Source organism: Halomonas sp. IOP_14, assembly GCF_021021315.1.
GTDB lineage: Bacteria > Pseudomonadota > Gammaproteobacteria > Pseudomonadales > Halomonadaceae > Vreelandella > Vreelandella titanicae.
This window is the reverse complement of the sequence record NZ_JAINWD010000048.1, coordinates 1-45,223: the sequence shown is the minus strand read 5'-3', so window position 1 is coordinate 45,223 and position 45,223 is coordinate 1. Positions and strand designations below refer to the sequence as shown.

Annotated in this window: 53 protein-coding genes and 1 pseudogene; 20 read left to right on the top strand and 34 right to left on the bottom strand. The window is 50.1% G+C overall.

All coding sequences use genetic code 11. The features are described 5' to 3' along the window. Nucleotides 1–128 precede the first annotated feature (128 nt). From gmtX to gmtY, 3 genes are read right to left on the bottom strand one after another with little or no spacing between them, the layout of a single operon-like run. Nucleotides 129–758, bottom strand: coding sequence for a gamma-mobile-trio protein GmtX (gene gmtX / locus K7H09_RS21560; protein ID WP_230805935.1), 630 nt, complete (start codon nt 756–758; stop codon nt 129–131). A gap of 15 nt (nt 759–773) precedes the next feature. Further along, a complete protein-coding gene (gene gmtZ, locus K7H09_RS21555) occupies nt 774–4,499 on the bottom strand; it encodes a gamma-mobile-trio integrase GmtZ (RefSeq protein ID WP_230805933.1) in 3,726 nt (1,241 codons plus the stop codon). 5 nt (nt 4,500–4,504) lie between these two features. Then, complete coding sequence (gmtY, locus tag K7H09_RS21550) at nt 4,505–5,941, bottom strand: gamma-mobile-trio recombinase GmtY (protein WP_230805931.1); 1,437 nt, start codon at nt 5,939–5,941, stop codon at nt 4,505–4,507. Nucleotides 5,942–6,070: 129 nt separating this feature from the next. Here gmtY and K7H09_RS21545 point away from each other — a divergent pair. After that, nucleotides 6,071–6,532, top strand: a pseudogene (locus tag K7H09_RS21545) (AAA family ATPase); the annotation flags it as partial. A 3-nt stretch (nt 6,533–6,535) separates the two neighbouring features. Continuing rightward, the gene (locus K7H09_RS21540) at nt 6,536–7,717 is read left to right on the top strand and encodes a vWA domain-containing protein (protein ID WP_141440960.1); all 1,182 of its coding nucleotides are present in this window, start codon (nt 6,536–6,538) and stop codon (nt 7,715–7,717) included. Between the two features lie 5 nt (nt 7,718–7,722). Here K7H09_RS21540 and K7H09_RS21535 read toward each other — a convergent pair whose 3' ends face one another. Both K7H09_RS21535 and K7H09_RS21530 read right to left on the bottom strand, forming a co-directional pair. Next, nucleotides 7,723–8,256, bottom strand: a complete 534-nt coding sequence (locus tag K7H09_RS21535) for a cytochrome b (protein WP_041158554.1) — start codon at nt 8,254–8,256, stop codon at nt 7,723–7,725. A gap of 125 nt (nt 8,257–8,381) precedes the next feature. Beyond that, entirely contained in the window at nt 8,382–8,945 is a 564-nt protein-coding gene (locus K7H09_RS21530) for a hypothetical protein (RefSeq protein ID WP_027957562.1), read from the bottom strand. 171 nt (nt 8,946–9,116) lie between these two features. Here K7H09_RS21530 and K7H09_RS21525 point away from each other — a divergent pair, with 171 nt between their 5' ends. Next, the gene (locus tag K7H09_RS21525) at nt 9,117–9,515 is read left to right on the top strand and encodes a RidA family protein (protein WP_022523133.1); all 399 of its coding nucleotides are present in this window, start codon (nt 9,117–9,119) and stop codon (nt 9,513–9,515) included. Here the strand turns inward: K7H09_RS21525 and K7H09_RS21520 are convergent. Then, nucleotides 9,475–10,941 carry a cobyric acid synthase gene (locus tag K7H09_RS21520; RefSeq protein ID WP_041158555.1) on the bottom strand — a complete coding sequence of 489 codons (1,467 nt, stop codon included), beginning with the start codon at nt 10,939–10,941 and terminating at the stop codon, nt 9,475–9,477. The two genes, K7H09_RS21525 and K7H09_RS21520, sit on opposite strands and share 41 nt — an antisense overlap. 202 nt (nt 10,942–11,143) lie before the next feature. On the opposite strand from K7H09_RS21520, the gene K7H09_RS21515 reads away from it, so the two are divergent. From K7H09_RS21515 to K7H09_RS21490, 6 genes are read left to right on the top strand one after another with little or no spacing between them, the layout of a single operon-like run. After that, entirely contained in the window at nt 11,144–12,166 is a 1,023-nt protein-coding gene (locus K7H09_RS21515; protein WP_041158556.1) for a substrate-binding domain-containing protein, read from the top strand. An 11-nt stretch (nt 12,167–12,177) separates the two neighbouring features. After that, nucleotides 12,178–13,209: an ABC transporter substrate-binding protein gene (locus K7H09_RS21510; protein WP_041158557.1), complete on the top strand. Its 1,032-nt coding sequence runs from the start codon at nt 12,178–12,180 to the stop codon at nt 13,207–13,209. A gap of 2 nt (nt 13,210–13,211) precedes the next feature. After that, the gene (locus tag K7H09_RS21505) at nt 13,212–14,108 is read left to right on the top strand and encodes an ABC transporter permease (protein ID WP_009287021.1); all 897 of its coding nucleotides are present in this window, start codon (nt 13,212–13,214) and stop codon (nt 14,106–14,108) included. After that, a complete protein-coding gene (locus tag K7H09_RS21500) occupies nt 14,105–14,893 on the top strand; it encodes an ABC transporter permease (RefSeq protein ID WP_041158558.1) in 789 nt (262 codons plus the stop codon). Before K7H09_RS21505 ends, K7H09_RS21500 begins: the two co-directional genes overlap by 4 nt. Nucleotides 14,894–14,941: 48 nt before the next feature. Next, nucleotides 14,942–16,024, top strand: coding sequence for an ABC transporter ATP-binding protein (locus K7H09_RS21495; RefSeq protein ID WP_141440959.1), 1,083 nt, complete (start codon nt 14,942–14,944; stop codon nt 16,022–16,024). Beyond that, nucleotides 16,017–16,883: a phosphodiesterase gene (locus K7H09_RS21490; protein ID WP_052475633.1), complete on the top strand. Its 867-nt coding sequence runs from the start codon at nt 16,017–16,019 to the stop codon at nt 16,881–16,883. Before K7H09_RS21495 ends, K7H09_RS21490 begins: the two co-directional genes overlap by 8 nt. Here the strand turns inward: K7H09_RS21490 and K7H09_RS21485 are convergent. Then, on the bottom strand, nt 16,880–17,743 hold the full coding sequence (locus K7H09_RS21485) for a bifunctional transcriptional activator/DNA repair enzyme AdaA (RefSeq protein ID WP_041158560.1): 864 nt from the start codon (nt 17,741–17,743) through the stop codon (nt 16,880–16,882). The two genes, K7H09_RS21490 and K7H09_RS21485, sit on opposite strands and share 4 nt — an antisense overlap. Nucleotides 17,744–17,941: 198 nt before the next feature. On the opposite strand from K7H09_RS21485, the gene K7H09_RS21480 reads away from it, so the two are divergent. Then, nucleotides 17,942–18,862, top strand: a complete 921-nt coding sequence (locus K7H09_RS21480; protein ID WP_039859115.1) for a glutaminase — start codon at nt 17,942–17,944, stop codon at nt 18,860–18,862. A 92-nt stretch (nt 18,863–18,954) separates the two neighbouring features. Continuing rightward, nucleotides 18,955–19,560 carry a LysE family translocator gene (locus tag K7H09_RS21475; RefSeq protein ID WP_041158561.1) on the top strand — a complete coding sequence of 202 codons (606 nt, stop codon included), beginning with the start codon at nt 18,955–18,957 and terminating at the stop codon, nt 19,558–19,560. Here K7H09_RS21475 and K7H09_RS21470 read toward each other — a convergent pair. Next, nucleotides 19,546–20,379: an AraC family transcriptional regulator gene (locus K7H09_RS21470; protein ID WP_041158562.1), complete on the bottom strand. Its 834-nt coding sequence runs from the start codon at nt 20,377–20,379 to the stop codon at nt 19,546–19,548. The genes K7H09_RS21475 and K7H09_RS21470 overlap by 15 nt on opposite strands. Before the next feature lie 142 nt (nt 20,380–20,521). Between K7H09_RS21470 and K7H09_RS21465 the strand changes: the two genes are divergently transcribed. Then, nucleotides 20,522–21,340 (top strand): DUF1206 domain-containing protein, encoded by an 819-nt coding sequence (locus K7H09_RS21465; RefSeq protein WP_041158563.1) that lies wholly within the window; start codon nt 20,522–20,524, stop codon nt 21,338–21,340. 185 nt (nt 21,341–21,525) lie between these two features. On the opposite strand, the gene K7H09_RS21460 is transcribed toward K7H09_RS21465, so the two are convergent. The 4 genes from K7H09_RS21460 to K7H09_RS21445 form a co-directional block, all read right to left on the bottom strand. Further along, the gene (locus tag K7H09_RS21460; RefSeq protein ID WP_052475634.1) at nt 21,526–21,798 is read right to left on the bottom strand and encodes an antibiotic biosynthesis monooxygenase family protein; all 273 of its coding nucleotides are present in this window, start codon (nt 21,796–21,798) and stop codon (nt 21,526–21,528) included. 154 nt (nt 21,799–21,952) lie between these two features. Beyond that, entirely contained in the window at nt 21,953–22,741 is a 789-nt protein-coding gene (locus K7H09_RS21455; protein ID WP_009287026.1) for a slipin family protein, read from the bottom strand. A 46-nt stretch (nt 22,742–22,787) separates the two neighbouring features. After that, entirely contained in the window at nt 22,788–24,146 is a 1,359-nt protein-coding gene (locus tag K7H09_RS21450) for an NfeD family protein (RefSeq protein WP_041158564.1), read from the bottom strand. Between the two features lie 206 nt (nt 24,147–24,352). Continuing rightward, nucleotides 24,353–24,760: a DUF4019 domain-containing protein gene (locus tag K7H09_RS21445; protein WP_022523117.1), complete on the bottom strand. Its 408-nt coding sequence runs from the start codon at nt 24,758–24,760 to the stop codon at nt 24,353–24,355. 201 nt (nt 24,761–24,961) lie between these two features. Between K7H09_RS21445 and K7H09_RS21440 the strand changes: the two genes are divergently transcribed. Beyond that, nucleotides 24,962–25,705 (top strand): class I SAM-dependent DNA methyltransferase, encoded by a 744-nt coding sequence (locus K7H09_RS21440; RefSeq protein WP_041158565.1) that lies wholly within the window; start codon nt 24,962–24,964, stop codon nt 25,703–25,705. A gap of 10 nt (nt 25,706–25,715) precedes the next feature. On the opposite strand, the gene K7H09_RS21435 is transcribed toward K7H09_RS21440, so the two are convergent. Both K7H09_RS21435 and K7H09_RS24665 read right to left on the bottom strand, forming a co-directional pair. Beyond that, nucleotides 25,716–26,330: a LysE family translocator gene (locus K7H09_RS21435; protein WP_208797191.1), complete on the bottom strand. Its 615-nt coding sequence runs from the start codon at nt 26,328–26,330 to the stop codon at nt 25,716–25,718. Nucleotides 26,331–26,347: 17 nt separating this feature from the next. Next, nucleotides 26,348–26,722: a GNAT family N-acetyltransferase gene (locus K7H09_RS24665; protein ID WP_414727640.1), complete on the bottom strand. Its 375-nt coding sequence runs from the start codon at nt 26,720–26,722 to the stop codon at nt 26,348–26,350. A gap of 142 nt (nt 26,723–26,864) precedes the next feature. On the opposite strand from K7H09_RS24665, the gene K7H09_RS21430 reads away from it, so the two are divergent. The 6 genes from K7H09_RS21430 to K7H09_RS21405 all read left to right on the top strand — a co-directional run bounded on the left by K7H09_RS21430 (nt 26,865) and on the right by K7H09_RS21405 (nt 30,837). Then, a complete protein-coding gene (locus K7H09_RS21430) occupies nt 26,865–27,461 on the top strand; it encodes a GNAT family N-acetyltransferase (RefSeq protein WP_022523113.1) in 597 nt (198 codons plus the stop codon). A gap of 200 nt (nt 27,462–27,661) precedes the next feature. Further along, nucleotides 27,662–28,228, top strand: coding sequence for an isochorismatase family protein (locus K7H09_RS21425; RefSeq protein WP_041158566.1), 567 nt, complete (start codon nt 27,662–27,664; stop codon nt 28,226–28,228). Continuing rightward, nucleotides 28,221–29,228, top strand: a complete 1,008-nt coding sequence (locus K7H09_RS21420) for a GlxA family transcriptional regulator (RefSeq protein ID WP_027957575.1) — start codon at nt 28,221–28,223, stop codon at nt 29,226–29,228. Before K7H09_RS21425 ends, K7H09_RS21420 begins: the two co-directional genes overlap by 8 nt. 45 nt (nt 29,229–29,273) lie before the next feature. Beyond that, entirely contained in the window at nt 29,274–30,077 is an 804-nt protein-coding gene (locus K7H09_RS21415; protein ID WP_022523109.1) for a helix-turn-helix transcriptional regulator, read from the top strand. Nucleotides 30,078–30,129: 52 nt separating this feature from the next. Next, a complete protein-coding gene (locus K7H09_RS21410; protein ID WP_009287032.1) occupies nt 30,130–30,585 on the top strand; it encodes a carboxymuconolactone decarboxylase family protein in 456 nt (151 codons plus the stop codon). A gap of 45 nt (nt 30,586–30,630) precedes the next feature. Next, entirely contained in the window at nt 30,631–30,837 is a 207-nt protein-coding gene (locus K7H09_RS21405) for a YrhK family protein (protein WP_022523108.1), read from the top strand. Nucleotides 30,838–30,887: 50 nt separating this feature from the next. Here the strand turns inward: K7H09_RS21405 and K7H09_RS21400 are convergent, their stop codons facing one another. Next, nucleotides 30,888–31,169 carry a putative quinol monooxygenase gene (locus K7H09_RS21400; RefSeq protein ID WP_027957577.1) on the bottom strand — a complete coding sequence of 94 codons (282 nt, stop codon included), beginning with the start codon at nt 31,167–31,169 and terminating at the stop codon, nt 30,888–30,890. A gap of 142 nt (nt 31,170–31,311) precedes the next feature. Here K7H09_RS21400 and K7H09_RS21395 point away from each other — a divergent pair, with 142 nt between their 5' ends. Continuing rightward, nucleotides 31,312–31,548 (top strand): addiction module protein, encoded by a 237-nt coding sequence (locus K7H09_RS21395; RefSeq protein WP_027957578.1) that lies wholly within the window; start codon nt 31,312–31,314, stop codon nt 31,546–31,548. Nucleotides 31,549–31,916: 368 nt separating this feature from the next. On the opposite strand, the gene K7H09_RS21390 is transcribed toward K7H09_RS21395, so the two are convergent. From K7H09_RS21390 to K7H09_RS21305, 19 genes are all read right to left on the bottom strand, one after another. Further along, on the bottom strand, nt 31,917–32,423 hold the full coding sequence (locus K7H09_RS21390) for a GNAT family N-acetyltransferase (RefSeq protein WP_041158567.1): 507 nt from the start codon (nt 32,421–32,423) through the stop codon (nt 31,917–31,919). 141 nt (nt 32,424–32,564) lie between these two features. Then, on the bottom strand, nt 32,565–33,053 hold the full coding sequence (locus tag K7H09_RS21385) for a RidA family protein (RefSeq protein WP_230805929.1): 489 nt from the start codon (nt 33,051–33,053) through the stop codon (nt 32,565–32,567). Between the two features lie 60 nt (nt 33,054–33,113). After that, nucleotides 33,114–33,560: a hypothetical protein gene (locus K7H09_RS21380; RefSeq protein ID WP_027957582.1), complete on the bottom strand. Its 447-nt coding sequence runs from the start codon at nt 33,558–33,560 to the stop codon at nt 33,114–33,116. A gap of 93 nt (nt 33,561–33,653) precedes the next feature. Next, the gene (locus K7H09_RS21375) at nt 33,654–34,202 is read right to left on the bottom strand and encodes a nucleotidyltransferase family protein (protein ID WP_027957583.1); all 549 of its coding nucleotides are present in this window, start codon (nt 34,200–34,202) and stop codon (nt 33,654–33,656) included. A gap of 94 nt (nt 34,203–34,296) precedes the next feature. Continuing rightward, a complete protein-coding gene (locus tag K7H09_RS21370; RefSeq protein WP_442908129.1) occupies nt 34,297–34,680 on the bottom strand; it encodes a GFA family protein in 384 nt (127 codons plus the stop codon). A gap of 46 nt (nt 34,681–34,726) precedes the next feature. Then, on the bottom strand, nt 34,727–35,353 hold the full coding sequence (locus K7H09_RS21365) for a LysE family translocator (RefSeq protein WP_009287036.1): 627 nt from the start codon (nt 35,351–35,353) through the stop codon (nt 34,727–34,729). A gap of 51 nt (nt 35,354–35,404) precedes the next feature. Continuing rightward, nucleotides 35,405–35,782, bottom strand: a complete 378-nt coding sequence (locus K7H09_RS24660; protein ID WP_039859127.1) for a nuclear transport factor 2 family protein — start codon at nt 35,780–35,782, stop codon at nt 35,405–35,407. A 49-nt stretch (nt 35,783–35,831) separates the two neighbouring features. After that, the gene (locus K7H09_RS21360; RefSeq protein ID WP_230805926.1) at nt 35,832–36,374 is read right to left on the bottom strand and encodes a class IV adenylate cyclase; all 543 of its coding nucleotides are present in this window, start codon (nt 36,372–36,374) and stop codon (nt 35,832–35,834) included. 90 nt (nt 36,375–36,464) lie between these two features. Continuing rightward, nucleotides 36,465–36,884, bottom strand: a complete 420-nt coding sequence (locus tag K7H09_RS21355) for a MarR family winged helix-turn-helix transcriptional regulator (protein ID WP_022523102.1) — start codon at nt 36,882–36,884, stop codon at nt 36,465–36,467. A gap of 476 nt (nt 36,885–37,360) precedes the next feature. Continuing rightward, complete coding sequence (locus K7H09_RS21350; RefSeq protein WP_022523101.1) at nt 37,361–37,921, bottom strand: hypothetical protein; 561 nt, start codon at nt 37,919–37,921, stop codon at nt 37,361–37,363. A 64-nt stretch (nt 37,922–37,985) separates the two neighbouring features. Beyond that, complete coding sequence (locus K7H09_RS21345) at nt 37,986–38,429, bottom strand: hypothetical protein (protein ID WP_041158570.1); 444 nt, start codon at nt 38,427–38,429, stop codon at nt 37,986–37,988. Nucleotides 38,430–38,560: 131 nt separating this feature from the next. After that, entirely contained in the window at nt 38,561–39,046 is a 486-nt protein-coding gene (locus tag K7H09_RS21340) for a DUF1456 family protein (RefSeq protein ID WP_039859130.1), read from the bottom strand. A 271-nt stretch (nt 39,047–39,317) separates the two neighbouring features. Continuing rightward, entirely contained in the window at nt 39,318–39,740 is a 423-nt protein-coding gene (locus tag K7H09_RS21335) for a hypothetical protein (protein WP_009287042.1), read from the bottom strand. Between the two features lie 265 nt (nt 39,741–40,005). Beyond that, on the bottom strand, nt 40,006–40,440 hold the full coding sequence (locus tag K7H09_RS21330; protein WP_084625343.1) for a GFA family protein: 435 nt from the start codon (nt 40,438–40,440) through the stop codon (nt 40,006–40,008). A 61-nt stretch (nt 40,441–40,501) separates the two neighbouring features. Next, nucleotides 40,502–40,927, bottom strand: coding sequence for an N-acetyltransferase (locus tag K7H09_RS21325; RefSeq protein ID WP_041158571.1), 426 nt, complete (start codon nt 40,925–40,927; stop codon nt 40,502–40,504). Between the two features lie 39 nt (nt 40,928–40,966). After that, the gene (locus tag K7H09_RS21320) at nt 40,967–41,431 is read right to left on the bottom strand and encodes an NUDIX hydrolase (protein WP_230805924.1); all 465 of its coding nucleotides are present in this window, start codon (nt 41,429–41,431) and stop codon (nt 40,967–40,969) included. A 944-nt stretch (nt 41,432–42,375) separates the two neighbouring features. Beyond that, entirely contained in the window at nt 42,376–43,437 is a 1,062-nt protein-coding gene (locus tag K7H09_RS21315; RefSeq protein WP_161793656.1) for a MerR family transcriptional regulator, read from the bottom strand. Between the two features lie 128 nt (nt 43,438–43,565). Then, complete coding sequence (locus tag K7H09_RS21310; protein ID WP_041158572.1) at nt 43,566–44,444, bottom strand: class I SAM-dependent methyltransferase; 879 nt, start codon at nt 44,442–44,444, stop codon at nt 43,566–43,568. Between the two features lie 427 nt (nt 44,445–44,871). Next, nucleotides 44,872–45,223 (bottom strand): VOC family protein (locus K7H09_RS21305; protein WP_230805922.1); only part of this gene is annotated, 352 nt, incomplete at its 5' end.

Here is a 45,223-nt window from a genome sequence, read left to right as displayed (position 1 = left end):
GGCCAAATCCACGTGAAGTGACGAAGAACCAATTTTTTGTTATTCTTTATCATTAAAACTTACAATTAAATAGCGCACTTATTTATTAATACCAAATCCGGCGATGTTAAATTGAAGATTTTTAGGCGTTAATTATAGCTATTTATCGTTAGCACCTTTTGGATACCATCCACAAATCCCGGCTTGGTTACAGGCTTTCCATTAGAATCTAATAGACGACCATTTGTACCGATAGACCACCCAAAATTTGAGAGCCTGGAGCTACTTATGAAGTCAGAAAGAGCTTTTATCTCGATATCTGTAAGCGAATCATACAAGCGACATTCAACAGTCTTACTTTCTAGACGAAGATCAACCTCAACTTCTTTTACAGCTTTCAACTGATTAAGCTCGTTCCTGAGTTTCCTCTCGCTAGCAACCAGATCAAGGAGTCGATAGCGAATCTCAGGGTCTTCTATTCTTCCTGCCCAAGAAATTGGCTCAGCAGGAGTTGTATTGATAGCTTTTACGGGGTTTTCTGATTTGTAAGCATTTATTAAATCTCTGTAGACTTGCCCTGTAGCGTTTCTTATTGATTGCGTCTTAACGCCACCAAAACTCTCTGACAACCGCCCTATGGTCGCAATGCTGAAATCTTTTGATTTTCGATCAAGTTGAAAATCACATGCTTTTTTGACAACCGACAGATTATTTTTTACACGATTGCTAGGTGATTTTTCCAAAAGCTGTTCGTAAATTTTGTCAACGATTCTAGACACCTTAATACTCCGTATTTATTTTTCAGATGGAAGAGATATTGCTTTAGGTGTTTGGCCATTAAACATTAATTGAAGCCCTTCTTTAATCGCGCCCTCCTCTATCTGCAGGTCTTCCAGCGTGATCACTGCATCTTTGTCCATCAATTCGCTAACAGCATCCCAGCCTCCCAGTCTTGAACGAAGCATTTTGGTGATTTCATTTCCAATCTCTAGCTGCTGCCGCTCTGAAAGGGCAAAGAGCCCTGGCGAAAGCCCATTTTTACGAGCAAATAGATCTAATAGCTGTGTTCTTACCAGTGTTGCTTTTTGAGGTCTAGATGACTGATGGTAGCTGGCAGACTGGCAAACCATGTCAACATGCAGGAAATTACTAACTTCAGGAAAGTTCAAAAAAACACCTGCGTCCTGGTCAGTAGTTATTAAGTTGTGATGGGGGGATTTTGTAGAGTCGTTAATGCTGGAGTTTAGAATATTTATCGAATTCATGGAAAGACGAATTGCTACTATCAAATCACAGACAAGAGAATCAAATCTTGTTACCTCTTGTTCATAGTGGGCTTCAGTAAGTGCTATTTCATGGGAACCTGTGAAGTCTTGCTTTTCACGAAGCTTTTGGTACTGCTCGTCTTCCAAAGTGTCGATTTTCTGTCTTAATTCATCAATGACGATTGATGCAGCTTTGCATTCAAGTGTTATTTCGTTGCATAACATCTGAAGGCCGCCTAAAAAAGCAGGTCCTGAATAAAAAAAACGACAACGAAGACAGTTGCTATTTCCTAGATACCCTGCAGGTGTTGGATGATAAACTTTTGAGCTCTCACCTATCATATCACCGCCAATATCACACTTAGTACGTCCATTAGGACAAATCCCGTAATCCATCATGGTGTAGGCCGCTGAAGGCATTGTCGAATTATTTTTAACCAGTTCACCTCTAGAATTAACTAGCTCACTTGTTATTTGGTCCATCTTTCCTTGGCGAATTAACTGATCAACTCTGTTAGCTTGGTTCTTTATGATTAAAGATTCAGCATCGTTTAACGCTTCCCTTATTTCCTCAGCAGTAACTTTTGTATAATAGATCGTCATAACTAAAGATGAGTGACCAACAAGCTTCTGAACTACTTCAGGAGCTATTTTAGCGTCTCTTATAAAAGCTGTTATAAGAGACACACGCATAGAATGAAGAGTAAAAAGGGAATGAAGATTGCTCAAAGAATTTGCATCCTTCTTCCCTTTTCTTATCATTGTAAGGGGTAATTCCTTGTCTTGAATAAGATGTAGAACTCCAGCAAAGCCAGAACTGAGTTTGGCTTGCGTCAGTGGAATACCTCCTTGCAAGGAAGGGTCTCTAAAAAGAAAGCAGCTTCTACCTTTGTACCCATATTTTCTGAGTGTTCTATCATTTTCAGTTTTGACTTGATTAGTCCATTTGGTCGGTTTCTCCAGAGGGTTATACTTTGACTGCCAGTTTCTTAGCTGAATCAAAAGGGGAATAATTCTTTCGTCAACCCATGGAATATCGTATCCTTCAAAAGCATTAGAGGCCGTTTTGTTCGTGCTAACATGGCAAACAACTTCTTTATCACTACCAGGTTTGAAGAAACCTTGATGATATTTTTTGGGAACTCGATATTCTTTGAGAAGCTGGTTGTTTACCCATTTATATTTACCATTTTCTTCCTCAAGAATCTCGTAGTCAGCCTCTCCACTATCAAGCCAACATATTTGGGAGCCTCTGAATGGCATGAAGAGCTGCGTATATATCGCCACTACCCTCACGGGTGACCAAAGTTCGAAAACTCCATCTAGTTTACGCCAAACACAATTAGGATCGCTATCGTCAATGATATTTTTATCAGCAACAAACCACTCACCCACAAAATCAAAGAAATCAGTTGCATATTTTAGTCTTTCGTACAGTTCTGAAAAAGTTAATACCTCCTTTCCTGGTGGGATAATTAAGTGCCTGGCGCGCTGTATATAGCGGAAGGGAAGTGCTGGCTTTGTTGACTCATGGTTATTAAACCTAGGCTGAAAATCAACAGTTAACACCTTCCTATTTATTGGGTTTTCATATCCTTCTAAAACAATAATTTCGCCCGTTTCCTCGCAATGGTGTGAACATAGCCTTTCAATAACGAAGTCAAAAAATTTTTGAAGATGATTTACCGATGATATATTTTTCTGTGAATCTGGCAATGAGTCTATAAAACTATTTATATCTAGCCGAGGAGACTTGGAATCACAAAGGTACTCAGGTAGCACAGGCAGAGTTTTTTTGAAAAATACGAAAAAGTTTTTGATAAGAGATCTACGTGTTGAGTAAGATCCTGTTGAGGTAAGCCAGTCGTCAGCAATTTTTACCCATGGATAGTATTCTTCATTTTCAAATACAGAGATATAAGGATCTTTGTATAAGATCCGATCTATCCTCACGTTAGGCGAAACTGTTTTTGGGTTGTTTGGAAGCTCTGGTATTTTACTAGCAATTTCATCATACTCTTCACGAGTTTTTATTTTTTTGTCATGACAATACTTCTTAATAGTCCTAAGATCCCAAAGCTTTTCTGTACTAAAATTCAAAAAATCGAAAAATGAGCTAAAACCATAATATGCTAAAGGATCCTCAGGCAAAGAGCGGTAGAGTTTACGTAGAACTTTATAATCATTGATATTTTCAATATTTACTCCTTTTTTTCTTATTAATTTAACTGCATCTAGCGGATCTTGATAAACCAAACCAACAAAGCTAGGCCAATCATAGTATTGATCATATTTTGTATAGGTACGAGGAAGTCTTTTCTCCAATTTAACAAGAACCATGTATTCAAAAGGAACTTTTATCTTAACTGATGGTGAATTTAAAAACTCAACCGCCTCCTCGTAAGAAAAATACGATAGTGACAGAAAATCTTGCCAGCTAACCCACCCTTTATTTTTGTAAGTCGTCTGTGGATGGTAAGGAAGCATCGGGTCTTTTTTTCTTTTTCTTTTATAATCGGTTGGGTGCCTTATTTTTAATTTTCTTGCGGCCTCTTGTGCTTCTTTAACTGTGGGGTACAAGCCACGCAAGAATTCTTGCCAGCTTACCCAACCTGCCCCCTTGTATTTCCTCTCTGGAACTCTGGTTAACCTTGGGTCTTGTTGGTATCTTTCTACATATTCATTGTAAGTTTTTGCCTTTAGTTTCTTAGCAGCTTTAGCTGCTTCTTCGTAAGTTTTGTACAATTCCTTTTTATTTGTACCAAAGAAAGTGAACCAGTCAACCCATCCTTTTCTTTGATACTTTATATTAGGATGAGCAGGTAGCATTTTATCTTCACGGAATCTAACTTTGTATTCTGTAGTTTTTGTTATTCCAAGGTTCTGAACAGCTTTTTCAGCCTCTTCATAAGTACCATATCTTTGTTGGTCTAAAAAAATAGAAAAACCTTCCCACTCATCTGCATATATTTTCGCAGGATCAGAAGGGAGAAGAGGGTCTTCTTTATACATATTTTTGTATTCTATTGAATTCTCACATCTTAAAGCTTGCGCAGCAGCCTTAGCATCTTCGTATAATGCATATTTTTGAACACCTAAAAAAGACTTCCAGCTTATCCATTTATCTGAATATTTCATCTCTGGCTTGGCTGGCAATCGAGAATCTTCCTTATACCTTCTTACATACTCTATCTTTTTAACTATGTTCAGCTTAATTGCAGCAGAACTGGCTTCTTCATAGGTTTCATACTTCATTCACGTTAGTTCCCTTCAATTAAGTCTGATTTTGCATTCTTTGATTTATCACTGACTACTAAGTTGGCTACTTTTTTTAACTCTCGCGCAATTTTTTTTGTATGCGGATCTGTGTATGTTTTCTGGCTTTCTAAAGAACGGTGATGTAACGCACCCTTAATAATATATTCGTCAATATCAGAAGATAAATTTCGCGCTTCGGCTAACCTTTGACCGTACGCATGCCTATGGCAGTGAGGTGAGCCGCCCAATTCGAGATAGTGGCTAAGACCTATTCTTTTAACTGCCTTGTTATGCTTTTGCACAAAAGATTTTATGCTTAAGGGATCTCCGATCTTATTGGTGAATAAAAATGGGTGTTCCCTTCCTGGAAGGGGCTTCACACGCTGTTTTTCGACATATAACCTAAAAAGATCATAAAAGACATCTTGTATATTATCTCCAAATAGGAAGACCGGAAAATATTTACCAACGCTAGAAACTGTAGGATTCTTCCACCCTGCATGGTAAGACCTTTTGCTGGATGTAACTCTATCTTCAAGTCCATATTTTATCTTTAGAAAGGTCTTCCTATTACAGTTAGGGTTGTTTGTTAAGTGCCGGTACCATTGTGGTGCTAGCCCCTCTCTAGGGTGATACACTCGGATTTGCTGTAACCCTTCATTGGGAATTATATCATCAACATATAGATGAAACGGCTCTGACACCCTTAAACCGCCATAGTGCATTAGCATTGTAATTAAAATATTTGACAAATCGTATTTTTCTACACTTCTGTCATTTATAGACTTTCCTTTCTTCAAAAACCCCTGCCCAAGCAAGTCCCATATTCTATCTTCTTCAAAAGGTTTTTGGGGATCTTCTATGATAGAAACTTCGTTTCTATAGCTTACAGCTCTGGTTCTGCTAACTTCATTTGCCTTGTGGTCTGTTGAGTAAGTGTGCTTCAAAAATGATCGGTTCATACGATTATTATAAGCAGCAAGATTCATTAATTTTTCTGTTTTTGTTGCAACACGCCTAGGGTTCAGCAGCTCACTTGCGCCATCTTTTTGATCATATAGCCAATCTGAGTAAAGTGTAATATGGCGAATAATCTCATTACCCGAGCCTTTAGACCTCGGCTGCCACCTAAGACCTGTAGGATCGAAGCCCTCTTCATCTACAGTCCCATCGAAAAGCCGTTGAGCAAATGTCTCAAACATAATTGCGGGATTTTTGAATATATCTCCATTGGCATATGAATAGTCAATCAACAACCTGACAGCCTGAATGGACTTGTCCATCCAACCGCTGCGACGGCCGCGCAGTCTTCTGTAGATCATGTATTCAAGGTGGGACTTCAATATAGCGCCGTTCACCGCTACCGCCTTCATAGCAAGAGAAGCGGAGTGGTTGTCTATCTTGGCTCTAACTTTAACAACAGCGCTGTTTAGATACATGATAAGCTCTATATACTAATAGTACATAGTATGTGGTTATATGTTATTTATCACTGATTGTAAAGCTGATAATTAGCTAAAATACAGGCATATTGTACATAAATAGTATGCTCAATTTAGGGGGTATTTCTGGATCGTATGGAATTCCACGTTTACGAAACCGGCGAAACCATCCGCGCCGAACAGCGCCCAATTATTGTTATTACCTCGAATAATGAAAAAGAGCTGCCGGATGCATTCCTACGCCGCTGCTTTTTCCACTACATCGAGTTCCCTGACCGCGAGACCATGCAGGCGATTGTCGATGTGCACTTCCCGGATATCGCCCCCCGGCTGGTCAGCGAAGCCCTAGAGGTATTTTTTGAGCTACGTAAAGCGCCAGGCCTCAAGAAAAAGCCTTCCACGTCTGAACTAGTCGACTGGCTCAAGCTACTGATGGCTGACAATATTGCTCAAGAGGCGCTCTACAACCGCGATCCGACCAAAGCGCTGCCGCCCATGGCAGGTGCACTGGTCAAAAACGAGCAGGACACTCAACTGCTGGAACGCCTGGCGTTTATGATCCGCCGCCAGAAAGGCACAGGCCGCTAAGCCATGTTTATCGGCCTGTTTGAGACCTTAAAACGCGCGGGCGTTCCGGTATCGCTACGCGAGCTGCTGGATCTTCACGCCGTGGTGGAACGCGGTGTGGTGTTCGCCGACATGGAGGCGTTTTATCAGGTAGCGCGCACGGTGATGGTCAAGGACGAACGCCACTTCGACCGCTTTGATCGTGCCTTCGCCGCCTGGTTTAAAGGCCTTGAGGATATGGACGCCGCCATTGAGGCGCTAATCCCTGACGACTGGCTACGCCGTGAGTTTGAGAAGCAGCTAACGGATGAAGAGAAAGCCGAAATCGAATCCCTGGGCGGGCTTGAAGAACTCATCGAAACGTTCAAGAAACGCCTGGAGGAGCAAAAAGAGCGCCACGCGGGCGGCAACAAATGGATCGGCACCGGCGGCACTAGCCCCTTTGGCGCCTACGGCTACAACCCGGAAGGCATTCGCATTGGTCAGGATGGATCGCGCCACCGCCGAGCCACCAAGGTCTGGGACGAGCGACGCTTCCGCGATTACGATGATTCTCTGGAATTAGGCACGCGCAATATCAAAATGGCGCTCCGCCGCCTGCGCAAGTTTGCCCGCCAAGGGGCGTTAGATGAGTTTGACGTGGATAGCACCATCCGTGAAACCGCCAAGGACGCCGGGCTACTCAACGTGCAGATGCGCCCAGAGCGCCATAACGCCGTTAAAGTGCTGCTATTTTTGGATGTGGGCGGCTCGATGGATGATCATATTCGCGTCTGCGAAGAACTGTTCTCTGCCGCCCGTTCAGAGTTCAAGCATCTTGAGCACTACTACTTTCATAACTGCCTTTACGAAGGGGTTTGGCGAAACAATATGCGTCGGGGTAACGAGCGGATCCCGACCATGGATGTTTTGCACACCTACGGTGCGGATTACCAGGTAGTGATTGTCGGTGACGCGGCCATGTCTCCCTATGAGGTCACCCACCCCGGCGGCAGCGTCGAGCACTTCAACGACGAAGCGGGCGGCGTTTGGCTTAAGCGTTTATGCGAAACGTTTCCTCGCCTGGCGTGGCTTAACCCTATGCCGCCCCGAGCCTGGGAGTACACCTACTCGACCCAATTGATCCGCGAGATCATCGATGACCGCATGTACCCCATGACCATGGAGGGTTTGGAAACCGCCATGCGCGAGCTAGCAAAGAAGTAGTCTGATTATCTGGCCATGCGCGTCAGCACGTCGTGGTGAGTCAGCTTGCGATGCAAAATGGCCATCACGATGTGCCCTACGATCAACGCTAACAATGTCCAGCCTAGCTCACCGTGGAGCAAACCGCCCAGATCTGTCATCCAGGTGATTTCCTCGCCTTCAAAACCTGACATCAGCGTAAAGCCAAACACCTCAAGCGAGCGGCCCGAACCGTACTGGCGAATAAGCGCAATCGTCGGAATCACCATCATCAAGCCGTAGAGAACAAGATGGCCCAACTTTGCCATAACGCTCACCGATGGCGGGCGGCGCGACGCATTGGCTAACGCCCATATCGCTCTCAGTATGACTAAGGTCAGTAGCAATACACCCACTGGGTAATGGGTTCCCCAGAAGAACTCTTCAAAGGGTGTGTCCGGAAAAAGCCAGTGCGCCGTGGCACTCGTAAACTGCCAAGCAAACAGTAGCGCCATCCCCCAATGCAACAAGCGGCTAATCGCACCGTAACGTTGACTGTTATCCATTATCGGTAATGCCATGCAGCTTCTCCCTTCTTTTAATAAGCTAGTCGTGATGCTTATTTTATAGGGGCAACACGTAAATAACATGGCAACAACGTGCAACTTAGTTGCACAAACTGGAACGCAGCGTTTCCTAAGGGCTATTAAAGCGACTGCGGGAAATCGTTTAAGCCCTTCAAAAATGCCTGTTTGGCCGTTTCAAACGCCTTAGGGTCATGTTTAAAGCGACGCAGGATAAGCGCTTCATCCAACACTAGGGTAGGCGCTAATTCGCGAATACTCTTGGCAGGGTGGCGAGCGCCCAAGCCAATACGCTTTCCATCCACCCCGCCGAACCAGCGCTTAATGCCACTTTTTTGATAGAACGCTTCTCGTTCGGCGTTATCCACTTCGACACGTAGCGGCGCTTTCAGAGTAAGTTCGCTGATTAACCGCTGCTGGGCATCTGCCTGGTCAAGCGCGCAGGCGTGAGTCACCGTCATGCCCTCGCCCTCCTCGTCCAGCACTAGTAGTGCCAGCGCTTGAGGTTTACCCTGTCTATCAACAGCAGCAAACAGCCGCGCTGCTTCTTGCGGAAAAAACACACTGCAGGTGCCGGTGAACACGACCAGCGGCGTAAGACCCGCCTCTTGTCCGTAAACCTCAGCGCATAATCGCGCCAGACAGGCGTTGCGCTGGGCCTCTGCGTTAACGTGTACGACCTTCATTTGAATCATCCTCACCGACTAAAAACCCGCAAGCCTAGAGCAAACATCACCGTTTTGACAGCGCGACGTGCCTCACCACGACGTCCATTCATTTTTACTGATACTGAACACTACTGTTAACAATCTGTCGAAAAGAACTGTAAGTGTGAACATCACCTAGAAGGAGCTAGTATGCCCACCTTTATGAATGACCCTACCATGCCCACACCAAGCTTCCCCGGTAGCCACATGGTAGTCGATGATCACTATGTGTTTATTTCAGGACTGACCGTTGGCGATCTCTCTAACGGCCACGCAGTCAAAGGCGACGTTAAAGAAGAGACTCGCCTTGTGATGCGCGCACTATCGCGCATGCTTGAAATGGAAGGCGGCAGCTTAGCGGATATAGTGCGGGTGGATATCCACCTCACGGATCTACACGCTATCCAAGACATGGACACTGTTTACGCGGAGTACTTTGAACCTGGCCGCTACCCTGCCCGCACCTGCACCGAATCCCCTAACCTCTACGGCGGAAGCAGTATTGAAATCACTGTGATGGCGAAGCGCCCGCATCAATCAGCGCAATAACCGCCTCAATGTCGATATGGGCTTCCAGCATATCGGCTAAACGGTCAAGCTCACGTTCTCGGTGAGCTTGATAATCGCTCTGCTCTCCATTAACGAGTCCCAACTGCTTCAGTAGGGCTTGGCAGGCCTCCGGGTGGTCAAATAACCCGTGCAGGTAAGTACCGATTATTTGGCCATCCTCACTGACCGCGCCTTCTGGTCGGCCTTCTATGTCAAATAATGGCACGTTAAGCGCCTGCCCCTCGCTTACGCCGTTATGAATTTCATATCCGGTGACGGTTACCCCTTCAGCAACGGTCACGCCGCGAACATTGCGTAGCTGTTTGCCTGCCAACATTCGAGTGGTCAGCGGCAACAAGCCCAAGCCCGCCACTTTTACTGGCTTACCCTCCAGACCATCAGGGTCATCCACCCATTCGCCCAGCATTTGAAAGCCACCGCAAATACCTAACACCTTGCCGCCGTAGCGCAGGTGGCGCTGAATGGCGTTATCCCAGCCCTGTTGCTTTAACCACGCCAAATCGCTCGCGGTACTTTTACTGCCGGGCAGAATGACCACATCGGCGGCGGGAATCGGCTGGTCGGGCCCCACAAAGGTCAGCGATACCTGTGGGTGCAACCGCAGCGGATCGAAGTCAGTGTGGTTACTGATGCGCGGTAGCGCCGGAACGATCACGTTAAGCGTCTGGCTAGCCTTTTCGGCGTGGGTTAAACCAATGCTATCTTCAGCATCCAGCAGCAGCCCCTGCAGATAAGGCAGTGTTCCGAATACGGTTTTTCCCGTACGCTCCTCCAACCATTCAAGCCCCGGCTTAAGCAGCGCTATATCACCTCGAAAGCGGTTGATAATAAAGCCTTTGGTACGCGCCTGTTCGCTCTCGCTCAAGAGCGCCAACGTACCTACCAATTGGGCGAATACCCCACCGCGGTCAATATCACCCACCAGTATCACTGGACAGTCAGCCGCTTCAGCAAAGCCCATATTGGCGATATCCCCCTCGCGCAGGTTGATCTCAGCAGGGCTGCCCGCCCCTTCGGCAATAATGACATCAAAGCGGTTTTCCAACGCCTGCCATGCCGCCATCACGCTCTCTTTCGCGGTGCGTTTATAGGCGTGGTAATCCAGCGCATCCATATGGCCATGCACTTTGCCGCGTAAAATCACCTGGGCGCCACGATCGGTTTCCGGCTTTAACAGTACCGGGTTCATATCACTGTGGGGCGCTAAATAGCAGGCTTGCGCCTGTAACGCCGTGGAACGGCCAATCTCGCCGCCGTCCTCAGTCACGGCGCTATTCAATGCCATATTCTGGGGTTTAAATGGCGCCACCGATACTCCACGCCTTGCCAGCGCGCGGCAAAGGGCAGCTACCACAGTGCTTTTACCCGCATCCGAGGTGGTGCCTTGAATCATCAGTGTAGCCATAAAGAAGTCTCGTCCAGGTGAACAAGAGCGAGACTTTAGCGGGAGGGGCTAAGCGGTGCAATGTGTTCAATCTCCGCTTAAGCACGCTGCTGCCCTTAATAATCAAAAATACTTTTTATTGCCATCAATTCGTCATACGCCATCTCTAGGCTGATACCTAATAAATGAGATCGATCTCATTGCACCAGCAACAGGTATTCGCATGGCAGATTTACTCAGTGTGGCCAAACTCGCCGGGGTTTCCCGGGCAACCGCGGCGCGGGCTTTTTCAAGCCCCGATTTGGTACGCCCAGCTACCCGAGAACGCGTTTTAAACGCTGCCCGGCAGCTGGCGTTTAGGCCTAATAAAATCGCCCAACAGCTTCGCTCTCAAGCGACGCAGATGATTGGCGTGATGGTGCCCAGTCTCGATAACCCGGTGTTTGCCGAGCAGCTACAAGCCATGGAAGTAGCAGCCAGAGCGGCTGGTTACTCACTGATCGTTACCACCAGTGAATACTCTCCCAGCCGGGAGGGTGACATTGTTGAGGAGATGCTGCGCCAGCGCGTGGATGGCTTGGTGCTTACCGTGGCTGAAGCCGATAACAGTGCCGTGCTGGACAAGCTAAGTGTGGAAACCACCCCGTGCTTACTGGTCTACAACCCACCTGGGAACAGCGGTTTCCCCTCCATCGGTGTCGATAACCGCGTCGCCAGCGCTGATGCCACCCACCATTTAATCACTTTGGGTCATGAGCGCATTGGCATGGTCGCTGGCCCGCTGCTGCAATCAGACCGCGCCCGGCAGCGCTTTGACGGTTACTGCCACGCTATGCGCGAGGCAGGCCTGATCGCACGCCCGTTGGTTGAGATGACCCGCCATACCCAAGCTGACCTGAAAAGCCTAACACCTGCACTGCAAGGGCCAGAGGCTCTCAGCGCGGTGATCTGTACCAATGATCTGCTCGCCATCAGCCTGATGGGCGAATTACAACGCGCAGGTTTTAACGTGCCTGGCGACCTTTCTGTGATGGGCTTTGATGGCATTACCTTAGGCAAGCACCTCTACCCATCGCTATGCACTATTGAGCAGCCTCGCGCCGACATTGGGCGCACCGCGGTTCACACCTTGTTAGCCATGATTCGGGGAGAAAAATGCACACCCGCTCCCCTGCCCCACGCATTGCGTAAGGGCGAAAGTGTCGGAATCCCGGCATCCCGCAAGTCCACGTTAAGCACTTTATAGAGGAACTTGGTATGAGTCTTAAACGCATGAACCTTAAGCGTCTTTATCAAGCGTTACTGGCCACGGCGGTTATCAGTGCGTCAGGGGTCGCTACTGCCCAGTCAAGCGACAACGCTATCTGCTACAACTGCCCGCCTGAGTGGGCGGACTGGGGCACTCAGTTGCGTTTGATCGAACAGGAGACCGGCATTCGCGTGCCGCAAGACAACAAGAACTCCGGCCAATCCTTAGCCCAATTGGTTGCCGAAGCCAGTAGCCCGGTGGCCGATGTCGTTTACTACGGGGTGACCTTCGGCATTCAAGCCATGGAAGAGGACGTAGTGGCGCCCTACCAGCCCGAACACTGGGATGAGATTCCTGAAGGTCTAAAAGACCCCGAAGGCAACTGGTTTGCCATTCACTCTGGTACCCTCGGTTTTATGGTCAACGTTGACGCCTTGGATGGCGCGCCGGTGCCCACTTCCTGGGAAGATCTGCTCAAGCCCGAGTATCGCGGCATGGTGGGTTACCTTGACCCGGCCAGCGCCTTTGTTGGCTACGTCGGTGCCGTGGCGGTCAACCTAGCCATGGGTGGCGATCTTAATGACTTCACTCCGGCGATCGACTACTTCAATCAGCTCGCCGAAAACAACCCGATTGTGCCCAAGCAAACCAGCTATGCGCGAGTACTTTCTGGTGAGATCCCGATTCTCCTCGATTATGACTTCAACGCTTACCGCGCACGCCATAGCGATGGTGCCAATGTAGAGTTTGTGATTCCCGAAGAGGGCAGCGTGGTAGTGCCCTATGTTATGAGCCTGGTAAAAGATGGCCCTAACCCCGAAAACGGTCAGCAAGTGCTTGATTTCGTGCTCTCTGACCAAGGCCAAGCGGTATGGGCAGATGCTTACCTACGTCCCGTGCGCGCCAGCGCCATTTCCCCCGAAGCACGCGAAGTCTTTCTGCCCGATAGCGAGTATGCCCGCGCCGAGGCACTTGACTACCCCGCCATGGCGGCTGCTCAACGTAGCTTCTCTGAGCGGTATCTGTCGGAGGTTCGTTAATCATGACAGCGGCATCCAAGCAGCCCTCCGGGGCTGCTTCTTACCTAAGTCGACCATCGACGATGGTAGGCCCAGCCCGGCGTAAACGCTTTATCGCGTTGTTCGCCTTACTGCCTGCCCTGGTGATTTTCTGCGCCTTTTGGCTACTGCCTTTTTCGCGTCTGATCATGATGGGCGCCGAGGCTGATCCAAGCAGCGGTATTAGCGCTTACCTGACCATACTTACCCATCGTCAGTACTTAATCAGCCTGGCGACCACCGTTGGTCTCTCGCTGGTAGTGTCGCTGGTAGCGGTTGCCATTGCGGGCGTTGCCGGATTTTTTCTCGCCCGTCAGCGTTTTTTTGGCAAGTCCATACTAGTGGCGATCCTCACCTTTCCGCTGGCTTTTCCAGGCGTGGTGGTGGGCTTTTTGGTCATCATGCTGGGGGGACGCCAAGGCGCCTTGGCGCAGACCAGCCTGTGGCTGTTTGGCGAGCGTTGGATGTTCGCTTACTCACTGGCCGGGCTATTTATTGGTTACCTCTACTTCTCCATTCCTCGTGTTATTACCACGGTGATGGCTGCCTGCGACAACCTGGATAGAAGTCTTGAAGAGGCAGCTCGCTCGTTAGGTGCTAACACCTGGCAGGTCACCAAAGACGTTATCGTGCCCGGCATTGCACCCGCGCTGCTCTCAACTGGAGCCATCTGCTTTGCTACCAGTATGGGCGCCTTTGGTACGGCGTTTACCCTGGGCACACGCTTAAGCATTCTGCCACTCAATATCTACGGCGAATTCACCAACTACGCTAACTTCGCCATGGCGGCGGCGCTTTCAGTGGTATTGGGCGTGATCACCTGGATGGCATTGAGCCTTGCCCGCAGGCTGGCAGGCGGCAACTTGGGAGCCTCCGTATGAAATCGCGTCTACGCTTTACGCTGCAATTGGGCTTCACCCTGCTGGTGTGCTTATTTATGATCGTGCCCGTCGCGATGTCGGTCATGGCGGGGCTCACCGAGAACTACTTTGTGGGTCTTGAGAGTGGTCTGACCCTGCGCTGGGTAAATGAGGTGTGGCAGCTCTACGCCGATACCATCTGGCTCTCCATTAAACTGGCGCTGGCCTGCTTACTGATCACTATCTTGATTGGCGTACCCGCCGCCTATGGCCTGCTGCGCAGCCGTCGCCGCTGGGCCAACGCGATTGAAGAACTCCTGCTGCTGCCGGTTGCCGTACCTGGGCTGGCCACCGCGCTTGCCCTACTGCTCGCCTATGGCAGCTACCGTGAATTCCGCGGCAGTTGGCTATTTATTCTGGTTGGCCATGTGCTGTTTACCCTGCCCTTTATGGTGCGCGCGGTGCTCTCTGTGATGCAAACCGCCAAGCTTCCCCAACTGGAAGAAGCCGCCGCCAGCTTAGGTGCCAGCTTTAGGCAACGCTTTTTCGGGGTGGTCATCCCCAACTGTATGAGCGGCATTTTGGCAGGAGCGCTGATGGTGGTCACCCTATCGATCGGTGAATTCAACATTACCTGGATGCTGCATACCCCCTTGACCAAAACGCTACCGGTCGGTTTAGCCGACAGCTACGCCTCGATGCGACTGGAAATTGGCTCAGCCTACACGCTGATATTTCTGGTGATGGTGGTGCCCTTGCTGGTGGCGATTCAGTGGGCGGGACGACTCACCGAGCAGCGTCGCTAAGCGCCTTGCGCTTTCAAAACATTCGATTGCTTTATTTGAGAATCCGTTATGAGTTCATCTGTCAGCATTACGCTACACCAATGCAGCCGCACCTTCGCAGGCGGCAACACAGCGCTCCAGCCGCTTGATTTGCAGGTTAATGCGGGCGAAACCCTCGTACTGTTGGGCCCTTCCGGCTGCGGTAAAACCACCACCCTGCGCATTATTAGCGGCCTGGAAAGCCCCGACAAAGGCGGGCAAGTACTGTTTGGCGAGCGTGATGTCACCGCTCTGCCGATTGAGCAGCGCGACGTGGGAATGGTGTTTCAAAACTACGCGCTATTTCCCAATATGAGCGTTGCCGACAATATTGCCTACGGCTTAAAAATACAGCGTTTGCCACGTGCCGAGATCGCCCATCGGCTTGACGAAGTCATGCATATGGTCGACTTACAAGGCTTTGGTGACCGGCGCATCGACGCCCTCTCCGGTGGCCAAAAACAGCGTGTGGCTCTTGCCCGCGCAATTGCCGTTCGCCCCAAGGTGCTGCTGTTTGATGAGCCGTTAGCAGCTCTAGACGCCAAACTGCGCGACCGCTTACGCATCGAGATTGGCCAGCTTCTACGGGAGCTAGGCACCACGGCGGTCTACGTCACCCACGATCAAGATGAGGCGATGGCCTTGGGTGACCGCATCGCGGTCATGCAAGCCGGACGCATCGCGCAGTTGGGCACCCCCCAAGAGATTTATCATCAGCCGGCCAACGCCTTTGTGGCCGATTTTATTGGTGCGGTTAACTGCCTGGAGGTGATCAGCACACGCGCCGATGGAGGATTGGTCGTCCATGGCGGTGAACTCATCGCTGCCCATTTGCAGGGAGTATCCACTGTCTACTGCCGTCCAGAAGACATTCAGGTGGTTTCCGTTGACCAAGCCGATGTAACAGGCAAGGTGGTGCAGAACATTTTCCTGGGCCAGTCCCAACGCCTGATGGTGGACACCGGCGGCGCTTCACCGCTCCAGATTGAGGCACCCTCCCGCCAGCGCTGGCCAAACGGCACCGCGATCGGTTTGGCACTTCCCTCCAGCGTGCTTTTTCATCCAGATAAGCCCACTGCCCCTGTTAATGCCAAGGAGATGGCCAATGGCTGATCAAGGTTTAAACATTCAGAAAGACCCTCATGCCCAGCAATGCCTTATCGCCCAGATTAGCGATCCGCATATCAAGGCGGGCGGGAAACTCTCTTACCGCCAGGTAGATACCGCCAATGCGCTGCGCCAAGCAATTAGCACGCTCAATCAGCTAGCGCCGCGGCCCGACCTGGTGCTAATTAGCGGTGACTTGGTTGATTTTGGCCACCCTGACGAGTACGCCACCTTTAAGCAGATCCTGGCTGAATTAACGCTGCCCGTGTACTTGATCCCTGGCAATCATGATGACCGCGAGCATCTACGCGCCGCCTTTCCCGAGCACCGTTATCTGTTTCAGCACCGCGACTATTTACACTGGGTCGTGGATGACTATCCGGTACGCATTGTAGGGCTCGACTCATCGGTGCCCGGCAAACCCCATGGCGAGTTAAGCGATGAAAGTCTGCAGTGGTTAGACACCACCCTGGCAGAGCAACCCGAGAAACCAACCTTGGTCATGGTGCATCATCACCCTTTTGTTAGTGGCATCGACCATATGGATCGCCAGCCGCTTAAGCGACCAGATGCGCTAGCCGACGTCATTGGCAAACATGCCCAGGTCGAGCGCGTGCTTTGCGGGCACCTGCACCGTTCAATCCAGGCCCGCTTTGCTAACACTTTGGCGATTAGCTGCCCTGGGGTTTCCCACCAGGTGAGTTTGGATCTCACCCCAGACGGGCCCGCCCACTTTCAGCTAGAGCCCCCTGGTTACCTGCTACACCAGTGGTCGGCAACTAACGGCATGGTGACTCACCAAGGGTTTATCGAGCACTACCCAGGCCCTTTCCCGTTTTTTGATGCGAACGGGCTGATTGATTAAGTCGTTAAACTGGGGGCGAGCGCTGCGCTGTCTGTGTTAGCCAGCGCCAGCTCCCAGGCTTGTACCATCTGCTTTTTCTCTAATCCCCAGCGGTAGCCGCCAAGCGCGCCGCTTTGTTGAATCACCCGGTGGCAGGGGATCCATAGCGCGATGGGATTAGCGCCCACTGCATTGCCCACTGCTCGGGACGATTTAGGTGATCCCAGCGCCTGAGCAATATGGGAATAGCTGGCAAATTGCCCCTCGGGGATCGTTAACAGCGCTCGCCAAACCGCTATTTGGAAGTTGGTGCCAGTGACGTGTAGCGAGACAGCGGTAGCCCCCTCTTCAGGCTCAGTAAACAGCCTTTCCACCGCATAGCGAGTGGACTCAGTGTTATGTTGAAAGGTGCTGCGCGGCCACTCCTTGGCCAACCTTGCCAGTAACTCCTCTGAATTAGTCGTATCGACAAACCCCATTCGGCAGATACCCCGGGGCGTTACCGCGACGAATAGGCGACCTAAAGGTGTTTCGTGAACGCCATAAGCGATCTCCACTCCTTCACCCTGGCGCTTATACTCGCCGGGCGTGACCGCCTCTAACTGAACAAAGTGGTCGTAAAGCCGCGAGCCACCGCTCAGCCCAAGGGTATGGGCGATATCCAGCAAAGAAGTGGACGAATGCATCAACTGCTTACCGCGCTCTAAGGTGAGTGCCTGCAAAAAGCGTTTGGGACTAATCCCCGCATAACGACAAAACAGTCGCTGGAAGTGGAAGGCACTCAAATGAACATGAGCAGCCACCGTTTCCAGATTGGGCTGTTCCGCCGCATGAGCCACCATATAGGCCATGGCTTTTTCGATACGCTCATAGTCATTCATTGTGTTATCTCTCTAGCCATCAGAACTGCTTAGTACCTTTCAGACTAAGCCTTCAAGGGCGAGTTGCCGACCCGAATCTTGCGCACTGGCGGGTGTTCAGACAGTTTATGTTTAAAAGAGACGCTATGTTTAACAGACATTTCCACTAATTTTCGCTAGGGTAATGCCCCGCCTCAATTGACGGTACACGATACGCCCATGCAAGACTTGATCAATGACATTGCAGCAGCCATGGCAAACGCCGAAGAACGCGGTAAGGTCGCAGACTATATTCCCGAGCTTGGCCATGTTGACCCACAGCAGTTTGCCATTTCGCTCGCCACGGTGGATGGCAAAGTGTACTCGGCAGGTTGTGCTACCACGCCCTTCTCGATTCAAAGTATCTCTAAAGTATTTACGCTGACCATTGCACTTGGGCAAGTGGGTGATTCTCTGTGGTCAAAAGTAGGCCGCGAGCCCTCAGGGGATCCCTTCAACTCCATCGTGCAACTAGAGCATGAAAGCGGCAAACCGCGTAACCCGTTTATCAATGCCGGGGCCATTGCGGTAGTCGATGCGATCATGATGGGCCACGAGCCCAAAGAGACACTTGGCGAGATTCTTAGCTTTGTGCGCTATATCGCCGATGACGACAGCATTTACTTCGACCACGCGGTGGCCGCTTCAGAAATGGCCCACCGCGACCGCAACGCCTCACTGGCGCACTTTATGAAAGCCTTTGGCCGCCTACGCCATGATGTCGATAAGGTGCTAGGCACCTATTTTCACCAGTGCGCTATCGCCATGAGCTGTGAGCAGTTGGCCCATGCCGGGCTATTTTTGGCCTCGGATGGTATCAACAAACCCAGTGGCATTCGCGTGGTAGCCCCCCAGCGCGCACGGCGTATCAATTCACTAATGATGATGTGCGGGCACTACGACGCCTCGGGAGAGTTCGCATTTCGCGTCGGCCTGCCTGGCAAAAGTGGCGTGGGCGGTGGCATTCTGGCGATTGCACCCGGCCATGGCTCCATCGCCGTTTGGTCGCCGGGGCTGGATGCCTACGGCAACAGTTTTCTGGGCACCCAGGCGCTCGAAATGTTTGTGCAGCGCACCGGCTGGTCGGTTTTTGGGCATTAGCAGGGCAACGCTTTAAGCAACGACCTCAATTTTGTTCAATACCGCCCACAAGCGCTACTGCATTCTCCTTGCATTATCTGAGGAGAATGACAATGAGCGCTTCACCCCTGCTATCTTTGCTGCTACCCATGTCCGCCTTTGCCCTCGCAGCGTCTATTTCGCCGGGGCCGGTCAACATCGTTTGTTTGAGTAGCGGTACGCACTACCCTATTGCTAAAGGGCTTGTTTTTGTAACCGGCGCCACGCTGGGGTTTATCGCGCTATTTTTAGCCATCGGCGCGGGGCTTTACTCCCTGCTGAATGTGCTGCCGCTGCTGGAAGAGTTTTTACGCTGGGCAGGCATTCTGTTTTTACTCTATCTCAGCTATCAACTTTTACAGCACGATGGGCGCTTGCAGGAGAGAGGCGGCGTCAAAGCGCCTGGGTTTATGACAGGTGCCATGATGCAGTGGCTCAACCCCAAGGCGTGGCTGGCGTCTGCCGCTGGCATTGGCGCCTACACCACTGCTAATGAGCCCCATCTGCTATGGCTGTTCGCCGGCCTTTATCTGCCTATTTGCTGGCTATCGCTAGCCAGTTGGGTATATGCAGGCGCTTTTCTGAAACGCTATGTTCATCGTCCTATCATCTTACTGACGATTAACCGCGCACTCGCTATCTGCCTGGCGGCTAGTGCTATTGTCTTACTGGTTGAGTAGCGGGTAGCGGTACTGGTTGGGTGTCGCTGCTACCAGCCGCTTGAACGTCCTTTGAAAGTGGGGCTGGTCATTAAAGCCAGCGTTCAAAGCCGCCTCAACGATAGGTTGCCCTTGTTTTAACGCTTGCTGCCCCAGCTGAATGCGCTGATTAATCAGGTAAGCATGGGGTGTTAGTCCGAAGTGCTGTTTAAAGGCGCGAATCAGGTGCCCAGCACTATAGCCGGACTGCTCACATAGGCGTTCTAGCGATATATCAGCGCTACAATTGGCACGCAAATAGGCCGCGACCTGTTCTAGCGCACTGGGCGCTTGGGGCAATACCGCGGGGGATTCCTGAGCAAGCACTTGCATCATGATGGACAAGTATTCGACTAGCGCCGTTTGCTTATCGCCAATGTCGCGATGTTCATCCAGCAAACAAGCAGCCATATCGCAGTACCCGGCATAAAGCGCTGGCTGGGTAATGACGGCGGTGGCGATATCTTGCCAATACGGCGTATTCAACAGGCCCAATTGGTAACGCAATTCACTCAGCCACTCGGTATCGACGTAGAGCATCATGTACGCCCAGGGCTGGTTCTCGATGGGGTTGCAGGCATGCACCCAGTAGGGGTTCATCATAACGATGTCACCCGCACTAATCTGATGCGTCGCATCGCGATAGCAAAAAGTGCTTTTACCTGCGGTAATGGCCCCCAGCGACCAATGCGTATGGCTGTGCGGCGCATAGCAAACTTGTCGCGCGTCGCTAATCTTGCGCAGCTCCACATAGGGCATACGCGCATCGCGCCAGAAGATAGGTGACGAAATGGTACTCATGCTCTGCTCGCAATAGTTAAAAATAGCGATTCATTACCTACGCTGAACAATAGCACAGCACAAGCACAGTATGGGCCGCTATACTGCTCTATACGCTAGATTGCATAGGAATGCGCAACGCCATATTAGTCAGGAGGACGCCATGGCCAACAGTATGAAAAACCGCAACCACTGGGATGCAATTACCCTTTATGCCCGTATGGGTTATGCCTCCCGCGGCATTGTGTATGTATTAGTGGGTAGCCTAGCAGCGCTGGCAGCATTTGGACAAGGCGGCCAAACAGAAGGCAGTCGTGGCGCCTTAGAACGTTTGCTCACCGCTCCCTTCGGTAAAGTCTTGTTAGCCATTATGGCCATCGGCTTGGTGGGCTACGCTATGTGGCGAATCATCCAGGCGGTTAAAGACACTGACCATCACGGCAACGGCGCCAAGGGGCTGGCAATTCGTGCGGGCTTATTGGCGAGCGCCATTACCCACACGTTGTTGTCTTTTTTTGCCGCCACGCTCATCTTTCAATTTGCGGGCTCTTCAGGTGATTCTGGTGGCGGTTCGCAAGGTATCGCGGGCTGGCTGATGCAGCAGCCTTTCGGGCGCTGGCTGGTAGGTGGGGTTGGCCTCATCATGATTGGCGTAGGCATTGCCCACGCGCTTAAAGGCTACCAGGCAAAATTCGACAAACACTTCGCTATGCCACCACAAACGCAACAATGGGCCTACCCTATTTGCCGTTTCGGCTTAGTGATTCGTGGTGCTGTGTTTGTGATCGTGGGTAGCTTTTTTATCATCGCCGCTTATCAAATCAATCCCAATCAAGCAGGCGGTATGAGCGAGGTGTTTAGCACCCTGCGAAGCCAGCCCTTCGGTCAGTGGTTGCTTGGTTTTGTCGCGCTGGGACTTTTTGCGTTTGGCCTTTACAGCCTATTAGCGGCTGTCTATCGCCGCATTAATCCCGAAGTGTAAGACCTGCATGGCCATAACATCCAAATGCACTAAGTAGTGGTTTGAGCGCATTAACCGCTCGAAGAATATGCTGTGTCTACTCGCCACCCTCTCCTTTCTGGAGACTATTCTTCTGTCCATTCCTATTGAACTGGTATTGACACCCCTGTTGCTGGTGGTGTAAGCCGTGAATCGGTGGCAACCAGCTAAATACCGTAATCTCGCTCGACTTTGGCGATACGGGTTTTGAAGTGCTGGTACCACTGCTGATGGCCTAGCCGCTGAGCTTCTTGATGCTCAGCATGGGCTTTCCACGCTTTAATAGATGCCAAATCGGCCCAGTAAGAAACTGTTACACCCACCTCATTACGGGCAGACTCCACCCCTAAAAACCCCGGCTGCTGTGCTGCAAGCTCAACCATTCTTGCGGCCATTGCGTCATAGCCGTTATCGACCTCGGTGCGTAGTGAAGTGAAAATAACGGCGTAGTAAGGCGGTTCGGGGGTAGTGGCATCACCGGGATTCTTGGATCAGGGGCTTCGAAGCATATCCCATGAAACAAAAAATGTATTCAGGGAGCCCACTGCCAGTTGCTGCCAAACCGTACCACAGGCAGTGGGAAGAGCTGTGAGCCTAGGCGTCATCCTGCGCCTTACCAGGCGTCGCTGCCGTATGCTTGGCTTTCATATCCTTGAACGCTTCCATGATGTCCATGGGCAGCGGGAAAACGATTGTCGAGGCATTCTTGTTGCTCATGTCGCTCATGGTTTGCAGGTAGCGCAGTTGCAGCGCAGCAGAGTTTTCCTGCATGACATTGGCCGCCTCGACCAGTTTCTTGGATGCTTGCAGTTCCCCTTCGGCGTGAATCACCTTAGCGCGACGCTCACGCTCCGCCTCTGCCTGGCGCGCAATGGCGCGAATCATGCTCTCATCCAAATCTACATGCTTAATTTCAACATTGGCGACCTTGATACCCCACGCTTCGGTTTGGGTATCGATGATTTCCTGGATATCGTCGTTGAGCTTATCGCGCTCGGAAAGCATCTCATCCAGATCATGCTTACCCAGCACGGAGCGCAAAGTGGTCTGTGCTAGTTGACTGGTCGCCTGGGTAAAATTCTCGACTTGAATGATCGCCTTTTCTGGATCGACGACGCGGAAATAAAGCACCGCATTAACTTTAACGGTGACGTTATCCTGAGAGATTACGTCCTGTTCCGGCACATCCATGGTAATGACGCGCAGATCCACCACCTCCATCTTCTGAATGGCGGGGATCACAATGACTAGCCCAGGCCCTTTCACTATCTGATAACGCCCCAGAAAGAACACTACGCCGCGTTTATATTCTGGCAGTATGCGAATAGAGGCGGCGATCAACATCACCACCAGCACGACAGGAACTAAATACGAAATAATCATTGGACACCTCGTTTAGCTGTGGGTCGGTTATGTCAGAAAGTGGGCACTAGCGGGGCGTCACATATACCGTTAAGCCATCAAGGCGCACCACCACAAGCTTTTCACCTCGTTTGACTGGCACATCGCTCACTGCGTTCCAGCGCTCGCCATGCAGCCTTACATGGCCGCTGGTCTCAAAATCATCCAGTGCAACCGCATCTGCGCCGATTAACTGCTCCGCGCCAGTGTGTGCCGGACGACGGCGCAGCGTTGCAAAGCGTGTTAACGTCCATAGCATTAGCCCCCCGGACACCAATGCCACACCACCGATTAGTGGTAGCGAAATGGCAAGATGCTCCGCGTCCATCAGCATTACCGAACCAAGTACAAAGGCAATGATGCCGCCAACCCCCAGCACGCCGAAGCTAGGCATAAATGCCTCACCCACCATCAACGCCAGCCCGACCACCATCAGCGCAAGCCCGGCGTAGTTAATCGGCAGCACCTGAAACGCAAACAGGGCGAGCAGCAAGCAAATCAAGCCAATGGTGCCGGGGAACAGGCTGCCGGGATTGGCCAGCTCGAAAACCAGCCCGTAAAAGCCGATGACCATCAAGAAGAAGGCTATGTTGGGATTAGTGATCAGCGATAGCACCTGGGTGCGCCAATCAGGGTCGAAGCGTTCAATGGTGAGGCCTGCGGTCTCAAGCGTAGCATCGCCACTTTCCATGACCACGCTCATGCCGTCAATCTGCTCAAGGAGATCGTCAAGATCGCGCGCCACCACATTGATGACGTTCTGCTCCAGCGCCTCGCTGGCAGTGAAATTGACCGCATTGCGCACGGCCTCTTCAGCCCAATCGGCATTGCGATCATGGCGTTCCGCTAGGCTGCGGATAAAGCTCACCGCATCTTCCATCACCTTGCGTTCCATGGCGCTGCCCTCGCCATCCGACTCCTCAGCCGAATTATCTTCTTCGTCTTCATCGCTGCCGAGCAGCCCACCGCCCATCTGTACCGGCGTGGCCGAGCCGAGATGCGTCGAGGGGGCCATGGCAGCCACGTGGCTACCGTAAAGTAGATAGGTGCCCGCGCTTGCCGCTCGCGCACCACTGGGGAAAACGTACATCACCACGGGAATGTCAGCGTTGAGCATCTCGCGAATCATGTCGCGGGTGGTGTCGACCAACCCGCCGGGGGTATCGAGCTCGACGATCACCACCTCACTGCCCTGCTCGCGGGCTTTATCCAGCCCACGCTCAAAGTAGTCCTTGGTAGCCGGGCCGATGGCGCCTTCAATATTAAGCACCAGAACGCTTGGTGAAGCGCTTTGTGCCATGGCCTGCCATGTAAACGACATAGTAGCCATTAGCAAACTGGCAACCATCAACCAGAGCCAGTGCGGTTTGAGAGAAAGGGTTTGCATACCCACTCCTCGCATTCAACGCCTTGAACATTCCCGTCTGAATCTGCAGCCTATCCATAGCAACATACACAAGGCTATCTACTCAACGTAGCAGCCAAATTGAGCTTCGTCATGAACAACGTGATGGCAGGATTCGAGGGGAAAAGGAGCCTGAACCAAGGCAATGCTGCAAACCAGAGGTGGTTGCAGTATTTTTGAGGAGTCGGTTAGTTCAAGTAATAACCACTAACTTTCCACGTGCCCTCTTCCAAGTGAGGAGTGATGGTTTCCGTAATCTGCGATGATCTGTTTTCAAAACGTGTTTGGAACGTCAAAACCGCGTAGTCATCTCTTGGAGCCCCAGGCATAGAGGTTTCGCGGACAACGCTTACTCGCCGACGCGACTGAACCGCACCAAAGTCACGACGCGCTGCACCAATCGTCCGTTCTAACATGTGCGGTGAAAGCGGCTTTTTTAGTAGTGAAGATGACGATTCCCATGCCTGCTCATACTGACCGCTATCGATGGCTTCTAGCCACGCCAACGCCGCCGCCTCTGCCGCACTCGAGTTTGCCTGCGCTTGGTTAGACAGAATGAGAAGCAAGGTGATGATAAAGATCAGCATTTTCGGCATAACGGGCACTCTCGGCATTTAGCAACGACCAGAGAAATCTCGATGGTCTTAGGTATATATCGGTCATCGTCAGAGTTTCTTTAGGGCTGCAAGATGTATTTGCGTAATCGTTAAACTCCAAGCTGTGCCTGCTTCTCAAACCCTACTCGCTCGTTTACTATGCGCCACCCACCCTATTTCAGTTGCCACTATTAGGTCACTATGTCCGTCAATGCCCTCTATACCGACCTTTCTGGCTACTACGATTTGATGTGCGTGGATATCGACTATCAAGCGCAAAGCCACGCCATTCGCAGGCTGCATCAGATTTTCGGTAACGGCGGAACGACACACCTAGATTTAGCCTGTGGCACCGGCCCACACGTGCGCCATTTTATTGATTTTGGATACGCCAGCAGCGGGCTTGATATTAATCAACCCATGCTGGATATTGCCGCCACGCGTTGTTCAGAAGCACACTTCACGTTGCAAGATATGAGTGACTTCAAGGCCAACGAGCCTCAAGACTTAATCACCTGCTTTTTATACTCAATCCACTACAACGATGGGATTGAAAAGCTAAAAGCGTGTATATCCAGTACTCATTGTGCCCTCAAGTCTGGTGGTATTTTCTGTTTTAACGCAGTCGATAAAGACAAAATCGATAACGCTTTATCTGTTAAACACAGCGCCCAACAAGAAAGCGATTTATTCACGTTCCGCTCGGGATGGCACTACAGTGGCCAAGGTGAAAAGCAGTCGCTTAGGCTCAGCATTGAAAAAGCCAACGCTGAAGGAACACAGCTATGGAACGACGAACACCCCATGGTAGCCGTCAGCTTTGCGGAGTTAAGCGCACTCTTAGCGCCTCACTTTGAGGTTCATGTGTTTGAGCACAACTATGAAAAAATCATCCCCTGGGATAACGCCTCTGGAAACGCTATTTTTGTCTGTGTGAAGGTTTAGTCGTCTTCGACTAGCGGTTCTCCACTTTCTCAAGAAATATCACTGATAACCCCGCTGCAATGAACATTGCTCCAGCGCCCATATTCAGGCCTTGAATTACGCGCGGACGACTCTCCAACCAGCGCGCAAACATAGATGAAAAGAGACCCAGCACGGCGAATATAGCGAATGCCATAAAAGCAAACCAAGCACCTAGCAATAGCGTTTGCAACGCAATCGATCCCTGCGCCGGCGATACAAATTGAGGAATAAATGCCAAGATAAATAGCGCGGGCTTCGGATTAAGCACGTTGGTTAGAAACCCAGTGGTTAAAACCACGCGGTAAGACAAACGACGATGCGATGAAAATGCAATCAAGTCTCTGGAACGTAATGCTTTAATACCTAACCAAATCAAATACCCGGCCCCAATCAATTTAACGGCGCTAAAGGCAACGGCAGAGGTCTGGATAAGAGCCGCCAAACCAAGAAAAGCGACAACCACATGCACCATCAGCCCCATTCCAGCTCCTACGCTGGAGACACAAGCCGCTAGACGCCCCTGGCTAAGTCCACGACTAACGGCGAGTATATTATCAGGCCCCGGCACTAGAATTATTAAAACGCATGCGGCAGTGAAAGCCATCCATGTTTCGATTGGTATCATGTCTCTCTCCTATCCCAAAACTTACGCTTACCCGTATTAATGGCAAAACCGTGCGTGCGCATCGGATGGGGCGTTATGCATTGAACCCTACCTGATACCTCTGCTTGCTTGGGCTGAATCCTGAAGACTCGTAGAACCTGTGTCGCGGGGTCTTTAGACCTCGTCATAAGCGCCGCTTTATAACAGCCAGCTTGCTGGGCAAAGTCTATAGCACACCTAAGATTGGCCTTACCGATACGTTGCTTGCGGTGATCCTTGGAAACAATCACATTTTCAATGATTGCATGCGGTCGACCAGACCAATTCAAATTAGCACACATATTTACGGTACAGGTACCCATCATGCCATTATCAGTGAAGGTACTAACGATGCATCCCCCCTTTATGATATTGAACCAAAGACCCGCGGCAATTCCTCATCCACTACTGAAGTTGCCTCATCCCTGCAAATAAAAATTAATTCACTGCGTCTGTGACCAATGGTCATTTCTCTTTGAATCTAGGAGCCAGTATATGAACGTTCTGATTCAGAAAGGCTTTAACCTTGAGAAGGCTGGGCCTGTCGCTAAGCTATATGAAGAAGCTTTCGGCGCTAAATTCGCGAGCGCAATACCTGACAAGGCTAAGCGCATTCAATTACTCTCCGACTGTTTTGTCCCTGAATTTTCCTTTACTGCCATCTTTGAAGATGAGGTCATTGGGCTAGCAGGGTTTCAGCAGCCCAATGGTTCGCTAACGAGCGGAATCGGGATGAAACAGCTGATAGGCAAGCTTGGAACATTGAAAGGGCTCTGGGCATGTCTGGTGTTCAGCTTATTCGAGCGCAAGCCAAAATCTCAAGAATTGGTGATGGATGGGATTGCTGTCGATAGCCGATTCCGAGGGCGAGGCATAGGTTCCAGACTCTTGGATAGCATTATTGCACATGCCGTGGATAATGGTTTCGAGACGATCCGCTTAGACGTTATCGATAGCAACCCGAGAGCAAGGAGGCTGTACGAGTCCAAGGGATTTATCGCCGTAAACGAAGAGCATTTTCCCTACTTGAAATGGTTAATCGGCTTTTCTGGGTCAACAACCATGGTGTTGAAGGTAGCAAGTTTAACTTAGCAGACAATTCTCGCCCTCTCGAAAGCATATCCCTTCAGAGGTGAGAGCCTAGCGCCTAGATGATTCATAATCGCCATTGTCAGATATTACCCTTCGGCCACACATGGCCGAAATTGCCCCCTTTGTGACCGCTTAACGCATCGTTGGCAGAATGCGTAACAGCTAATCTGTAACCTCACTTCAACACGATGAGATTAGCCATGACCCAGCCTAAAACCGCATTACTATTAATTGATGTTCAAGCCTCGTTCCCTGCCCGCGATTACTGGGTAGAATCACTGGCTCAGGCGTGGCGTCCCAAGCAGCGTGCGGTGCTGAACGCAGCCCAGACCAACGATATACCGGTTGTGCGCATTCTGCATGAGGCACCTGGCAGCCAAGGGGCTTTCGACCCTGACGGTGGCCTTATTCGTCCGCTTGATGACTTTAACGATGAAGTGGCGGTAACCTTTCAGAAACGTGCGCATAACGCGTTCAGCGATACCTCACTAGAAAGCTGGTTACGGGAGCGAGGCATTGAACGGCTGGCGATTAGCGGTATTCGTACCGAGCAATGCTGCGAAACCACCGCACGGGTGGCGTCGGATTTAGGGTTTAGCGTCGACTTTATCAGCGATGCTACCCTAACGTTCCCCATGACACGCCACGGCATCACCTGGTCAGCAGATGATATTAAGGCGCGCACCGAACTGGTACTTGAAGACCGCTTTGCGCGTATTATCAGCACACAAGACATGATCAACGAATGGCAACCCCCCCGTGAGTGAAGAGCAACACAATAGCCAACCGCCATCCACAAGAGCCACCACCTTGCGGGTGGCGGTACTGATGATGCCCGGCCAAGTGCCACTTGATTTGGTTGGCCCACTTCAGGTCTTACAGTGTGCTGACCGGCTTTCGATAGACATTCAGGTGCGCTATCTCGGCCCCAAAGCGGCCATGCAGTGGCTAGGGCCGCTGACCCTTAGCGGCATCGATCCCTTGCCTGAACAGCTTCCTACTCAAGATTTACTGCTTATTCCTGGGCAGTACCGCAATAGCCTTGAGCCATTAGCGCAGCAAGAGTGTGTTGCTTGGCTCAAAGCGAATGCCCACTATGCAGATACGCTGATGACCGTTTGCTCAGGCACGCTATTACTGGCAGACGCGGGCCTGTTAAAGGGAAGACGCTGTACCACCCACCACGCGCTAATCGAGCAGTTACAAGCCAAAGCCCCACAAGCAAAGGTACAAAGTGATTGTATCTTTACCGAGGACGGGCGCTATTTAACCAGCGCGGGGATTTCGACCGGCATTGATACCATGCTGTACTGGCTTACCCGTGCTTGTGGCCATTCACTGGCCTTGGCGGTAGCGCGAGAGATGGTGCTGTATCTTCGTCGCAGTGGTCAGGAGCCTCAATTGGGTGCATGGCTTGAGGGCCGCAATCATGTGGATGAACGGCTGCATCGCGTTCAAGATGCAATATGTGCCGCCCCTTCGCAAACCTGGCGTATCGAGACATTGGCGGCTCAGGCAGCCATGAGCGAGCGTCATTTCCGGCGCCAATTCAAAAGCCTCACCGGCATGCTGGTGGGCGACTACATTATGGGGTTGCGCCTGCAGCGAGCCAAAGCGTTAATGACCGAAACGACATGGACGCTAGCGCGTATCGCCGAAGCATCCGGATTCGGGGATGAGCGGCAGCTAAGGCGCAACTGGGCTCGCCAGGAAAAAGCGCCGCCTAGTGTATGGCGCCGGGCCAGCTCCCAGATGCTGCGTGATTGAGTTAATGTGAGCCATCATTAAAAAAACATACCATTGGTTAACGCCATGACCGAGTTCATCTTGCCAAGCAACGCTAACGATCTAAATTTTCGGCATCGCCTGCCTGATAAACGCTTAGCCCCGTGGGTTCAGTGCCTTTGGTCAATGGGGCGCCCAGGGCATCTCACTGAATCAAGAACCGAAAAGTTCTACCCTGATGCCGGTGCTAGCCTCAGCATCAAGCTCACCAGCCCCCACCCCATTATCACGCTCTGTTTCAACAAAACCACGTTGATAGAGACACTCGACACCACCGCACCCTGTCTGGGCATTCGTTTTAAGGCAGCCGGCACCCACTGCTTGCTGGGTTTGCTACCCGAAGCATTCACAGATACACACTACCGCTTGGATAACGAGCTTGAACCATTAGGATTGCAAGGATTAATACCTGTGGTAGAGCGCCTCTACCAGTCGGACTCGCAACAGGGTTTACGCCTGCTGGAAACATGGTTGTTACATCGACTAGAAAGCCAGCCACCCGCCAATAGCCGTATCACTAAGATTGTTCAAGCCATTGGAGCACTTCAGCTTCCGCCCCAACAGTTAGGCGCCACGCTAGGGTTTACTCGACGTACCCTGGAGCGCAAATTAAAACGCGAGGTGGGCGTTACCCCAGGCCAATTAGTGGCCTATGCCCGGCTGAACCGAGCCCGCCATGGACTGCTTGCAACCACGCTGCCCCTAACGGAAATAGCCCTGCAATGCGGCTACTATGACCAAGCTCACTTCACCCATGCCTTCCAATCACTCGCCTATGAAACGCCCGCCGCCTATCGCAAGCGCAAACTGTCGCAAATTTACAAGGCGTAAAAAAACCTCGACGTTAAGCTGAGCTCTCAACTTACTCACCGAGGTCACCCACATGTCTACTCGTATCTCTCAACAGTCTGTATATCGCCTTTGCCCCCGCCTAGCTAAGCACCTGACGGCACTAGGCGACGTTGCCCCAGACTCAACGGTTGATCGCTCGATAATCCACTTGGTCAACCTACGTGTTTCGCAAATTAATCACTGCTGCTTTTGTCAGCACATGCATTCGCAAGAGGCCAGAGACGATGGCGAACACCAGGTTCGCTTAGACGTATTGCCTGCTTGGCGTGAAGCCCCCTGCTTCAGCACACAAGAGCGCGCCGCACTCGCCTGGGCCGAAGCACTAACACTGGTCAGCCAGCAAGCGGTGAGTGACAACGACTATCAAAACGCCCTAGCTGCGTTTGGTGAGCAGGGGCTAATTGACCTCACCGCCATTATTGTCCAAATCAACAGTTGGAATCGGGTATCGGTGGGCTTTCAGTTTGCACCGGACATCAGTATTTAAGCACTGTGAGGCTCTTGAAAGTAATAGTTCAGATAAGGAAATAAAATGAACAGTGAGATAGCGCAGCATCAACAGCTACCCAACCTACTCGGTCTCTTATCAAGCTTATTTTTCTTCTTTGGCAGTCTTTTGTTTCTTCCCGCTTTTGCGAGCTACGCAACCGTAGGCGTATGGTGTTTTGTAATGGGCTCACTGATCATGTTCATTATTTACGTGATGAGTATGAGAGATACTGGTAAGAAGCGCGGCTAATAGAGCACACATACGAAAGTAAGAAACGTCGGTTATAGCCGCTGGGTTAGCTACCCAGCGGATTGCTGACTGTAATGCCTTTCAATATTGGCTGAAACCTTACCCCAGGCGGAGGATTTCACTCTAGCTTGATGTCGCTCAAAAGAGTCTCGGTCAATGAACTCTTCATACACATCAAATCGATAGGGGTTAATAGTGCCTTGAACAACCTCAAAAACGAGGCAGCCGGGCTCAGACAGGGTTAACCGCTTATGGTTGATGAGCTCTGCTTTAACAGCGTTCAGATCCGGCTCGGGGACGATGATAAATCCTTTCAGTATGACCTTTGGCATTGATTTCCTCGGCGCAGAATCTGCCAACTGCGCTAATGATATGGTTCCGCAACAGTCCATAGGCAGGCATGATGGCCTTGTTATCAAGTGTAATTTACTGCATGATTTTGACATTGCCGTTTCCATGAGGCTGGGTAAATAGATGAATACAGCGCAACTTGAAACCATCACGAACGAAGCAATGACCCTATCGGAGAAAGAGCGAGCTAAACTCGCTCATGATTTGGTAGCAAGCCTGGATGGTATGGCTGAAATCAGTGTATCGGAAGCTTGGGACGCGGAGATATGTCGCAGAATCAATGAGATTGAATCTGGCAAAATCAAATCTTTAGATGTCAGTGAAGTCCTTGAGCGTGCCAGAGCTCGGTTAAGGAACTGATTTTGATAGTAAAGGTTAGTCCAGAGGCTTCAGAAGAACTGATGGAAGCCGCAGCTTAGTATGAACTCGAATCACCGGGGCTTGGTGAACAGCTTATTGATACCTTTGAACAAGCTACCACAAAGCTAAGCGCACCAAATCCACCACTGGTTCCTGTAATAGGCGAAGCACGCAAACGTGGCGCAAAGCGCTTCATCCTTCAACAATTCCCGTTTTCCCTTGTGACTGTTTCCAATAACCAAACAATTACCATTGTTGCTTTCGCCCATCACTCGAGAAAGCCGGGCTACTGGCATAATCGGGTTAGCCCATAATGCCACTCATCGCGCACCTATCGCTTTCATTTCATTAGTATGAAGTACGCCCCTCTACTGCTGAGTTAACCGATACTGCCTCACCGGACGGCCATGAAATTCAAGATTATCGAACGCAGAAAAACCGGCTTTCTCTGCGACCTTAAGCGACGCAACATTCTCAGGCTCAATAATAACCACCACCGACGATAGCTGCTTTTGATTAAGTGCATTATGGAGTACCGCTTGCACTGACTCAGACGCCAGCCCCTGCCCCCAGTACCGTTTGGCTAGCCGATAGCCTAGCCCCATCTCCTCAACACCATTGACCTCTTCGGGGCTGATACCACAAAAGCCAACAAGATTTCCAGAATCCTTCTCTACTAAGGCCCACGGCCCGATGCTGTGAGCTGCATAGCTCTCCAAACACCACTCGATAAACTGCCGAGTCGCCGTTTCATCGCAAACGCCTCGAATCGAATATTTCATCACCTCAGGGTCGCTGAGGATATTGGTCAACTCGGGAACATCGTCTAAGGACAACGTTCTTATAACCAGCCTCTCCGTTTCACAAATTTGCACCCTTTCCTCCTTGTTGATGATGCTCTCGGCAAGCGCTAGCTCCGAACCCGATTGATTTCCGGCAGGAGTGTGCCTTTACTGAGCCTAAGCCCTCGGCGTTTGGCAAAAGCTACCAAAAGTGGGGACAGCTCAAGGAAGAGGTTAAGCGTCGCGATGGTGTGGCGAAGAGCCTGAAAACTCAACGATGGCTTCAATTTCCACAGCAAACCCCTTCGGCAATGAGCCAACACCAATGGCAGAGCGTGCATGCTCACCGCGCTCACCAAGAACGGTAACAAACAGGTCGGAACAACCGTTGATGACTTCAGTGTGAGAGGTAAAGTTAGGATCAGCATTGACCATACCAAACACCTTCACGACACGCTGAACCCGATCAAAGTCACCCAGCGCTTCTTTAATGAGCGCAAGGAGATACAGGCCAACCTCTTGAGCGTACATCCGAGCCTGCTCAACAGTGACTTCCTGCCCAACTTTTGGGACAACAACTCCCTCTTCTCGCAACGGAGCCCCCTTACCTGACAGATAGAGCATGTTGTCCGAAATGGCATAAGAACGAAAGCTGCTTGGCGTGGTAACGACGGGCAGTTCCAAGCCCAGCGAACGGATACGCTCTTCCACGGTTGATTTCATTACAGGCTCCACGTATATGCTGTTAAGGTTTTAATGACAACGCGCACTGGTGCTGGTTTATTAAAGATCTAGACGATAAACATTCCACTTCTTGATCTCACTGAAACCAAAACTACTTATAAGATCATACCCAATATTGAACTCTTTAAGAACACGCATCTCAGCTCTACAACAATTCTCAGACTGTGACTCATTTACAGCATGCTGTAGTAAAATACTTTTATTTTCATCGCCATCAAAACCATCGATCAAGTACAGATCCTCAATATAAAGAACGCGGGATCCAACGTAACTCGCAAACTTAAAATTATATATATAGAAGCCAATGGGCTGGTTGTCTTGATAAGCCAATAATCCAAAACAAGCAGGCGTAGAGGCCAAAAAAGCGTCGGCGTAACTTGTTCTATCAGCAGTAAACAGGTGCTTTTGATTTTCAGACTCAGCAAGCTTGACATTCAAGTCATAAAGATCGTTGATATTTTCATCATTTACTCTAGCAAGTTCCATAGCTTCATTTCCTATTAATTTTCAACCAATTTTCACGGTAAAGAAAATAGTTGATCTCGGTGCAGTGCTAAGCCCTGCCGATACAACAATCATCTATAAGACCTTTACCACCAACCTTGGCCAGGTTTGTAGCCATCGCTTAGCGCATATTCGGGCATCAAAATCTGTTCGCTTTGGTCGTTTGGGATTTAAGGTAATGGTATAGTCAAACAGAGGCTTAACACCAAAGGGAGCTACAAGAATAACGTCTCCATCATCATCCAAAGCAGCGCCTACAGCAGTTTCTACTTCTACCCAGAAACTCATGGCATCTTCAGTGGACGTATACGGACAGTCATTATTTCTCTCGTGCATTCTTGCCTGGTTCTTTACCGACCAGGGAAACGTTGAGACTTCCCTTAATCCTTGCTCGATCTCATGATCGCGGGAATCGCTTATGTCGTCAGGATCGAAGTAAATTAAATCGATGTCGTTAAGGGCCGTATTCTTCGAAAAATTATGCAGCTTGTCCCACACCAAGTTTCTAACGAATCCAGCAGCGAGACACCACCCCGGCAGCTTCCGCGCAGCCGCTATTGTCAGCGCCTCCATACGTGCCTGATCACTCATCAGCCATTTTTTGACCAGCGCTTCATGCTCCATCTCAATACCTTACTACCAATGCGCCTATTTTGACTTGCTGGGTGGTGCTGAACCATCCAACGCTGGACACGTTATAGCTCCCCTATCCCTGCTGCTACAGATCAACCTCATGATTGATACCGTCGCTAACCGGTACACCATCCAAATCACAGGGGTTAACGCCTTCCAGGCACCCGACATTGAACCCATACACAGTGGGGTTCGAGCGCGCTTGGTGGTGGGTGTAGATGCCGCAGTTTGAACAGAAGTAGTGCTTTGCGACACCTGAATTGAACTGATAAAGCTTTAGATGCTCGGCGCCGCGGAGAATGCGAAGACCGTTCAATGGTACATAGGCCATAACAGCGCCTTTGCGACTGCAAATAGAGCAGTTACACCGTTTCGGGTCAACAAGCCCCTCAGGCAGATCGAGTTCGAGCTCCACCATGCCGCAGTGGCATGTAGCCCTGTGCCTAGGTTGAATGTTAACTCCGCCCACTTGCTTGACCACAGCTTTCCCCCGTATCTATCGCTGGCGAGGCGTTTTATAAGTTAGCATCAACTTCCTTCAGCCCTAGAAGCACCGCTGCGCCAATCAAAAACGATCCAGATACCTTACCTAAGTACTGGCGCGCTGATGACTTTAGTTTCGTACTAACCCATTCAGCTGATTTACCGTAGGAAAACAAGAAAACCGCATCCATGATGAGATACGTGGCACTCAGTATCGCAAACTGATGCAGAAGGGGCTCAGATGGGTTAATGAACTGTGGAAAAAGAGCAGCGAAAAAAATAACGGCTTTAGGGTTTGCGGCTGAAGTGATAAAACCTTGCCAAAACAAGCTTTGTTTCGACCGCCCCTGATTCGCCACACCTACATGGCCCCCACTCTTTGAGAAGATCAACCTTAGGCCTAAGTACGATAAATATGCCACCCCCGCCCACTTCACAACGATAAAAAAATCACTGGATTGCTGAACAATGCTCACCAAACCTATCGAGGCGACAATCATTTGTAAAAAATTGGCTGACAAATCGCCAGCAGCGGTAAATAGCGACCGTTGGAAGCCATTGCTAACGCTATTGGAAAGCATCAAAAGCTGGCTAGGGCCCGGTGTACTCATCAAAATGAATACGGTGCTGACATACAGAAGCCAAATTTCCGTTCCCATATCCCCTCACTTTTCAAAATTAAAGTGTGTAACGCCCGCAGAATCAACGATCTAAGACTGAACCTCAAAAGGAGAAATAGCCGTACCTTGGTTGTAAACCATTTTCCAGTCACTTCCCTCTTTCCGCCATATTGACGTTCGCCGAGAATAGCTTGTACCTAAGCCATTTTGACGACTGATAGCAACCCTATAAAAGAGCTGAATAAGATCAGAGCTCAATCTCCGGTGCTCAAAGTCCTGAGATATGGCCGACCATGCGGACTCCTGCGGCAAACAATCAAGGACACTATCTAACCCGAAAAAATCGCCTGATGTGCCGATCTCCAGGAAATCCGAGGATAGCAGAGACCGCAGCTTCGCCGGTGACCTGCGCACCTCGAAGCTAAGCAAGGCTCTCTCCTTTTCTATCAGATCCGCTTCGATTTCCATAGCCGATTACCCTAACATCTGAACTCGACAACCTCCCGCGGCTCCTTGGTTAGAGCCTGTAGAATGGATGGTTAGCTCCCCTTTTCCTCGAGCAAGTCGACATAAGCGCCTTCAATGAGCTGGGATGACTCGATACCGAGCCGATCCAATAAGTGGTGCGCGACTTCCACACCGGGCTGTGATGACTCACTGGAGGAAAGTACCACTTCAAGTTCAAGAAAGTGCCCAAGGCCCTCCACTCTATCGAGATGTACACGAGTCCTGTCAACAAGATACAGCGTGCGATGTTTTCGAACACGGCCAACTCTTCACCATAAGCCAGCGAAAGCGTCTCTCGCAACGCCTCAGGCTCATCGGTTTGCGAGCGAACGTAAAACGATTCTTTCGGGCCTGCCTGATTGGCGCGCAGGTAAAAAATGAGTTCGCCGTGCTTTTCTGAAAACACCCGAAGCTTCAGCCGACCAGCCTCACAATGGAAGAAGGTATCGTCTTGCACTATCTCAGTAGGCCCATTGTCCGCGATCTTAGCCACCCTGGACTCGAGCGCTTCGATGTTGTCGATACGTGCTTTGATCTCAATATTTCTGGCCATGGTAAGTGCCTCCGCCGCTTTCGTTCGGTGCAAACCCTTGAAATCTGCTGGCTGGTCTATCAAGAGTCAATGCCCAGTGGGCAAGCAAAACTACAACACTGCCTTTAACAGTTTATAAAACTCATCTAACTCTTTCTTATCAAGTGGTTCAAGCAATGCGGCAGAAGCATGTTTAAACGAAACTTGCGCATCTTCATAAATTTTTGTCCCAGCAGTGGTAAGTGCCACCAGGCTGACTCTGGCATCACGAGGGTTTTCCTGCTTCTTAACCAGCCCTATTTTCTCCATAGGATTTAAAAGGCGAGTAACCCCTGATGGGCTCAACCCAACCTGTTCAGCAAGATCGCTACGGCGTACTTTTTGATTGGGTGCGGTGTATAGCTGATTGAGAACCAGATAATCGGACAGGCCAATACCATGCGCAGAAAGCGCACTGCCAATCCGTTTTTGGATTTTACTTTGCAGGTTGATGACACTTAACACCAATCCTGCCTCTATATTTTCCGACATAGTCATTACTCTTGCGCGATGGTTGATCCCACAAATATATACTCAAATGATTGCGCAGTCAAACATATTGCAAGCAAATGGTCGTTAGCGGTCATTGATGACCGAGTGAAATGCCAGGTTAGCTGCTCTCATGCATGTATGCACGAGGCTGACTCTCCTAATTCATGACAAAGAGAATTAGAATCCGTCCTTCATCTTCAGGATAAAATGCGACACGAAGGCACCACTGCTTCCCATTTCGAGAAAGGCACTAGACTTTGTACGAAAAGTCGGCGAGCGAAGGTCAGGCAAGGCAAAAAACGGCGAAAAAGCGGAGTTTACGGAGTGTAAATGAGCATTTTGAGCCGTTTTTTAACGCAGCATGGCCGAGCACAGGCAGTTTTCGTACAAAGCCTAACGCTAAAGCCTACCTTCACCGATGCTTATATAGCGCAATTTTGCTGCCTTCATTCCCAAAAAATTGAATTAATTGTTTTCTAGGCTTTGAAGTTGGGTGGAGTGTCCCAAAGCTGCACCTCGATATAGAGCTCAAAATCTGTTTCCCAATAGCGCTCGTAAGGAATCTCGTGATCATTGGCAGGGATTCCGAAGCGTGTAACGAGCCTACTCACCTCATTAAGCAGAAACACTTGATTGTAGTAAGGCTTGTCGTCTCGGGTTAGCGCAATAAAGCTATCCGGGTAAGTTAAAGACGTTACTTCGGGATCGAGCTCAGAGAGAGGGATTCTAAGCTCACCTTGGTTTGCGTTCAGGTCACGAAACCAAGGGGATTCTCCAAGCACTAGATAGAAGGGATGATCGCGGCGCGGTTTACCTCCACGCGCAACGAAGAGCTCACGCAGCCGAGCCTCCACCTCACGTCGGACTCCTATGTAATTCCTACCGTAGCGCCGCCGGTAACCGGGATCACGCTGATGACGAGTTAGGATATCTTGAAATACAGGATCTTCCGAGCCAGCAGGTAGCTCTGAGAGACTCCGAAACGGGCCTGTCTCTCGCAAATAATAGTGGGTAGCGAAATCGGGTAGCCTGATCACTGTTTCATGCCTTCGGCCAAGCCAATAGCCATCAAACGCCCCGTTGAGCGACATATAAAGCAACTTATTGACACGCCCTAGCTTGGCTAATGAAATCCTCTAAAAGAGCATTCGCTCGCTCGATATCCCGCTCGTAAATAAACAAGTGATCGAATACGGCACCACACTGCGGGCCAGCTTTAATGCCGTGTTCATTTAACACTCGCAGAACAGGGCCGAGAAAACCAATCACATCGAAGGGAAGCTCGCCATCCGTTGATATAACTTGAAACGGGCCGAAGCTATCTCTTATAGAGACCTCAGTTTTTAAGCGTTCAACGGCTGCCTCGTCGACAATCGCTGACACACCTGCCTGATCGCGAATTAAACAGCTGTACCGAGCATCGCTTGCCACGAACACGTTAGCCACATCTTGAGCGGATGTATCGCTAAGATCGAACATCCAGTAGCGTTCAGGCCAGATTTTCAATGTCATATTCGCCCATACCGCCATTGGATCTATAGACATTACACTCTCCTGTTAGACCGCCAATGACCGCTCGATTCGACAGCTGTTAAAACGTCACATCGAAGCAGCAGCTGGCCTATACCGTATGATACAAAGTGCTGCAGCTATTATATGAATTCAGGCGATTAAGCTCAGGACTCAGAGCTTGGAGCCTCCTGGTTTGGTCGCAACTGAAGCTGGATGCCGAGTAAGAAATTTCGCAGCACCTGATCTTTGCACTCTCGATAATTCTTATGGCTGGGCTTGCGGAAAAACGCACTTAATTCATGGTTACTTAGGTTGAAGCCAGCCAGTTCAAAAGCAGCCAAAATATCTTCAGCCTTTAAATTCAGCGCAATGCGCAGCTTCTGGAACACCATATTGTTGTTCAACTGCGATTCTGGCACGGGCTGTGGCCCTTCGCGCTTACCACGCTTAAAGCTAATGAAGCCGTTCAAAAACGCCGCTAGCTCTTTGTTCTTCATGGTGACAAAGGCGTCGTCGTCATCCTTTTTCAGCCAGGCCGTTACCTGCTCTTGAGCCACGCTGACCTCTGCCAAGGCGAAGATATCCACGATGGTGCTGTCTTTTAAATCAAAGGTGTAACGTATACGGCGAAAAATATCGTTATTGGTCAAAATAGTGTCCCTAGTCTTAGGCAAACCCAGCACAATCAGGCTTTATGTGCATCTACGTTTATCGTGATATATGATTAAAATCAGCAGCTTAAATAAACTAGGCTTTGTACGAAAACTGCCTTCGCTCGCCAATACGGCGTTAAAAATCACCTCGTGCGCGAGTCCGATCAAAATGCTCATTTACAACCTGTAAATTCGCACGCGAATCCGATCCTTTTTTCGTTGATTTTTGCCTTGTCTAGCCTTCGCTCGCCGACTTTTCGTACAAACCCTAACCTGTGGTCAGTTTCCCAAGCAGCTCGTCAATTTCGTCTTTAAGCTCGCCATCTTCAATTTTATTGGCAGTGACTTGGGCATTTTTAAGATTACTGATAGCCGCATCGGTTTGGCCCAGTTCAACCTGCAACTTCGCCATGGAGAACGCAATGGATGACATGTGATCTTTTGAGTTAACGGCGACGGCCTTTTCAAAGGCTTTTTCGTAGACTGCCAGCGCCTCATCCAGCTCTTCCGTGAAGTCAGCCAAGGTTTCCCACTGCTCTGGATGATCTTTATCGGTGCTCTCATTCTCGGTGCAAATAGCTTCCAACTGCGCATAGAGCGCATCAAAAGCCTCTCTATCCTCTTTATCGGCAGCCTTCATGAGCTTTTCAGCGAGTTCGTAAACCGCCTTGTATATTTTGGTGTTAATCATGAACGACTGCCTTTTCTCTATTTAAAATATAGTAACAAGTAAACAAACCTGCTGAAAATCAACGTATGTAACGAAGCCACCCCACCGTCACCGGTGGCATTATACCCTTTGGGGATGGCTCTACGGGCGATCATTTTACGGTTTTTGTGCTGGGGTGTTGGTATGTTTTGCTTGAGTGGTCGTCCTAGCGGCTCGCGCCATCAGACCACTCCTTAGAGGCATTGGAGGACATTTCAGCTACCAATGGCAAAGATTCGACCTGCATTCAACGACTTGGCTTCTGCAATGCCTGGTTAAGTGACTCCAAACTATCAGGGCCACCATCCAAACGAACACAACCATCTGATTCTGACGCCCAAGAAGCCGATGAAGAAAGGTGAAGATGAATAGATATTTGCGACGCAGTCTCATCATTCAGCAAACCAGCGGGAACCCATACCAACTCCGTGTCTCTCAGTTGGTTGGGTACCAGACTACCGCAGACCGAACAAAAATCATTCCGATAGCCGGTTGGCTTCTGAAAGGTACTGATTTTGGATTGGCCGGAAAGCCAACGGAAGCTATCCGCTTTTACAAAAGTGGCCGTATTTGACGCAGACCCTGTCGCTTTGCGACACAGAGAGCAGTGACATTGATAGAAGTTCGGCAGTTCCCCTTCGATTTCGAACTTAATCTCCCCACACAGACATTCACCTTTCATTGAATATTCCTTTGGTTTAAGCAGCAAGCGGCCCTAGACGACCGCTGACCGCGAATCGCTGTTAACAGCAGCACTCCATGACTAACTCAGGATGACCCGTTAATTCATCAATTTTCTCATCTAATACAATAAATCCATGCTTCTTATAAAAATTGATACTTGGTAAATTTTCACTGTAGACCGTCAATTGCAAGCACTCCCTTCTGCTCTTGGCATCGTTAATAAGCGCAGACCCCACACCTCTCCCCTGTAAGTTTGGAGACACAAAAGCGGCGGCCAACGTATTTTCGTATAGACTGTAAAATCCAGCTAATTGTCCCTCAGATTCAAATACAAAAGTCTCCGATGCAGGGAGATATACATCACGCATTTCACCAACTTTTGAACGCCAAAAATCTGATCCAATAAAAGCGTGTGCTTTAATTGAGGCTGAAAGCCAGATATCCAGCACTTGATCAATATCTGACTCTCGGTATTTGCGAATCATCTGCATATTCCTTTCTGATAATCAACTGCACCAATGGCATCACGGAGAGCCATGTGATAAATGTTGCCGGTGCAGTACAGAGCCAAGTAAATCAGGAATCCACCCAGGCTTGAAGAGTGAGGGATCTTTATCGAGTAATTCGTCAAGGCTCCACCATTTCCACTGCTGAATAGTGCTCTTCTCCTCATCTGTCCACTTTGCCGCAAACACCTCTCTGTTTGCAGGCCACTCAACTAAAAAGTACTGTTCAAGCCACCGCGCTGGCACCGATCTCGCAACGGCGTAAACATCATCACGCTCCCTTAACATTTCTCCAACGTCTTGTGCTAAACCTGTTTCCTCATATAGCTCACGTTTCGCAGCCTCAGCATAGCTCTCTCCCGGTTTTAGCTCACCTCCCACGGTGGCCCAAAACGGAGACTGATGTTCTTCTTGATATAAAAACAGCAGTAAACGTCCTTCTTCATCAACGATTATTAACCTGGATGATTTTCTTGTCTCCATTTCTAATGCTCCGCTGCTCCTATAAATATTAACGTCGGCTTTCGCAACTGCAGAGATGTGTAAAAGGCCAGCCGATACACTGACCAATCTTCGCAGTAGCAATACAATATTACTTTAGGCTTTGTCTGAAAAGTCGGCGAGCGAAGGCCAGACAAGGCCAAAATCGGCGAAAAGACGGATCGGACTCGCGCACGAGCCGATTTTTAACGCCGTATGGTCGAGCACAGCCAGTTTTCAGTCAGAGCCTAGCTCCCTATCACTAGGGTTCACTTTGTAGCACCCTTCATCTGTGGTTAAGTCGCCACAATGCATGAACTCAAAGGTAGAAAGCACTTTCTCACCTTGCTGTAGGAAGTAAACAAACACCACCAATCACTAAACGAGGTACGTACGGCATCGATTAAGACTGCAAAACGATCAAAGCCAATGTGCCCAATAGATTTATTCTCTTCCTAGTAAGCGCTGCTATGCCAGGAAACAGGTGTCCACTCTTCACCGTGCCCCTCTTCCGGCCCCCTCTCCTTCCATTGGGTTACGTAATGTCTCTCGCTTTCCGATATCCCTTTTTTAGTTTCAACTCTCATTAAAACTCCAGAACTTAACAGCTAATATAAATTATACTTAATTTCACTAAAAAAAATAACTCCATCGCTGGCCAGCGCCCCCTATGGAGGCTGCTATGCTTGTTACTGAACATGGCGGTTTAAATTTTATTCGGCCAACAGCCTCTTGACCTGGGCGCTCTCTTCTTCGGGGAGCTTCAGATTGCAGATAATCTTTCCTTCTGTGAATCGACTCTCAAACTTATTTTCCTCTGTAGTGATGAACGTTACTGAGATCACTTTGGAATAGAAAGCGAGGAGCAGGTCAACTAGACGCCAAGCGCTTGAATCTAATACAAGTCTCCGCTTGTCACAAGGCATTACAAATGCCCTGATGGCAGCTCAGTGATATTGCCGCAGCGCCGCCAGTGCGCGCTGAAGAAAATCGAGTTGGGCATCTCGAAGCCAAGTACCGCGGCGAAGTTCTGGCTCGTTCATCTGCACCTTGCGTATTTCTGCTTGCGCCTTTGGGTCCTGACCAGCATAGCCTTGAAAGATGGCCAACCAATCCTGAGCCACCTCTCGACCAATTTCGCTTTCGGGGCTAATACCTTGTTCCAGCATTTGGTTAATACGCCTGAGGAGAGGCGGCCAATGTTTCATATAATCGCCATAACGCTCAGCCAAGTAGGCATAGACTGACGGACTCAGGTGGCGGCGGAAGATCGCTAGCTTGTGCTCCAGGAAAGCCTGCTGGATGAAGTTCAACTGCTCCCTTTCAATGGACAGATAGTCCCGTAGAGCCTGCTCTCGCTCGGCCATCAGGCTCAGCTTACGGAGTAGCTCAGGGTTACCAGTAGTATCCTGCTCTAGTTGCTCCATCCAGCGCACCGCTAAATTTTGGGCTGAAGGAGCGGTCGGCTTTACGCCTTCGGCCTGGAGAGTATTTAATTCATCCAGCAGCAGTTGCCACTGAGCCCGCGTGGCACGCTGACGTGTGTAAAAACGCAGATCTTGAAGTTCATCCCTGGAGAAGTAGCGACTATAAGCCTCCAGTAATTCCAGAGTATTGAGAAATGCCTCAGTACTGGGTTCTGCTTCTCCAGCGAATGTATTCCGCAGCTGCTGCAAGTGATCCCTCAAGCGCGTAGCGCTATCGATTTGGGCGTTTAGGGCTGTGATGTTGTCGTCCACAAGCGTTTTGATAGAATGACGGGCATCGTCTTGCAGAAGTGAGGCGACCTCTGCCAAGGTGAACCCCAGGTTCTTAAGCAGTTGGATACGCTGTAGGCAAGCAATATCCTGAGCATGGTAGAGGCGATAGCCAGCCTCGGTACGACCCGAAGGTTTGAGGAGCCCCAAAGCATCGTAATGATGCAGAGTACGCACGGTGATACCAGCGCGCCGAGCTAGTTCACCCGCTTGCATAGGCTTAAGGATATCGTCGCTTTTATTTTGCCTCATGAGCGATGCCTTCCCTCCTTCTACTTTCTCCATCAGCTCTTATTGATTGCATTGATTTGACTCGGTGTACGTTTATCACAGCAACTGAGCCATTTTACTCAGCGCTTCCCCCAGACGCGCACCACGATTTATCGCAAAGCAACAATATAATTAAATCCACCGCCGGCAATCTGCAACCCGTCCTTACGCCGGTGAAAATATCGCTGGTTCAGGCTGGTGGTATCGTTATTGTCCACCTGGACAAAGCCCATTCCTTGCAACCCCTCCACCAACGTTGCAGGATGGAACTGCGAGAGCCAAGGTTCCCCCATGGCAGCGAATATCCGCTCAGAAACAGCGACTATCGATTGTTCGATGGGGTTGAGCAAATTGGTAGCCACACGATAGTCGAAGACAATAATCGACCCTGGAGGCAAGCCAGCCACCGATTCCAACACATTACATACCTGCTCCGGCGTCAGGTAAGGGCTAACGCCCATCCAACTAATAGCAACGGGCTGAGTACAATCGAGACCTGCCCCTGACAGCACTTCAAGCCCGCTTGGCCGCGTCAGGTCAACTGCTACAAACTGCATTTTGGCGGGTATCGTCAATCCGGCCTGCGCCACCCGATCTTGTTTGAGCTTCAGCATTGCTGGCTGGTCCACCTCATACAGATTCACATGAGGCATGCTTGCACCATAACGCAAGGCGTAGGTATCCAAACCAGCACCAAGACTCACTACCTGAGACACGCCCCTTGCTACAGCTGCATTTAGTGTATCTTCTGAAAGCAGGCTACGGGCGACAATGCCTGCGCGCATGGAACGGGCGCTAGAGTCGTTATAAGCAAATGGGTCAGCACTCACTGCTTTACCAAGCTCTGAACCGAGCAGGGACAAGCTCAAAGGATCATCTAATACTCTTGGCTCGTCCAACAACTGATGCACCGCACGGGCAATCGCAACGCGATGGGCAGAGTCGTTGGGATTGGCCTTTGAGGTCTGAATCGTCTTCGGATCCTGCATTGTTAGCTCCATCGTTTTTTAACAATGCAGGGACTCTAAGGCCTCACGTTGCGTGAAGGTCAATATCTCAGAACGAATTAATTTAGTGCTTTTTTTAACCTACTAAGGCAGATCCAGAATTTTGTATCAAAACGCTAATCTACCCACCAGAGCGGTGGCATATGAGCAATAATGGATCCTCTTTACTGTGGATTGACGTCACGAAGTAAATGGAAGGGGGCTCTCGAGCACCCAATTGAATAGACCTCATGCCGCAAACTTCTTGCTGACTTGCATCACGCGCTGGCCTAAATAACGCGCAGCGAACAAGTCTGTGTCATCTAAAACACCGTCTACTGAATGAGCGATAAGCCCAGATTGCGCTCCTAGTCTGTTACGCATTTCAGGATCGTAGTTGCCTGGGATATCCAAACCTACCCATAGTTCATCACACCTCCCCCTTCCGTTGTTGCACTGCTTGTTGCTGCGTTTCTCCCTGCGTTACGGGTTGCTGAGCATCGCGGTTTAAATTCCGCTCGGCCGGTATATCGTTCAGGTACTCGACAAACTCCACTTCAAAACCGGCCGGATCGACAAAATAGACATTTTTGCGAAACGGCTCTACAGCTCCTGGTTTCGCAATGGCATAACCCGCGTTATTCAACCTGGCCACAACGGCATCAAGGTTATCGGTCACATAAGCAAAGTAGGCCAAGCCAACGCTGTGGCCTTTCAAATCGCGATTCACTCCTTCACCGTGATCGCTTAGCGCCAGGTAATGTTCGTCGTCACCAAAGTGC

What these genes read in the sequence shown, in the direction of transcription:
- gmtZ (WP_230805933.1), bottom strand. Translation starts at nt 4,499, where the DNA reads ATGAAGTATGAAACCTATGAAGAAGCCAGTTCTGCTGCAATTAAGCTG.
- gmtY (WP_230805931.1), bottom strand. Translation starts at nt 5,941, where the DNA reads ATGTATCTAAACAGCGCTGTTGTTAAAGTTAGAGCCAAGATAGACAAC.
- K7H09_RS21540 (WP_141440960.1), top strand. Translation starts at nt 6,536, where the DNA reads ATGTTTATCGGCCTGTTTGAGACCTTAAAACGCGCGGGCGTTCCGGTA.
- K7H09_RS21535 (WP_041158554.1), bottom strand. Translation starts at nt 8,256, where the DNA reads ATGGCATTACCGATAATGGATAACAGTCAACGTTACGGTGCGATTAGC.
- K7H09_RS21530 (WP_027957562.1), bottom strand. Translation starts at nt 8,945, where the DNA reads ATGAAGGTCGTACACGTTAACGCAGAGGCCCAGCGCAACGCCTGTCTG.
- K7H09_RS21525 (WP_022523133.1), top strand. Translation starts at nt 9,117, where the DNA reads ATGCCCACCTTTATGAATGACCCTACCATGCCCACACCAAGCTTCCCC.
- K7H09_RS21520 (WP_041158555.1), bottom strand. Translation starts at nt 10,941, where the DNA reads ATGGCTACACTGATGATTCAAGGCACCACCTCGGATGCGGGTAAAAGC.
- K7H09_RS21515 (WP_041158556.1), top strand. Translation starts at nt 11,144, where the DNA reads ATGGCAGATTTACTCAGTGTGGCCAAACTCGCCGGGGTTTCCCGGGCA.
- K7H09_RS21510 (WP_041158557.1), top strand. Translation starts at nt 12,178, where the DNA reads ATGAGTCTTAAACGCATGAACCTTAAGCGTCTTTATCAAGCGTTACTG.
- K7H09_RS21505 (WP_009287021.1), top strand. Translation starts at nt 13,212, where the DNA reads ATGACAGCGGCATCCAAGCAGCCCTCCGGGGCTGCTTCTTACCTAAGT.
- K7H09_RS21500 (WP_041158558.1), top strand. Translation starts at nt 14,105, where the DNA reads ATGAAATCGCGTCTACGCTTTACGCTGCAATTGGGCTTCACCCTGCTG.
- K7H09_RS21495 (WP_141440959.1), top strand. Translation starts at nt 14,942, where the DNA reads ATGAGTTCATCTGTCAGCATTACGCTACACCAATGCAGCCGCACCTTC.
- K7H09_RS21490 (WP_052475633.1), top strand. Translation starts at nt 16,017, where the DNA reads ATGGCTGATCAAGGTTTAAACATTCAGAAAGACCCTCATGCCCAGCAA.
- K7H09_RS21485 (WP_041158560.1), bottom strand. Translation starts at nt 17,743, where the DNA reads ATGAATGACTATGAGCGTATCGAAAAAGCCATGGCCTATATGGTGGCT.
- K7H09_RS21480 (WP_039859115.1), top strand. Translation starts at nt 17,942, where the DNA reads ATGCAAGACTTGATCAATGACATTGCAGCAGCCATGGCAAACGCCGAA.
- K7H09_RS21475 (WP_041158561.1), top strand. Translation starts at nt 18,955, where the DNA reads ATGAGCGCTTCACCCCTGCTATCTTTGCTGCTACCCATGTCCGCCTTT.
- K7H09_RS21470 (WP_041158562.1), bottom strand. Translation starts at nt 20,379, where the DNA reads ATGAGTACCATTTCGTCACCTATCTTCTGGCGCGATGCGCGTATGCCC.
- K7H09_RS21465 (WP_041158563.1), top strand. Translation starts at nt 20,522, where the DNA reads ATGGCCAACAGTATGAAAAACCGCAACCACTGGGATGCAATTACCCTT.
- K7H09_RS21455 (WP_009287026.1), bottom strand. Translation starts at nt 22,741, where the DNA reads ATGATTATTTCGTATTTAGTTCCTGTCGTGCTGGTGGTGATGTTGATC.
- K7H09_RS21450 (WP_041158564.1), bottom strand. Translation starts at nt 24,146, where the DNA reads ATGCAAACCCTTTCTCTCAAACCGCACTGGCTCTGGTTGATGGTTGCC.
- K7H09_RS21445 (WP_022523117.1), bottom strand. Translation starts at nt 24,760, where the DNA reads ATGCCGAAAATGCTGATCTTTATCATCACCTTGCTTCTCATTCTGTCT.
- K7H09_RS21440 (WP_041158565.1), top strand. Translation starts at nt 24,962, where the DNA reads ATGTCCGTCAATGCCCTCTATACCGACCTTTCTGGCTACTACGATTTG.
- K7H09_RS21435 (WP_208797191.1), bottom strand. Translation starts at nt 26,330, where the DNA reads ATGGCTTTCACTGCCGCATGCGTTTTAATAATTCTAGTGCCGGGGCCT.
- K7H09_RS21430 (WP_022523113.1), top strand. Translation starts at nt 26,865, where the DNA reads ATGAACGTTCTGATTCAGAAAGGCTTTAACCTTGAGAAGGCTGGGCCT.
- K7H09_RS21425 (WP_041158566.1), top strand. Translation starts at nt 27,662, where the DNA reads ATGACCCAGCCTAAAACCGCATTACTATTAATTGATGTTCAAGCCTCG.
- K7H09_RS21415 (WP_022523109.1), top strand. Translation starts at nt 29,274, where the DNA reads ATGACCGAGTTCATCTTGCCAAGCAACGCTAACGATCTAAATTTTCGG.
- K7H09_RS21410 (WP_009287032.1), top strand. Translation starts at nt 30,130, where the DNA reads ATGTCTACTCGTATCTCTCAACAGTCTGTATATCGCCTTTGCCCCCGC.
- K7H09_RS21405 (WP_022523108.1), top strand. Translation starts at nt 30,631, where the DNA reads ATGAACAGTGAGATAGCGCAGCATCAACAGCTACCCAACCTACTCGGT.
- K7H09_RS21400 (WP_027957577.1), bottom strand. Translation starts at nt 31,169, where the DNA reads ATGCCAAAGGTCATACTGAAAGGATTTATCATCGTCCCCGAGCCGGAT.
- K7H09_RS21395 (WP_027957578.1), top strand. Translation starts at nt 31,312, where the DNA reads ATGAATACAGCGCAACTTGAAACCATCACGAACGAAGCAATGACCCTA.
- K7H09_RS21385 (WP_230805929.1), bottom strand. Translation starts at nt 33,053, where the DNA reads ATGAAATCAACCGTGGAAGAGCGTATCCGTTCGCTGGGCTTGGAACTG.
- K7H09_RS21380 (WP_027957582.1), bottom strand. Translation starts at nt 33,560, where the DNA reads ATGGAACTTGCTAGAGTAAATGATGAAAATATCAACGATCTTTATGAC.
- K7H09_RS21375 (WP_027957583.1), bottom strand. Translation starts at nt 34,202, where the DNA reads ATGGAGCATGAAGCGCTGGTCAAAAAATGGCTGATGAGTGATCAGGCA.
- K7H09_RS21365 (WP_009287036.1), bottom strand. Translation starts at nt 35,353, where the DNA reads ATGGGAACGGAAATTTGGCTTCTGTATGTCAGCACCGTATTCATTTTG.
- K7H09_RS24660 (WP_039859127.1), bottom strand. Translation starts at nt 35,782, where the DNA reads ATGGAAATCGAAGCGGATCTGATAGAAAAGGAGAGAGCCTTGCTTAGC.
- K7H09_RS21360 (WP_230805926.1), bottom strand. Translation starts at nt 36,374, where the DNA reads ATGGCCAGAAATATTGAGATCAAAGCACGTATCGACAACATCGAAGCG.
- K7H09_RS21355 (WP_022523102.1), bottom strand. Translation starts at nt 36,884, where the DNA reads ATGTCGGAAAATATAGAGGCAGGATTGGTGTTAAGTGTCATCAACCTG.
- K7H09_RS21345 (WP_041158570.1), bottom strand. Translation starts at nt 38,429, where the DNA reads ATGTCTATAGATCCAATGGCGGTATGGGCGAATATGACATTGAAAATC.
- K7H09_RS21335 (WP_009287042.1), bottom strand. Translation starts at nt 39,740, where the DNA reads ATGATTAACACCAAAATATACAAGGCGGTTTACGAACTCGCTGAAAAG.
- K7H09_RS21330 (WP_084625343.1), bottom strand. Translation starts at nt 40,440, where the DNA reads ATGAAAGGTGAATGTCTGTGTGGGGAGATTAAGTTCGAAATCGAAGGG.
- K7H09_RS21325 (WP_041158571.1), bottom strand. Translation starts at nt 40,927, where the DNA reads ATGATTCGCAAATACCGAGAGTCAGATATTGATCAAGTGCTGGATATC.
- K7H09_RS21320 (WP_230805924.1), bottom strand. Translation starts at nt 41,431, where the DNA reads ATGGAGACAAGAAAATCATCCAGGTTAATAATCGTTGATGAAGAAGGA.
- K7H09_RS21315 (WP_161793656.1), bottom strand. Translation starts at nt 43,437, where the DNA reads ATGAGGCAAAATAAAAGCGACGATATCCTTAAGCCTATGCAAGCGGGT.
- K7H09_RS21310 (WP_041158572.1), bottom strand. Translation starts at nt 44,444, where the DNA reads ATGCAGGATCCGAAGACGATTCAGACCTCAAAGGCCAATCCCAACGAC.